Below are 57,671 nucleotides of genomic sequence, written 5' to 3' on the forward strand. Positions count from 1 at the left end.
CAACAGCTGAAGTTAATCAACAGCCAATGCGTGTAAGTATTAAAGGAGATGCACAAGAAGAATATCCTGTAATTAAAAAGATTGTTGATGTGCTTCAGAAACAAAAAGTGAATAAATTTTTGTTAGTTACTAACGCTGAAGCAAAAAAGAAATAAGAAATGGCAGAATTAAATACAGGCGGGAAGAAGGCCACACCAAGGGTTGATATGACTCCAATGGTGGATTTGATGTTTCTTTTAGTAACTTTCTTTATCTTAACAACCTCAATCTCTACGCCACAAGCGATGGATATTGTAAAACCAGATAAAGACGACAATAATAAAGACAACAGGTTGGAGTTAAAAGCTTCAAAAACCATGACTATCCTTTTAGGTAAAAAAGATAAAGTAGCTTGGTACATGGGCGAAGCTGGTAAAACAGCACCAACAGTTGAAAATTTATCTGTAGTTGATAAATCAATTATTGCAAACAGAAAAGTTGCAGATGCATCAGGCGTTAAAGGTGAATTTGTTGTGCTTGTTAAGCCAACTAGTGGTTCAACCTTTAAAAACTTTGTTGATATTATGGATGATTTAGAAATTCTTAAGGTTAAGGTTCGTCAAATTGATGATGAAAATATCCTTGATAATGAAAAACAATCTATGAAAGAACAAGGTATTTTATAATAAGTAAAAACAGAAACCATGTCAAAATTAGATATTTTTAGAAAAGAATGGCTTGAGGTAGTTTTTGCTGATAAAAACAAAAACTACGGAGCCTACCAGTTGCGTAAGACTAATGGGTCTAACACAACTAAAGCTTTGATCATTGGTTCTATAATCTTTTTAGTGTTATTTTTCTCACCTAAAATCTACAGCCTTATTAAAGGTTCAATAGATACTCAGGATGAACAATTAAAAGCACAAGAAGTAATTATAGCGCCACCACCACCAGTGGATCCTAAAACTCCACCTCCACCACCGGTAGAGCCACCGCCACCAAAAGTGGATCAGGTAAAAATGCCACCTGCAATCGTTAAGCCAGATAATTTGGTACGCGATGAGGAGCCGCCAACCGTTGAGAAATTGAAAGAGGCAGATCCAGGTCAGCGTGATATTAAAGGTGATCCAACTGCTGATATCGTTATTGCGGAGCCAGTAGGTGAAGGACCAAAAAGAGAGGCTGCAGTAGCAGTTGATGATAATAAAGTTTATGACTTTGTTAGTATCGAAAAACAACCAGGTTTCCCAGGTGGTATGCCTAAGTTTTACTCTTATTTAAGTAAAGCAATTAAATACCCGCCAATGGCGCAAGAAAATAACGTTCAAGGTAAAGTGTTTTTATCTTTCGTTGTTGAAAAAGACGGTAAATTAACAGATATCCAAGTTACCCGTGGTTTGGGTAGCGGTACTGATGAAGAAGCTGTTCGCGTATTAAAGGCAAGTCCTCGTTGGGATCCAGGTATTCAGAATGGTAAACCAGTAAGGGTAAAATTCAACATCAATGTTAACTTTACTTTAAACTAGTAGAATATTAGATGTTAAATTTTGATATCTTCAAGCAAAAATCGCCTAAACAGCGGTTTTTGCTCATTTTAGGCCTTATCATGTTTGTTTTTTACCTGGTAATTGGCTTCGCTTGCATCTTTTGGAAAGATCTTCCATTAAATTTGGCAAGACCATATAAAATTGGAATTGGCATTTTCCTTATCCTTTATGCTTTTGTAAGATTATTAAGCCTAGGAAGGCGTGATTAATTATTGATGAGAAATATCCTTTATATATTTGTTTTACTTGCATTTGTTTCCTGTAAACGAAAAGATAAGCAAGAAGCTGTGAAAGAAACCCGCACCAGTGGAACTTTAAAAATATTAGTCGACGAAAGCGTTGGCCCAATTGTACAGCAGCAAATAGATATTTTTAGTTTAGATTACCCAGAGGCTAAATTTGAAACAACCTACAAGCCAGAAGAAAAAATAATACCTGCTTTCTTAAATGATAGCGTGAGGGTAATTGTTTTACCAAGAATGCTAACTAAAGCCGAAGAAAAGTACTATAACCAACGTAATATTAAAATAAATACCTCTCGTTTCGCTATTGATGGTATTGCATTAATTACCAATAAGGACAATATTGATAGCACAATCAACGTTAGTGAAGTAATTGATATATTGCAAGGGAAAAAGACTGATAAAAAACTGGTTTTCGATAATACTTACTCTAGTACTTTTCAGTATTTTAAAACCTTAGCTAATATTACTCAATTTCCAGCAAGCGGCGTTTATTCAAAAAACTCAAGTAATGATGTAATTAAACTTATTGCGAGCGATAAAACCTTTATCGGCGTTTTAGGTGTTAATTGGGTTACAGATGAAAACTCAAAAGTGTTGGATGATTTGAGTAAAGTGAAGATGATGGGAGTTAAAAATGTAAAAGGAAAACCAGGCGACGATCAGTTCTATAAGCCAACACAGGATAATTTGATTAACGGAATTTATCCTTTCTTAAGAAATATTAATATTATTGATTGCGAAGGAAGGGACGGTTTAGGCACAGGATTTGCAACATGGTTAAGAAGTCAGAGGGGACAGTTAATTGTACTTAAATCTGGACTTGCACCACATAAGCTGATGCCCAGAGAAATTAACTTAACTAAAAAATAGTAAATTATAAATTGAACCACGAAGTAACTAAATTAGGAACTTCATAATTATTTAAAAAACAGAATATCCAATGAAAATTTTAAAGAAAGCAATAACCTTAAATGTAGGTTTAGTGTTGATGGGTTCTGCAGTTTTTGCTCAAAATTTAAACGACGCGAAAAAAGCCATTGACGCTGAACAGTATCAGAAAGCATCATCAATGCTTAAATCATTGGTGAGCTCACAAGCATCTAATGGCGATAATTATTACAACCTTGGTCTGGTTTATTTAAAAACAGGTTACATTGACTCTGCAAGAGCGGTATTTACAAAAGGTGTAACGGCAGATGCAAAAAATAATCTTAACCTAATTGGTTTAGGAGAGGCTGATTTATTATCAAACAATCCAACTTCTGCTAAAACTAATTTTGATAAAGCCGTTGCAATGGCTCCAAAAGATTATAAAACTTATTTAGCATTAGGTAAAGCTTATTTAGCACAAGATAAACCTGACGATGAAACTTCAAAACCTGATTTTGCTAATGCATTAGCAAATATTACCAAAGCAGATGAATTAGATGCAAAAGATAAAGATGCTGAAGTATTTTTAGCTTTAGGTGATGCTTATGCTTTACAAAAGAAAAATTCTGAAGCGTTAAGTCCTTATTTACGTGTTGGAGATATTGATCCTAACAATAGAAGAGCTAAAACTCAGATTGGTAGAATGTACAAAGAGTCTAAAGCTTTTGCAGAAGGAGAAAAGGAATTACAAGATGTAATTGCTGCAGATCCTAATTATGGCCCGGCTTATCGTGAGCTTGGAGAATTATATTTGTGGTGGAGTAGCTTTGGTGTAGATAAAGAAAAAGCAACTAAAGCTGTTGAGTTTTATAAAAAATATATGGATTTAACAGATAAATCAGTTGAATCACAATTGCGTTATGCTCAATTCTTATTCTATGCAAAAGATTTCCAAACTTTAGAACAAGTTGCTTCAGCGATGCAAGTTCCAGCAAATGACCCTAAAGGTGTCGTTGTAGCTAGAATGAAAGGATGGGCAGCTTTTGAGAATAAAAACTACCCTCAAGCTTTGACATATATGACGGAGTTTTTTGCTAAAAATAAGGATAAATCAAAAGTGTTAGGTAATGATTACCTTTACTTAGGTAAAGCCCAATTGAAAGCAGGGCAGGATAGTTTAGCCGTTGGTAATATTATTGAAGCTGCTAAATTGGATTCAACAAATGCTGATGCACTTTCTGAGGCTGGATTGGCTTTAGTTAAAGCTAAAAAATATGCTAAGGCAGCTGAGATTTATAAATTGGCTACAAAATATAATCCACTAGGTAAAGGTTCATTAACGAACTATTACTATATCGGTTATGCTAGATTTTTTGAATCATATGCTTTACAAAAAGAAAATAAACCTATCAATGTTGCTGGTTTGACTGAAGCTGACGATGCTTTAAAGTTTTTAGCAACAAAGGATTCTACTTTTGCATTGGGTGTGCTTTTCAGAGCTAGAATTAACGGATTGCTTGATGATAAAACTAATCCTAAAGGACTTTCTATTCCTCTTTATGAGAAATACGTTAGTATGATTAAACCAGAAGAAGCTGCTTCAAATAAAGCAAACTTAAGTGTGGCTTATGATATCTTAGGTGGCTGGTATTCAGATAAAGATAAACCTAAAGCTATAGAGTTCTTGAAGAAAAGTATAGAATTAGATCCAACTGGACCTTATGCAGCAGCGAAACTTAAAGAGTTACAGTCGCCACCAGTTAAAGGAAAAGGTAAATAGTTTAATAATATTTAAGAATAAAGAAAAGGCAGGGTTTGGTTATCCTGCCTTTTTCTTTTACTTTTGCAATAGAAAATAAAAGATTATGCAAGCGCAAAGTGCCCCAATAGATTTTTTACCCATTATATTTCAGGTAGTTGTAGCCTTAGGATTTGTCGTTACAACATTAGTTGCAACACATTTTTTAGGTCCAAAGCGTAAAACAAGTGATAAACTTGAAACTTTTGAGGCTGGTATTAAGGTTGTAGGTAATGCCCGTCAGCCCTTTTCTATTAAATATTTTGTTGTTGCCATCCTTTTTGTTTTATTCGATGTAGAGGTTATTTTCATGTATCCATGGGCTGTTAACTTTAGAACTTTAAGAATGGATGGAATGATTGAGATGTTCATTTTTATGGGAACATTGCTTTTAGGCTTTATCTACGTAATCAAGAAAAAAGTTTTGGACTGGAACTAAACAGTTTTTAGTTTGTTTTTACAACTTAAAACTAAAGTGTATCAATTACACTTACATATAACCGCTTCAGTTTATTTAGAAAGGTTCTAAATCAAGTTAAGCTAGTTTGATTGCCTTTAAAATATTGTAAATTTGTTGCTCATTCTGTAAAAGGATGAGCATTTTTTGTTTATAAACATGAGTGAAATTAATATAGTAGATGCGCCGCCCGGAACAGAAGGACCAGGCTACTTTGCCACTTCTTTAGATAAAGTGATTGGTTTGGCTCGCTCAAACTCCTTATGGCCACTTCCATTCGCAACTTCTTGTTGTGGGATCGAATTTATGGCAACTATGGGTTCTCACTACGATTTAGGTCGTTTTGGTGCAGAGCGTTTAAGTTTCTCCCCACGTCAGGCTGATGTTTTAATGGTAATGGGAACTATCGCAAAAAAGATGGCTCCAGTATTAAAACAAGTGTACATTCAAATGGCAGAACCTCGTTGGGTAATGGCAGTTGGAGCCTGTGCTAGTAGCGGAGGTATATTCGATACTTATTCTGTTTTACAGGGTATTGATGAGGTTATTCCGGTTGATGTTTACGTACCTGGATGCCCACCAAGACCAGAGGCTATTTTAGATGGCTTTCAGCGTATTCAGGATTTAGTTAAAAATGAATCTGGCAGAAGAAGAAACTCTGATTATTATAAAGAACTTTTAGGTCAATACGGCATTAAATAATGGAAGAAACGACTCTAAATAACAATATTTTAGCAAAACTTAGTGATAAGTTCGGCGAAAAGGTAACTGCGGTTTCTGAGCCTTATGGTTTGTTAACTTTTGCAACCACAAAGGATGTTATTGTAAATGTACTTTCGTTTCTTAAAAACGATTTAAGCTTTAATTTCTTAACAGATATTACTGCGGTTCATTATCCTGGAAAAGACCATGGCATTGCTGTTGTTTACCATTTAAATAACATGGTAGAGAAAGTAAGAATAAGAATTAAGGTTTTTATTTCAGAGCAAAATCCTACTATTCCAACGGCAACAACCGTATGGAAAGGTGCAAACTGGATGGAACGCGAAACTTATGATTTCTTCGGAGTTAAATTTGAAGGACATCCTGATTTACGAAGAATATTAAATATGGATGATTTAGGCGTTCACCCGATGCTTAAGCAATATCCATTAGAAGACCCGAATAGGGTAGATAAAAAAGACGAATTTTTTGGAAGGTAAAATATGAATCATAACCATCCGGTATATACAGATAACGACCCGCAAAGTGAGCTGGTAACCTTAAACTTAGGTCCAACACACCCTGCAACACACGGCGTTTTCCAAAACGTTTTGCAATTAGATGGCGAACGTATTGTGAGTGGCGTTTCTACGATTGGGTATATCCATCGTGCTTTCGAAAAGATTGCTGAGCATCGCCCATTTTATCAAATTACGCCCTTAACCGATCGTTTGAACTACTGTTCATCACCAATCAATAATATGGGTTGGCATATGACGGTTGAGAAATTGTTGAACATTCAAATGCCAAAGCGTGTAGATTATTTACGCGTTATTGTAATGGAACTTTCACGTATTGCCGATCACATTATCTGTAACACGATTATTGGTCAGGATACTGGTGCAACAACAACTTTCCTTTACCTTTTTCAATTCCGTGAGCATATTTACGAAATCTTTGAAGAAGTTTGTGGCGCACGTTTAACTACAAATATTGGTCGTATTGGTGGTTTTGAAAGAGATTTCAACGACATCGCATTTGCGAAAATCAATAAATTTTTAAAAGAATTTCCAGTAGCATTAAGAGAGTTTGAAAACCTTTTAACGCGTAACCGTATTTTTATCGACAGAACTGCTGGCGTTGCTGAAGTAACAAAAGAAACGGCTTTAGAATACAGCTGGACTGGTCCACTTTTACGAGCTACAGGAGTAGATTATGATGTTCGCGTAAGTGATCCATATTCGTCATATCAGGATTTCGACTTTGAAGTTCCGGTGGGTACAAGTGGTGATATTTATGATAGATATTTAGTGCGTAACGAAGAGATGTGGCAAAGTGTTCGCATTATTGAGCAAGCACTGGAGAAATTAAAATCAGAACCAAAAGGTATTTTTCATGCTGATGTTCCTGATTTTTATCTTCCTCCAAAACAAGAAGTTTACAACAATATGGAAGCATTAATCTATCACTTTAAAATTGTGATGGGTGAAATTGATGCACCAAAAGCAGAAGTTTATCACGCTGTAGAAGGCGGAAATGGAGAATTGGGCTTTTATCTGATTAACGATGGTGGCCGTACTCCTTACCGTTTACACTTCCGCAGACCAAGTTTTATAAATTACCAAATGTTTGCACCAATGAGCGAAGGCATGCTACTGTCTGATGCCATTATAAACATGAGTAGTATGAACATTATTGCAGGAGAATTAGATGCTTAAAGTAGAAGAACAAACACCTGTAGAGTTTTCATCAGAGTTGCTTGCCAAATTTGATGATGTAAAAAGCCGTTATCCGGAAGGAAAGCACAAATCTGCATTATTACCACTTTTACATTTGGTACAAGCAGAATACCTTTGGGTAAGCACACCTGCAATGGATAAAGTTGCTGAATATTTAAACATTCAGCCAATTGAAGTTTATGAGGTGGCAACATTTTATACCATGTACTTTTTAAAACCACAAGGTAAATATGCTTTGGAGGTTTGCCGTACAGGACCATGTTGTTTGGTAGGTGCAGAAAAGATATTAGATCACCTAGAAAATAAATTAGGTGTTAAAGAAGGTGAAGTTACAGCAGATGGATTATTTAGCTTTAGAGGAGTTGAATGTTTAGCGGCTTGTGGTTTTGGTCCGGTTTTACAAATAAGCCCGGAATATACTTTCTACGAAAACCTCACTACAGAAAGTGTTGATAAACTGATTGAAGATTTAAAAAATAAGTCCTAAGTCGAGAGTCTTAGTTTAGAGTCGTATTGACTTCAAACTATGAACTAGAGGCTACAGACTATAGACTAATTAAAATGTCTCGAAAACTGTTACTTGAGCATATAAACGTACCAGGCATCAATACACTTGAGGTCTATCGCCAAAAAGGCGGGTACCGTGCCGTAGAAAAAGCCCTTAAAACTTTAACACCTGAAGAGATTGTTGAAGAGGTTAAGAAATCAGGCTTACGCGGTCGTGGTGGTGCGGGTTTCCCAACCGGGATGAAATGGAGCTTTTTAGCAAAACCAGAAGGTGTTGCACGTTATTTAGTGTGTAATGCTGATGAATCTGAACCAGGAACTTTCAAAGATCGCTACTTAATGACGCACATTCCTCATGCCTTAATTGAAGGAATGATTGTATCGAGTTTTGCCTTAGGCGCCAAGGTTTCATATATCTACGTACGTGGAGAAATGATGCCTCAAATCCGCATTTTGGAAAGAGCAATTGCAGAAGCAAAGGCAGCAGGCTGGTTAGGTAAAAACATTTTAGGTACAGGTTACGATTTAGAATTATATGTTCAGCCAGGTGGTGGCGCTTACATTTGTGGTGAAGAAACCGCATTGTTAGAGTCTCTTGAAGGTAAAAGAGGTAACCCAAGAATAAAACCACCATTTCCAGCTATTGCAGGTTTATATGGTTGCCCAACCGTGGTAAACAATGTTGAATCTATCGCTGCAGTTGTGCCAATTATTAATGATGGTGGCGATGAATACGCAAAAATTGGTATCGGTAGAAGTACAGGTACAAAATTAATATCAGCATCAGGTAATTTAGTAAAACCAGGTGTTTACGAAATCGAATTAGGCTTACCAGTAGAAGAATTTATCTATTCTGATGAGTACTGCGGTGGTATTGCCAATGGGAAACGTTTAAAAGCAACCGTTGCAGGTGGTTCATCTGTGCCGATTTTACCGGCAAACCTTACACTGAAATACGCCAATGGCGAGCCTCGTTTAATGAGTTATGAATCTTTATCTGAAGGTGGCTTTGCTACAGGAACCATGATGGGTTCTGGTGGTTTTATTGCTTTTGATGAAGATCAGTGCATCGTTCGAAATACTTGGAACTTCTCGAGATTTTATCATCATGAGAGTTGCGGACAGTGTTCGCCTTGCCGTGAAGGTACTGGATGGATGGAAAAAGTATTACATAAAATCGAGCATGGCCATGGTAGCATGGAAGATGTAGATTTACTTTGGGATATTCAACGTAAAATTGAAGGAAACACCATTTGTCCATTAGGAGATGCAGCAGCATGGCCTGTAGCGAGTGCAATCCGTCATTTTAGAGACGAATTTGAATGGCACATTAAAGAGCCAATTAAAAGTCAACAACAAAATTATGGTATTGCAAATTATGCAGTGCCAATAGAAAAAGCTCCAGTAACGGAAGAAAACAAATCTTAAGGTTGCAAATTGTGACCTTAGAAAGGTAGAGCTGTGCCTCGCAAATACGGTATGGAGTATAAAAATAATAAAGATTATCATTAACCATGAGTGAAAAAGTTAAGGTTACGATAGACGGAATAACGGTAGAAGTTGATAACGGAACAACCATCTTGAATGCTGCAAGGCAAATAGGAGGGGATATTGTTCCGCCAGCAATGTGCTATTATTCTAAGTTACAAGGCAGTGGCGGTAAATGCCGTACCTGTATAGTTAAGGTTACCAAAGGTTCTGAAAAAGATCCTCGCCCTATGCCAAAATTGGTTGCATCTTGCCGTACAACCGTTATGGATGGCATGGAAGTGCAAAACATCACTTCGCCAGAAGTTTTGGAAGCACGTGCAGGTGTTGTGGAGATTCTATTAATCAACCACCCGCTAGATTGCCCAGTATGTGATCAGGCAGGAGAGTGTGATCTTCAAAACTTAGGTTACGAACATGGTTTACAAAAAACCCGTTACGAATTTGAGCGTCGTACTTTTGAACGTATAGATATTGGCGATAAAATTCAACTACACATGAATCGTTGTATTTTGTGCTATCGTTGCGTATTTACCGCAGATCAAATTACAAATAAACGAGTTCATGGTATTTTAAATCGTGGCGACCATTCAGAAATTTCTACTTATATCCAGCAAGCCGTTGATAATGATTTCTCAGGAAATGTAATTGATGTTTGTCCTGTGGGTGCCTTAACAGATAGAACTTTCCGTTTTAAAAACCGTGTTTGGTTTACTAAGCCTGTAGATGCACATCGCAACTGCGATCACGAAAAATGCAACGGTAAAGTAACACTGTGGTATAAAGGTGAGGATGTTTTACGTGTTACAGCCCGTAAAGATCAGTTTGGAGAAGTTGAAGAATTTATTTGCAACACCTGTAGATTTGATAAAAAAGCTACTTCAGATTGGACAATTGAACATCCAACACATATTGATGATACTTCTGTAATTGCATCAAACCACTACGAAACTTTAATTCCACTTCCGGTTATTAAACCAAATGCGGCATTACAGGCAGCTAACGAAATTGAATTACATAAAACAGTTAAATACTAATGGATAGCAGTTTTATTATAGAAAAATTTATCCTGGTAGCTGTAATTTTCGGCATCAGTTTAGTAATTGCCATGTATTCTACTTATGCAGAGCGTAAAGTTGCTGCATTTTTACAGGATCGTTTAGGCCCTGATCGTGCTGGTCCATTTGGTATTTTACAGCCACTTGCTGATGGTATCAAAATGTTTATGAAAGAGGAGATTATTCCTACTACATCAAACAAATGGTTATTTATCGCTGGCCCTGGTTTAGCTTTACTTTGTGCTTGTATTGGTACCGCTGTTATTCCTTGGGGTAGCCCGATGGTTATCGGCGATAAAGTAGTTCCTTTACAAGTTTCTGATATCAACGTAGGTGTATTATACATCTTTGGCGTAGTTTCTTTGGGTGTTTATGGTGTAATGATTGGTGGTTGGGCATCAAACAACAAGTATTCATTATTGAGTGCTATCCGTGCAGCATCGCAAAATATCAGCTATGAAATTGCAATGGGTTTATCAATAATCGCTTTGCTTTTGATGACGAATACCTTAAGCTTAAAGGAAATTGTTGATCAGCAACACGGCTGGCACTGGAATGTATTGTATCAGCCACTTGGCTTTTTGATATTTATGGTATGTTCTTTTGCAGAAACAAACCGTGCACCTTTTGATTTACCAGAATGTGAAACCGAATTAATCGGTGGTTACCATACAGAGTATTCATCTATGAAATTAGGTTTTTACCTTTTTGCAGAATACATCAATATGTTCGTGTCATCGGCAGTAATGGCTGCATTATACTGGGGTGGTTACAACTATCCAGGTATGGATTGGGTGGCTACACACGCTGGTACTACATGGGCTCCACTTATCGGAACCGCGGTTTTCTTTGCTAAAATATTTGCCTTCATCTTTTTCTTCATGTGGGTACGATGGACAATCCCTCGTTTCCGTTACGATCAATTGATGAACTTAGGTTGGAAAGGATTGATACCTTTGGCTATTGCCAACATTATAATAACAGGAATTGTGATTGCGATTATTGAGAAGTTTTAATTATGGAATCATTAAGTAATAAGAAAAAAGTACTGGAGCAAAAGCCCTTGAGCTTTATGGAGAGAATGTACCTTCCGGCAATTGCTAAAGGAATGGGCATTACCATTAGCCACTTATTTAAAAAGGAAGCTACAGTTAGATATCCAGAAGTTGAGCGTGAGTTTTCGACCAACTTTAGAGGTATGCACTCACTTAAACGTGATGAAAACGGAAAAGAACGTTGTACAGCTTGCGGGTTATGCGCATTATCTTGTCCGGCAGAAGCCATTACAATGATTGCTGCAGAGCGTAAGCCCGAAGAGAAAGATTTATACCGCGAAGAAAAATATGCTGCAACGTATGAAATTAATATGTTGCGTTGCATTTTTTGCGGTTTGTGTGAAGAAGCTTGCCCTAAGGAAGCTATTTATTTAGATGGACCAATTGTACCAGCAGATTATTTACGTAAAGATTTTATTTACGGAAAAGATAAACTGGTAGAGGCGCCATTAGAAATGAAAAAATAATAAAAACATTCCGTCATTGCGAGGAACGAAGCAATCCTAATGCAATAGACGTTAAATTAATGAGATTGCTTCGTTCCTCACAACAAAGAGGAGTTTAAATAAAAAATTAATGGGTACACAAGTATTCTATTTCGTAGCCACATTAAGTATCATCTTTTCGCTGATGGTGATTTTTGCAAAAAATCCTATCCACAGCGTATTGTACTTAATACTTACCTTTTTTACGTTTACAGTACACTACGTATTGTTAAATGCACAATTTTTAGCTGTGGTAAACTTCATTGTTTATATGGGAGCCATCATGGTATTATTCTTATTCGTGCTGATGCTCCTCAACCTAAATAAGGAAACTGAACCATCTAAATCTCCATTAATTAAAATAGTTGGGGTTATTGCCGGCTGCTGCTTAGTGGTAACTTTAATAGGATCGTTAAAAGCAGCAACAATTACAAGTCCTTTAATTTTGAAAAACCCAGGTTTAGGTTTAGTAGAAAATCTAGGAAAGGAATTATTTGGTCCATTCTTATTGCCTTTTGAGCTGTCATCGCTTTTATTATTGGCTGCAATGGTTGGAGCTGTTTTATTATCTAAAAAAGATGAGGTAGAAGCATAATGGGAAATTTAACTACACAACTGCAAGGCGTTCCACTCAATCATTACATTTATTTAAGTGCAATTATTTTCACTATTGGTGTAATAGGCGTATTAACCCGCAGAAACGCAATCGTAATTTTTATGTCGGTAGAGTTAATGTTGAATGCAGTTAACCTGCTTTTAACCGCTTTTTCTGTACACAGCAATGATCCATCAGGACAGGTTTTCGTATTCTTTATTATGGCACTGGCAGCAGCAGAAGTTGCAGTTGGCTTAAGTATTATTGTAATGGTATACAGAAATACGAAATCTATAGATATTAATGTTTTAAATCGCCTTAAGTGGTAAATATATACTAAGAATGACAATAGAACAATTGATTTGGTTAGTTCCATTACTACCTTTTTTAGGCTTTGTAATTAATGGACTGGGCAGAAACTCTTTATCAAAAGGGCTTGTTGGTGTTATTGGAAGTGGAGTAATCCTGGCTTCTTTTATCATTAGCCTTTTTATCTTTTTTAGCTTAAATGGCGATGCACAAAAATCTCACGAAGTATTTTTATTTGATTGGATAAGTGCTGGCAAATTACACATTCCATTATCTTTTCTGGTTGATCCTTTAAGTTCAATCATGCTTTTAATTATAACTGGTATTGGTTTTCTAATCCATTTATATTCTACTAGCTATATGCACGATGATGCAGGTTTTGGTAAATTCTTTAGTTACTTAAATCTGTTTGTTTTCTTTATGCTTTTATTGGTATTAGGATCAAACTACATCGTAATGTTTATCGGTTGGGAAGGCGTTGGATTATGCTCTTATCTTTTAATCGGGTTTTGGTATACCAACAGTGCTTACGCTTCAGCAGCTAAAAAAGCTTTCGTAATGAACCGTATAGGTGATTTAGGCTTTTTACTAGGAGTGTTTTTAATTTTCAATACCTTCGGAAGTGTGGAGTTTGCTAAAGTATTTCCTCTGGCCGCCAACATGATGCCAGGCAAAGAAACTTTGACACTAATTACCATCTTATTATTTATTGGTGCCTGCGGTAAATCTGCTCAGCTGCCTTTATTTACCTGGTTACCTGATGCAATGGCTGGACCAACGCCTGTATCTGCCTTAATTCACGCAGCAACAATGGTAACGGCAGGTATCTATATGATCGCACGTTCAAGTGTATTATTCGATCTGGCACCGTTAACTCAAAATATTATCGCAATTATAGGTACAGCAACCGCTTTAATTGCTGCAATTATTGCTTTAACACAAACCGATATTAAAAAAGTACTGGCTTATTCAACAGTATCTCAATTAGGATATATGTTTTTAGGTTTAGGCGTTGGTGCTTACACAGGATCATTCTTCCACGTATTAACACACGCATTCTTTAAAGCTTTATTATTTTTAGGTGCAGGTTCGGTTATTCATGCTATGCACCACGAGCAAGATATGCGCCATATGGGTGGACTAAGAAAGAAACTTCCTGTTACTTTTTTAACCATGATGATTGGTACCATCGCAATTGCAGGCTTACCTCCGTTCTCTGGTTTCTTCTCAAAAGATGAAATTTTGGCAAACGCTTATCAGCACAATAAAGTACTTTGGGCAATTGGTTTGTTTACGGCTTTTTTAACGGCGTTTTATATGTTCAGAATGATGTTCCTTACTTTCTCCGGAAAATACAGAGGTACACATCATGCAGAAAGCCACATCCACGAATCGCCAAAAGCAATGACTATTCCATTAATTATTTTAGCGGTTTTAGCTGCAATTGGTGGAGTAATCAATATTCCTCATGTATTTGGTGGAAACGAATGGTTAGCACACTGGTTATCGGGTGCCAAAGTTTCACAACACGAGTTAGGTTTAGATCATGCTACTGAGTATGCTTTAATGGGCGTATCAGTGTTAGCTGCTTTGGCTGCTACAATTTACGCATATAGTAAATATGTTAAAGGAGCACACGTTCCGGTTGCTGATGAAGCACCACGCTCTGCACTTGCGAAATTATCTTACAACAAATTCTATTTAGATGAGGTTTATGATTTCTTAATTACTAAACCACTTGATGCACTTTCTAAGTTTTTCTATAGAATATTGGATAATAAAGTGATTGATGGAATTGTAAACGGATTAGGCTGGAGCACAAGCGAAGCAAGTAAAGGCATTCGTTTGTTGCAAAGTGGAAACGTAGGTTTCTATATATTTATGATGGTATTCGGTATCATCGCATTGTTATTGTATACATTTTTCTACATATAAAAAAGGGTTCAAAATTAAATAATGGAACAACTTTTACTACTTATATTTCTACCGCTTGCAGGTGCCGTTATTACCGCATTTTCGGGCAAGTCGGCCAAAATAATTTCTACCGTAATCGCGGTGATTTCTTTAGGTCTGGCTTTGTTTATGGCTTGCAGTTTTATTCCTGATGCCAGCACACAGTTTGAAGCAAACCTACCATGGATTGCCGATTTAGGTATTCGTTTCCATGCAGGTATTGATGGAATTAGCATGCTTGTGGTTTTACTAACAAACATTTTAATCCCGATTATCATTTTATCAAGTTACAAGCACGATTATAAAAGTCCATCTGCATTTTACGCTTTAATCCTTTTTATGCAAACTGGTTTATTGCTTGTATTTACAGCGATGGATGCGTTTTTATTCTACATTGGATGGGAAGCAGCTTTAATTCCGATTTATTTTATCTGCGCAGTTTGGGGCGGTAAAGATCGTATTCGTATTAACATGAAGTTTTTTGTTTATACCATAGCAGGATCTTTATTTATGTTAATGGGGATTATTTATCTGTATTTACAAAACCCGGCACACAACTTTGATATCCAGGCTTTCTACTCGTTAAACCTTGATGCCAATCAACAGGGCTGGATTTTTTGGGCTTTCTTTATCGCATTCGCGATTAAAATGCCAATTTTCCCTTTCCATACGTGGCAACCAGATACCTATACAGCGGCGCCAACTCAGGGTACCATGCTTTTATCAGGTATCATGCTTAAAATGGGTATTTATGGCGTAATCAGATGGTTGTTGCCAATCGTACCGCAAGGGGTACACGATTGGGCTAATGTAGCCATCGTACTATCAATTATAGGTATTGTTTACGCTTCAGTTATTGCATTTACCCAAAAAGATGCCAAGCGTTTAGTTGCTTATTCATCTATTGCCCACGTAGGATTAATATCTGCAGGTATTTTTGCATTAAACCAACAAGGCATGCAAGGCGCAATGGTGCAAATGTTAAGTCACGGTATTAACGTGGTAGGTTTGTTCTTTGTATTGGATATTATCTATTCTCGTTTAAAAACGAATAAAATAGAAGATTTGGGCGGTATCGCTAAAGTTGCACCACAACTGGCAATCGTTTTCTTAATTATTGTTTTAGGAACGGTAGCTTTACCAGGAACAAACGGTTTTATAGGAGAGTTTCTTTTGTTAATGGGCGTTTATAACTATAGTATTTGGGCAGCTGCAATTGCTGGCTTAACCATTATTTTCGGCGCCGTTTACATGTTGCGTATGTATCAAAACGTAATGCTTGGCAAAACCAACGAATTAACCATCAGTTTTACTGATATCAACGGGACAGAGAAATTAGTCCTTTATATTATTTGTGCATTAATTATTGTTTTGGGTGTGTATCCAAAGCCATTGTTGCACTTAACAGAGGCATCTGTACAACATTTATTAGAGCAGGTAAATCAAAAATTAAACACAGTAAATTAAGCAATGAATATTATTATAACCATTAGTATAACAGCTTTTTTAGTGCTTTATGCAGGTTTGTTTAAAGCAAAAAAAGCATTACTACCGCTTACCGTTGTTGGCTTACTTACTGCGTTAGGATTTACCTTCTGTGCCTGGGGAGGCAACGCCGTTCATTTTGGAATGATGCAAACTGATAACTTCGCTCTTGCATTTTCAGGAATCTGCATTATAGGCACGTTATTTATTTTCTTGCTTACCCAAAATTATTTTCACTCAAAAAGTGATAATATAGCCGAATATTATACACTAATCCTTTTCGCATTGGCAGGTATGATTATGATGGTTTCTTACAAAAACATGGCCATGCTATTCGTTGGTTTAGAAATCATGTCGGTAAGTTTATACATCCTCGCAGGGATTAGAAAGAAAGATTTTGCCTCAAACGAAGCCTCTTTAAAATACTTTTTAATGGGTGCTTTCTCAACAGGCTTCCTATTATTCGGTATTACTTTAATTTACGGTGCAACAGGATCATTTGATTTAGATAAAATTGAAGCTTATTTAGTTGCAAACCCACAGTCAGTTTCGCCTATTTTTTACCCAGGAGTAATTTTAATGATGATTGGATTAAGCTTTAAAATAGGTGCTGCTCCTTTCCATTTCTGGACACCAGACGTGTACGAAGGCTCCCCATCTTTAATTACAGCTTTTATGAGTACGGTTGTTAAAACCGCTGGCTTTGCGGCTTTCTTAAGGTTATTTGCAGGTGCATTGTCGCCACTTCATGATTTCTGGGTAATGCCGCTAATGGTTATCGTTTGCTTAACCTTATTTATTGGTAATGTTACCGCATTATTCCAAAAGAATTTCAAGCGTATGCTTGCTTATTCAAGTATTTCACATGCTGGGTATCTGCTATTCTCGTTAATTTATGTATCACCACAATCAGGCAATAATGTTTTAGTTTATGCAGCAGCTTATACTTTTGCTTCAATTATAGCTTTTGCAGTCTTAATTTTGGTTAAACAAAAAACAGGTAGCGATAGCTTCGAAAGCTTTAATGGCCTAGGTAAGCGCAATCCTTTAGTAGCATTGTGTTTAACTGTTGCTATGCTATCATTAGCTGGTATTCCTTTAACAGCGGGCTTTATAGGTAAATACTTAATGTTTTTAAATGTAATGTCAGACTACCGAATTCTTTTGGTTGCTTTCGCTGTTTTAAATGCATTAGTAGGTTTTTACTATTATTTCAAAGTAATTGTAGCCATGTACTTTAAAGATGGAGCTGAAACCGAGCTAAATACGCCTATTCAATACAAAGTTGTTCTGTTAATATCTGTAATTATTACGATTGTAATCGGAGTTTATCCGGCAATCATTTTAAACCTGATTTAAGTGGTTTATCAGATAGGAAAGAAAGTTAAACTAAACTGAAATAGTTTGATATGGTATTTTTATAAGTGTGACCAACGGAAAGAACAATTCCATTGCTAAGATAGATAAAGTCGTTTTTAAATTTTTCTACATGTTTTGTAGATATAATGAAAGATTTATGGATTCTAATAAAATAAAGATGATCTTTCAATTTTTCTTCCATATCAGAAAGCTTTAAAAGTGTAGTTAATAATTTGTCTTTTGTATTTATTATTATATAGTTTCCAGAAGCTTTAATATAGATAATTTCTTCTGCCTGAATTTTTAATAGCTCTTTATTTTCTTTTATTTTTATAAAAACGAAAGGATCTTTAAGGTGATTAAATACAAATGAAATGATAGCTTCAAATTTTTGAAAACTAAAAGGCTTGGTCAAAAACTCGGTTGCTTTTACCTTATACCCATCTAAGGTATATTGCAAATGACCACTAACTAAAATTAAAAATTTAGTTTTATGCCTAACTTTATTTGCCAACTCTAAACCAGATAGTTCAGGCATTTCAATATCCGTAAATAAAATATCAATAGAATCTTTCATTTGCATAATCTCATGCAAAGCCGTTGTAGAATTAGAATAACTTTTTATTAATGTTAGTTCAGGTACATCTTCAATATATTCTCTAAGTTGTTCAAGAACTGCAGGTTCATCATCAATAATTATGCAAGTAAGAGCCATCAATCTTTAGATTATTTTTATAAAACAATTTTCTGATTAGGGAAGATCTCAAAAGTTTACAATGATATACAAAAATAATTTGCTTTAGGACAGCTATTTCTAAGGTTTTAAAATTTCATCCTTGAAAAACACGATTTCATCCTTAAAATAAAAAAGTGATATAAATTTTAGCAAAGTTTACATTAATAAAAAACAAACTGCGCAGGTGAGTTTTCGTTAATTAATAAATGTTTAACTTAAAAAAACTAAAAATGAAAAATTTAGAATTACAAAATTTTGGTGTTCTGGAAATGCGCACAAATGAAATGAAGAGTATCGATGGTGGTTGTCCAGGAATAGAATGGTTACAAGGATATAATGCTTGTATGGAAATTGGTAACGATGGTGAAAGAGAAATGGCACTAGGCATTTTTTTTGGGCTCTGGGGGGGGGCCTGACTTAGTGAATGATTAATTAAATGGGCAAAACTGTTCTGCTAATTAGACCATAATGCTTGCATTGAGGTTGTCTATTAAATCCTCAATGCAAGCCAGTTTTAAATAGAATGTCATTAAAGGGCCGGAGAGGAAATAGACTTTAAAAAAAAAGCAATCTTAGCGATTAAATTCTACTCTCATACTGTAAATATAAATTTATGCCCATTGCTTTTATTAATACCTATTGTTTATGCTTAAATTTCTTTTTTTCTTTATTTTCTTACCAAATATAGTGCTGGCACAAATGGGCGAGTATAATATTAAAGGAGATTTTGGAAAAGACAACGCAAATAAATTTGCTTATTTACATTTATCACAAATTGACGATAGATCGGAAGAGTTAATAGCTATCCCAATTAACAACAATCAGTTTTTTATTAATAAGCAAATTGATAAAAAAAAGCGTTTATGTATTTTTGGTATTATTTTCACTTCAAAAAGGGGAGATATTACTATAGATGAATTTAATGAAATGAAAAAAGACATGGATTTTTATCTTAATCATAAGCTATTAATCGTGTTGGAAGATAGTGTGCATATTGATTTTAAATCCCCTATAACCCAAAGTATTGTAAATGGTGGTAAACTTACTAATGAAAGTGTTTTATGCCAGAAAGCAACGAAGGATAATACTTATTTAGAATTTATAATTTCTCATCCTGATTCTCCATTTTCATTACTTTGTTTAAAGGCAATAAATAGAATAAAGAATATGTCTATTTATACAAAGAACCTTGAAAATATAAATACAAGCGAGTTATTTAATAAACTTTCTGATAGGCTGAAACAGTCTTTTGAGGGAAAGGAATATACTAAAGAGTACCAGTAAAACAACAAAATTAATGTTATCTGTTAATTGAATTTTCTTTATGTGCCTGTGGTCGTTATTGGTTGGCTATTGTTCTTTTTAAGATACCATGACTGGGTTACCTTTTGTTTATATTACCAATCAAAAATACATGCCTCCTATACAAGAAACCAACCTGCCTAACACCAGATTAGTTTACTTTCGCCAGACCAGCGCCCGCTCACAATTAATTTATAGTACAACAATAGCTGCTGTTTTGTTGGCATTAGGTGCTTTACCTTTTTTATATGCTACGGTAAGCGTAAAGGGTACTGGTTTACTACAAAGTAGTGTAGAAAAAGCAGAGCTATTGGCACCAGCAAACGGCAGGTTAATAGCCATTAACTTAAGCGATAACCAAAAAGTAAAAAAAGGAGCAACGCTATTAACTATAGATGCCACCTTAGCCAACCAACAAAATAACATTATAAACAATAGCCAAAGCCAATTGCAGCAGCAATTAAATGATGCGCAAAAACTTATTAAAGTCGTAAGTAAAGCATTGTCAATTAATAATTACCAACTGCAAACTGCCCTTTACACGGCAAGCTTTCAACAATATCAAGAGCAATTACAAAATGCGGTAAACGCAAAAGAGCAAGCCTTACACATTTATCAACGATATAAAACATTATTTGAAAAAAAGGCAGTTGCCCAATCAGAGTATGAGCAATATCAGTTTAACTATAATCAAGCTTTATCTGATTATGAAATGGTAAACAGAAAGTTTATAACCCAATGGCAAACAGAAGCCAACCAATACCGTAATGAGCTGCGCACTTTGCAAAACCAAAAAGTACAACTAAACGATCAGGTAAAGCAATATACTTTAAAAGCACCCATAACAGGTTCCGTACAAAATTTAATGGGTTTGCAAAATGGTGCTTATGTTTATGCTAACCAAAAGCTGGGCGAAATTAGCCCTGATAGCTTATTATTAGCTTATTGCTATATTAAACCTGCCGATATTGGTTTGATAAGAAAAGGGCAGCAAGTGCGGATTCAAATAGATGCTTTTAACTACAACCAATGGGGTATGCTTACCGGCAAAGTAATAGATATTGCCGATGATATTGTGATGCAAAATAACAATCCTTTTTTTAAAGTAAAATGCGGGCTGGATAAAAACTACCTGCAATTAAAAAATGGGTACAAAGGGCAAATAAAAAAAGGGATGACGTTTAGCGCCCATTTTACCGTTGCCAAACGCAGCTTATATCAATTATTATACGATAAGGTAGATGATTGGCTAAACCCGAATGGAGGTTTAAGGTAAACAAAAAGCAAAGATGAAAGGATAAGATACTTATACATTAACCTCAATCCTGGTCACAACCTCAATTAACATCAGCCTCAACCAGTGCTTAAAACTTACCTAAATAAAATAAATTATGAGTGCAAACAACAAAATCTCAGCAGAAATTACCGCTGCACAAGCAATCGCTATTACAACCAGCATTGCGGATTTAAAAACCAATTTAAGTCCGGTTTTACTATTTAACCTAACCCCAGATGAACGAAGGTTTATGCTTAAAATGGGCGAAAAAACTTTGGCCTTTGTCGGCAAGGCACTCGATTACGCGGTACAAAACCCAACCTTAGTACCTGCTTTTTTAGATGTGGTTGAAGCTAAAAAAGATTATACACTTGCGGCCGATTTATACCGCATTTACCAACAATTAAATACTTTGCTGCAGGCCATTGAAGATAGTACAATGGTAGCCGGCAGTGAAGCTTATGAAGCAGCACTTGTTTTTTACGCAGCGGTTAAGAGTGCAACCAGATCGAATGTTACTGGTGTACGAGCCATTTACGATGATTTGAAACAGCAATTTCCAGCCAAACGAGCTAGTAAATCAATTAATAACCCCTAAGTTACATAATCAGGATTCGGAGCTCTGGTTTCAAGGTTGAAAGCTCAGGCTTAAGAGTGCTTTACGTCGATTTCAAGGTTCTTAACTCTGATTTCGGGGTTCAGAAGTCAGCATTCAAAGTTCAGGACGCTGGTTTCAGTGTTCTGAACTTCGATTTCAGGGCTTGAAAGTCTGGTTTCAAAGTTCAGAAGTCATATAAATATAGTTCTACATTTAGTCTCATACCTTGATACTCAATACTAAAATGCAAATAAAACAACGCGATATTACCGATTGTGGTGCTGCATGCTTAGCTTCTGTTTCTGCACATTATAAATTGCAGCTTCCTGTTGCCCGAATCAGGCAATTTGCTGGTACCGATAAAAAGGGAACCAATGTTTTAGGTTTAATAGAAGCCGCTACTAAGCTAGGTTTCGAAGCAAAAGGTGTTCGTGGTACTTTAGATAGTTTAAGTAAAATTCCATTGCCAGCTATTGCCCATATAATTGTTAAAAAACAATTGCAACATTATGTAGTAATTTATAAAGTTACCGATAAGTATATAGAGATAATGGATCCAGGCGAGGGTAAAATGCAGCGCAAAACCATAGCCGAATTTACCGAAGAATGGACTGGCGTTTTAGTAATTCTTTTGCCCGATGAAAGTTTTGCTCAAGGCAATGAAAAGGTTGCCAACAGTTTTCGGTTTTGGCAATTAATACAACCTCACAAAAGCATTGTAATACAAGCCTTATTTGGCGCCTTGGTTTACACCATTTTAGGGCTTTCTACTTCTATTTTTGTACAAAAAATTACCGATCATGTTTTGGTAGACGGCAACCGAAATTTGCTTAATTTAATGAGCATGATAATGATTGCCATTTTAATTTTGCAATTATTTATTGGCACAGTAAAAACCATATTTACCATGCGTACCGGACAACAAATAGATGCCAGGTTGATTTTGGGTTATTACAAACACCTATTAAAACTACCACAGCAATTTTTTGATACCATGCGTGTGGGCGAAATTATATCTAGGGTAAACGATGCCGTAAAAATTCGAACTTTTATAAATGATGTTTCTATAAATTTAGTGGTTAACGTATTTATCGTGTTATTGTCTTTTGCATTAATGTTTACCTATTATTGGAAACTGGCTTTACTAATGCTTACAGTTATTCCGTTGTATTTGTTCATTTATTTCATCACCAATAAATTAAACAAAAAAATACAACGTAAGCTGATGGAAGATTCGGCAGAATTGGAAAGCCAGCTAGTAGAAAGCCTAAATGCAGTTGGAACCATTAGAAGATTTGGTTTAGAAAACTTTACCAATCTAAAAACCGAAACCCGTTTTGTCCAATTGCTTAAAACTGTTTATAAATCGGGTATAAATTCTGTTTTTTCGGGTACTTCTGCCGAATTAATTTCACATTTGCTAACCATATTATTGCTTTGGATTGGAGCCGGTTATGTTTTGGATAATGAAATTACACCCGGTGAGTTATTTTCATTTTATACATTGATAGGCTATTTTACCAGCCCGGCAGCATCATTAATTGGCGCAAATAAAGTGATACAAGATGCTGTTATTGCGGCCGATCGGTTATTTGAGATAATGGATTTAGAGGTAGAAAATGATGCATCAAATGTAGAACTTACGCCAGCGTTAATTGGCGATATTCGTTTTGAAAATGTAGGGTTTAGGTATGGAACAAGAGTAACTGTTTTCGAAGATTTAAGCTTAAATATTAAAGCAGGTACATTTACGGCAATTGTTGGCGAAAGTGGTTCAGGCAAATCTACCCTCATGGCTTTGCTTCAAAATATTTATCCCATACAAAAAGGCAACATATATATCGGTAAATACGCCATTAAATACCTAAACAATGCCTCGCTACGCAACTTGTTAAGTGTTGTGCCTCAAACTATCGATTTATTTGCTGGTAACGTAATTGATAATATTGCCATTGGCGATTACGAACCTGATATGCAACGAATGGTTGATATTTGTACAAACCTTGGTATTATTAATTTTATAGAGGCTTTGCCCGAAGGCTTTCAAACCTATTTGGGTGAAAATGGGGCGACATTATCAGGCGGACAAAAACAGCGTATTGCCATTGCACGAGCGTTATACCGCGATCCCGAAATATTGATATTAGACGAGGCTACTTCATCACTAGATTCTGCATCAGAACAATATGTACAATGTACTATAGATTTGCTATTACAACAACAAAAAACCATCATTATTATTGCGCATCGTTTAAGCACCATTCGCAAAGCGGATAAAATTATTGTTTTAGATAAAGGAAAAGTAGTAGAACAAGGCGGTCATGAGCAAATGATTTTATCAAATGGGTATTATAGCAATCTATGGAAACAACAGTTTGAATAAAACATTAGAGAGGGTCACTTTCATAATTTAATAATGATACAGCTTTGTTCTTTAATAATTATTTGTAGTTTTACGAATAATTAAATATGCACGATTTTTGGAATAACCTGCATCAACTAGTCGCTCCCGAGAAATTATTGAGGGAAGGCGGATTCTATCTAGTGCTATTTGTAATCTATGCAGAAACAGGTCTGTTCTTTGGCTTTTTTCTTCCCGGCGATTATTTATTGTTTTTAGCTGGTATGTTCGTGGCTACGGGCAAACTTGATGTAAACATAGCTGTACTCCTTGCAGGTTTGTGTGTAGCAGCAATTATGGGCAATTTTACTGGTTATTGGTTTGGACGAAAAACCGGACCAGTATTGTATCATAGAAAAGACAGTTTCTTTTTTAAAAAGAAATATTTAAAGGCTGCAGAAGAATATTACAATAAACAAGGCGCATTTGCATTAATAATGGGCAGGTTTGTACCAATTGTTAGAACTTTTGCACCGATTTTTGCTGGAGTTGTAAAACTTGATTTTAAGAAATTTGCTTTCTATAATATAGTTGGTGGAGTTTTATGGATAGTCTCTTTAACGCTACTTGGATATTTTTTAGGCAAAAGATTTGAAAAAGAAATAAACGATTATTTATTATATATTATTATTGGGTTTATCATCATCACAACTATACCATTATTAATTACCTTTGTAAAAAGTAAAGTGGTTAAAGATCCAGAAGAGGATAAACAGATTTAAATTAGAAATGGGCAAAGACGATCATCACGCTTGGCATAGCGTATCACCAGGCAATAACCTTCCAGAAACGGTTAATGCAATTATTGAAATTCCAAAAGGATCAAAAGCAAAATATGAAATAGATAAAGAATCTGGTTTAATTAAGTTAGACAGAGTTCTTTTCTCATCAGTAATGTACCCAGCTAACTATGGCTTTATTCCGCAAACGTATTGCGATGATAAAGATCCATTAGATATTTTGGTATTATGTTCTGTTGATGTTTACCCGATGACGCTTATAGAAGCTAAAGTTGTAGGTGTAATGCATATGGTAGACAATGGAGAGCAAGACGATAAAATTATCGCCGTTGCAGCTCACGATATGTCTGTAAATTATATTAATGACTTAGAGGAACTTCCTCCTCATCAAATGAAAGAAATTGTTCGTTTCTTCCAGGATTACAAAGCATTAGAAGGTAAAAATGTAACTATTGAACATTTACTTGGTGTACGTTATGCGCACAAAGTAATTAAAGAAAGCATAGAACTTTATAATACAACATTTAGAGAATTAGCATAATGGATTTACCCACGGTCTGCTTGTTTTTAAATTTAAAGTTAAGCGCAATTTTTCCTTCAACGAGTATAGGAATGATTGCAGTACAAGATCCAGATACAACATCAGTAGGATGGCGCTTATTTTTAGCGTTATTTTTGGTGCTATTAAACGGTTTCTTCGTAGCAGCAGAGTTTGCTATCGTAAAAGTTCGTGCTTCGCAAATTGAAATAAAAGCAAAAACAGGCAGCAGAGTAGGTAAAATGGCTAAAACCATTATACATAATCTCGATGGCTATTTAGCCGCAACACAATTAGGTATAACGCTTGCATCACTAGGCTTAGGTTGGGTTGGTGAAGGCGTTATGCATACCATTTTCAAAAATCTTTTCGATAGCCTGCAGTGGGGTTTAAGTGATGCTACCATTCACACAGCTTCTACCATTGTGGCGTTCTCGTTAATTACCGTAATGCATATTGTATTCGGTGAGTTAGCCCCAAAATCTTTTGCAATTCAAAGACCAGTAGCTACCACGCTATTTGTTTCTGTTCCATTACAACTTTTTTATGTTGTATTTAGACCATTTATTTGGACACTGAACAGTCTTGCAGCGGTTATTCTTAAACCGTTTGGTATTGATACTTCAGCAGGGCACGAATCATTACACAGTACAGAAGAGCTTCAATACTTATTAGATCAGGGTAAAGAAAGTGGTGCTTTAGATACTAACGAGCATGAGTTAATTAAAAATGTATTTGACTTTAACGAACGTGTAGTTAAAAATATCATGGTTCCGCGAACCAAGATTTCAGGTATTGAATTAAATTCTCCTAAAGAGGAAGTGATTGACAGAATCATTAAGGAAGGCTATTCTCGCTTACCGGTTTATGATGATATTATGGATAAAATTGTAGGTATTATCCATGCCAAAGATATTTTGCCTTTAGTGGCATCTGGTAATCAACACTGGACGGTTAGCGACATTATCCGTAAACCATATTTTGTAACGGAAACCAAAAAAATTAACGATTTGATGAGCGAGTTGCAATTAAACCGCATTCAAATTGCCATTGTTTTAGATGAATTTGGTGGAACAGCAGGTATGGTTACATTGGAAGACATTGTTGAAGAATTAGTTGGTGAGATTCAGGATGAGTATGATGAAGAAAAACCTTTGGTTGAAAAAGTATCTGACAATGAATTTATTGTGAATGCTTTTGCGACTGTTTATGATGTAAATGAACATTTACCACATGATTTACCCGAGGATGAAGATTTCGATACAGTAGGTGGATTGGTTTCTCATATTTTTGGTCGCATACCGGAAGTTGGCGAAAACAACGAATCCTATGGTTATTTATTTACCATCCTTAAAAAGACAGAACAGAACATCGAAACTATAAAATTAGAGCTTGTTCTGAATAAAGAAGATATGGTTGATAATCACTAATTTCAACAATGCATATTTTTTACACGCCAGATATAACCCAACCTGTTTACACCTTAAACGAAGAAGAAAGTAAACACTGCATTAAAGTTTTACGTTTGCCAGTTGGGGCACTTATTTATCTGGTAGATGGTAAGGGAGGCTTTTATACAGCAGAAATTATTTCTGATAACCCTAAAAAAGTACAACTTAGTATTGTTGAAGCAGAGCTAGAGTACGGTAAGCGTAATCACTATTTACACATCGCAATAGCACCAACAAAAAATAACGATCGCTTGGAGTGGTTTCTGGAAAAGGCAACCGAATTGGGTATTGATGAAATTACACCATTAATTTGTGATCGATCAGAACGCCGAATTGTTAAAACAGATCGTTTAGCAAAAGTGATTACATCTGCAGTAAAGCAATCAATTAAAGCTTACCACCCGGTTATTAATGAAGCAATAGCGTATAATGATTTCCTGAAGCTTCCATTTGATGGAGATCAGCTAATTGCCCACTGCATAAATACGGGCGAAAAGGAATTTATTGCCAATCTGGTAAAACCACATCAAAAATATTTAATATTAATTGGTCCTGAAGGTGATTTTACACCAGATGAAGTTAATTTAGCTTTGAATAAAGGCTATAAAGCTATAACTTTAGGAGATAACAGGCTTAGAACCGAAACCGCGGCTTTAAGTGCTTGTTTTGAGACCAATTATATTAATAGATCATAAGCTTGAAATTTTCAATTTTTAATTTTCAGTTTTTAAATAAAAAAGTAAAGCTTTTGCTTTGTTATTTTTTGTTATGCACGTTCAGCTTTTTGCTTTTCGCTTTCATTTCTGTGCCAACTTATCGCATGGCAAAATTGAAATATAATGGTGGAGGTGATTGGTATGCAGATAGAACTGCACTTCCAAATCTTATCGCTTTTTGCAATTCTAATCTTAAAACCAATTTTTTTCCTGAAGAAAGTATAGTAGAGGTGGGGAGCAAAGAGATTTATAACTACCCTTTTATTTATATGACGGGGCACGGAAATGTTGTTTTCAGCGATCAGGAAGTTAAAAACTTAAGACAGTATTTAATTGGTGGTGGCTTTTTGCACATTGACGATAACTATGGGCTGGATAAATTTATAAGGCCACAAATGAAAAAGGTATTTCCTGAATTGAATTTTGTGGAGTTACCATCCAATCATGCAATATATAATCAGAAGTTTAAATTTCCTGGGGGATTGCCTAAAATACATGAACACGATGGAAAACGCCCGCAAGGATTTGCCTTAATATACAAAGGTAGAGTGGTGTGCTATTATACCTTTGAATGTGATTTAGGGAATGGCTGGGAAGATTTTGGTACTTATCCTGAAGATACACAAGAAACGAGAACAAAGGCGCTTAAAATGGGCGCAAATTTAGTTCAATATGCCTTAACGCAATAATACCATGCATAAAGTAAAAGTTAACGATAAATTTCAATTTGATGTAGCATCTAAATCTGCTGAATTATTAATTAATGGTAATGCAGTGGAGATGGATATTAGCAATTTAAGTAGTGGTCTGGCCAATATTTTATATCAAAATCAATCTTTTAATACCGAAGTTGTAGAACTGGATAAAGCTGAAAAAACCTGTATAATTAAAGTAAATGGCAACACTTACAAAATTAAAGTAGAGGATCAATTTGACCAGCTTTTGAAACAAATGGGATTAGATAATTTGGCAACAAATAAGGTTTCTGAAATTAAGGCACCAATGCCAGGTCTTGTATTAAATGTAATGGTTGGTGAGGATAGCGAGGTAAAGAAAGGTGATAATTTATTGATTTTGGAAGCAATGAAAATGGAGAATATCCTTAAATCATCAGCAGACGGGATTGTTAAAAAGGTTTTGGTAAAGCAAGGAGATAAGGTAGAAAAGAACCAGGTATTGATTCAGTTTAAATAGAAATTTATTGTTTAGTTGAGGTGTTTCTTGAGGTGTTTCACATGAGCTCCTAAAATTATTACAGGAACTTGGGAAGAGGTGCTGTAATGGAATCCAGCAATTTATAATTAAAAAAGAAAGCCCCGATACAACATCGGGGCTTTTATATTATCTGCTCTTATTAACTTTAAAAGCTTTTGGAGGAGCATTTTTAAACTCTCTCTTTCCTTTAGTACTAATTTCTGGCGCTCCCAACATGGTCATTGCGCAGCGGAAGCCTACTTCTGCAGATGATTCATCTTGTTGCAAGAAACGGCGTGTAGCTGGGTTTAACCAGTAAGCCATATCGTTCCATGAACCGCCTTTATAAACTCTGGATTTGTCGTTAATTAAAGAAACGCCTTCATCATTCAACAATTTATTTTGTCTATCACGATAACCTCTTTCATCCGCTTGATAAGAAGTAACAGCTGCTTTTGGATCAGGAGATTTAGCAATAGAATCTGCTCTTTTTGCTAAAGCCTGTTTTTCAGCCCATGTTAATTTTTTGCCAGAATAAGCATTCTCTTTAATTGGCTTACCATATTTATCTAAGGCAATTTTACCAGTTGCAGCATCGGCCAGTTGTTTATCTTGGAATTGGTTACCACGATAAGGGTTAAAAGCATCAGCATCTGTAAAAGTTGCAGTACGATAAACATCATTAACCCACTCGTTTACGTTACCCGCCATATTATATAAACCAAAATCGTTTGGTGCATAAGAAATAACTGGAACGGTTAAATCTCCCTTATCATTTAATGAACCACCAACACCCATATAATCTCCAGAAGCTCTTTTAAAGTTGGCCTGAATCATTCCTCTAGTTTTTTTCTTTGCAGAACTAACCCCTAAGCCATTCCATGGGTAAATTTTATTTTGATTAATATTTTCGTATTCTGTATTACCAATCAACCCAAGAGCAGCATATTCCCATTCTGCTTCAGTTGGTAAACGATAAGGTTGCATAATTACACCATCCTCTAAAGTTGCATTTCTAGTTGGTGTAGCACCTCCGCGACCACCAGCTGCTCCAACAGAAGCGCCTGCCGCGGCATTATAATCTTTTGGTGCATTTCTACCCTTATCATCATACTGCCCGTTTAAGTACGCATCAGTATTAAAAGGTTTATCTGGTCTTGTTGTTGCAGCAGTTGTACTATTATTTCCTCTTCCACGGCCACCACCTGCTAATGTTCTATAATCAGTTAGGATACCTTTTTCACGTAAAATAAACTCATTTGCTTGAGAAGTTCTCCACTCGCAAAAACGAGAAGCCTGTTCCCAAGATACACCAACCACTGGGTAATCACGGTAAGCCGGATGTCTTAAATAATTTTCAACGTAAGGTTCGTTATAAGATAAAGCTCTTCTCCACACCAAAGTATCAGGTAATTCATTGTAATAATACTCGCGATCTTCAGGATAACTTACTCTAATCCAGTGTAAATATTCAAGCCAATCCGTGTTAGAAACTTCTGTTTCATCCATATAAAATGAAGGAACAGTAACTTGCCTTTTGTAATTGTAAATGTTTGGCTCAACACCTGCAACCTCAATGGCACTACCACCAACAACCAAAACACCACCTTCAATTGGAATTAAACCAGGGCCGGGTGCACGTTTATATTTTGTGGCTACAGCAAAACTGCCGTAAGTTTTATTTTTCTTATCTGCATAAGGAATACCCGTTTTGCTAGATCTATTGGAGCTTTTAGAGTTACTGCAACCCGAAAGTAAGCCAATTAGTGACAGACAAGTAAATGAATATAGTAATAGTTTTTTCATATGATACTATGGAATATTGCCTATAGGGCAATCAATTGATAAAATTAAGCAAATTTATATGATTTTAATAAACTTTGTAACAACAAAATGTTCAATATAATTTCTAAGGCATAACGTAATAATTAATCTGGTATTGTACTTTAGATATTTTTAATGCTGTTTTTAATAACCTTTTAATTATAAGGTTGATAGCTTTTTATTTATTGGGTGTGAACGTATACGCAAATACCAATTTTGTAATTGGAACAAAGCATTGTTTATAAACATTTATTGATAACGGTGGATGGTTGGCTAAAGATACGCAGACACATGTTAAGCAATTGCAACTAAATATTAATCTTTTTAGCATAATAAATAATCAAAGCCGCCATGAGAAATGATGTTCATTAAACTTTTTAGCCGATCGTTGTCAAGAATAATTAAATTTTCGAAAACTAAAGTCTTAATCTAGAATAATTACAAATACCATTCTTTCAGTGTGTTAATAGTGGCTGTATGTTTAATTAGTGTTTTTTTACGATTTGTAAACGCAAATTAAAATATTAATTATTAATTTACGTTTCTTAAATAATCTCCAATTAATATTAAGACCCAAATCTAAAAATACGTACCTTCAAGGATGAATTTCAAGTACCTCAGTAAACTTGCTTTTTCTGCAATCTCAATGGTTTTGGTGTTTGGTAAATCGAACGCACAAGTTACTATTGGTGGTACTCAAACAAATGGAAGTGAGTCAAATAACATTATAACAGCAGTACCTTTCATGTTGATTACGCCTGATGCACGTGCTGGTGCAATGGGTGATGCCGGCGTTGCGGTACCTGGTGATGTAAATTCGGCAAGTATGAATCCAGCTAAACTTGCATTTTTAGATAAACCTTACGGCTTCTCTATTTCTTATAGCCCTTGGTTAAAGAGTTTGGTTCCTGATATAAACCTAGCCTATTTAGGTGGTTTTTATAAGCTTGATGACCGAAATACCATTGGGGCTTCGTTAAGGTATTTTTCTTTAGGTCAAATTCAATTAACAGATATTAACCAACAGGATTTAGGTATTTCCAATCCTAATGAGCTTGCATTTGATATAACTTTTGCACGTACCTTTGGAAATGAATTTTCGTTGGGTAGCTCAGTAAGATATATTTATTCTAATTTGGCAAGTGGGCAATTTTCATCAACAGGGCAAGTTCATAGTGGTAATGCGTTAGCGGTTGATGTTGCTGGTTTGTATAAAACATCAACTACGATGTTTGGTAAAAATACAATTTTATCTGCCGGAGCGAATATCTCAAATATTGGAACAAAAATGAGTTATTCTGATGGTGGAACTAACTTTTTCTTGCCAACCAATCTTAAAATTGGTGGAGCATCAACCATCGCTATTGATGATTTAAGTACATTTACATTAGCACTTGATTTTAATAAACTCTTAGTACCAACACAACCAATATACGATTCTAATGGGAAAATTGTTAGCGGTAAAGATCCAAACCGATCTGTACCTGCCGGAATTTTTGGTTCTTTTAGCGATGCCCCAGGCGGTTTTAGTGAAGAATTAAAAGAAGTAGGAATTTCTACTGGTTTAGAATATTGGTATAATCAGCAGTTTGCATTAAGGGCAGGCTATAATTATCAAAACCCTATGAAAGGCGATAGCCGCTATTTTACGCTTGGTGCAGGTTTAAAATACAATGTTTTTAATATCGATTTTGCTTATCTCGTGGCAAATACACAAACAAGTCCTTTGGCAAATACCCTACGTTTTAGTCTTTTGTTTAACTTTGGTGACAAAAAGGGGTTAAAAAAATAATTCTGCCTGTATTTGGTGAGTTAATTTGGAAACGCACCATTGTAACAAATTTATTTATGAAGATTAGAGTAGGTTTTGGATTTGATGTCCATCAATTAAAAGATCAACATCCTTTTGTAGTTGGCGGTGTAACGCTTGAACATCATAAAGGTGCATTCGGTCATTCGGATGCAGACGTGTTATTGCATGCTATTTGTGATGCACTTTTGGGCGCAGCAAATTTGCGCGATATTGGTTTTCATTTTAAGAATACCGACGATCGTTGGAAAGGAATTAGCAGTTTGGTTTTATTAAAGGAAACCGTGAAATTGTTAACCGAAAAAAACTGGCAAGTTGGAAATATAGATGCAATGCTTTGTTTGGAAGCTCCAAAAATCAATCCACACATTCCGGCTATGCAGCAACATATTGCTGATGCAATTGGGATTTCGACAGATGATATTTCCATAAAAGCTACAACAAATGAACAAATGGGCTTTATTGGCAGGGAAGAGGGCGTAGTAGCTTATGCAGTTTGTTTAATTGAGAGACATTAAGATATTTAATTATATAAAAAAGCCAGACTGATGATTTTATTAGTCTGGCTTTTTTTATGTGTAGGCTTATTTGTTAAGCTTCGGCATCTTTTACGCTACCTGTTCTTTTTAAAGTTCCCCAGGTTTCCAACTCACCTTTTATAGCCTTACGGAAGGAACGGAATAAAACTAAGTACATCAATTGTCTCCAAAAAAACCTTTGCGGAAAAATGTAAAGCAAATTCTTAAACTTTTCATTTTCCATTTTAAAGGCAATTGCGGCAAAAACCATATCTACAATAATGAAGATAATGTAATAGAATAATACTTGTCCGAACCCATTATGAAGGCTAAGGATGCCAGAGAAACCGGTTAGTGTTAGGTTATTAATTGCACTTAATGAGAATAAACCACTAATAAGTGAAATCAGCATAAATAAATCTGCCAAAGGGGAGAATAGGGGTAATATAATTTGGTAAATTAATATATTAGGCATTCCAACCATACCAAAATAGCCATATTTTTTGTTTAGCAGAGTCTTTCTGTTTTTCCAGAAACTTTGCATTACACCAAAACTCCAGCGGAAACGTTGCTTTAAAAGCATATTAACCGTTTCAGGTGCTTCTGTATAGGCAACAGCTGATGAACAGTTTTTAACAGTATAGCCTGCTCTTAAAATGCGCATGGTTAAATCACAATCTTCTGCAAGGGTATCAACTGTAAAGCCCCCAATTTCTAATACTACAGCTTTTCTAAAAGCTCCAATTGCACCTGGAACTACAGTAATTGTGTTCAACAAATCAAAGGCTCTTCTATCCATATTCTGAGCAGTAATATACTCAATGGATTGCCATTTGGTAATGATGTTGTGTGCGTTTCCAACTTTAACAGTACCAGCTACGGCAGCAATTTTTTCATCATAAAAATAACGCATTAGCTCAGTTACGGCATCGGTTTTTAACTGAGTATCTGCATCAATACAAACAATATAATCTGCGCTAGCCATAGTTATACCATAATTTAAAGCCGAAGCTTTGCCACCATTTTCTTTGCGGTAAACCTTTACTTGTGGATGGTTTCCATATTCACTATTTACCATTTCGAAAGTTTTATCCTTCGAACCGTCATCCACGAAAATCAACTCAAAGTTAGGGTAAGTAGTTTTTAATAAGCTTTTTATGGTTTGTATTGCGGTTACTTCCTCATTGTATGCAGGGATAATAATACTTACCTTTTCTGAAGGGTTTTTAACGAGTAAATGTGCATTTAACTTCGATTTTCTTCTCTGTCTGATTGCCAGATAAGCGATAAAAATAGTACGAAGAATGGCTAATACAATTGCAATTGTAAATACAATATCCAAAAAGATATTAGCATAATAAAAGAAACTTAGGAAAAGGTAATTACTTGAACCTGTGAACCCACTATTAGCGCTCGATTGAACAGCAGGCATTAATTCTGAGCGTTTTTTACCCATTAAATCGCCAACGGTAGTAAAAGTATAACCTTTTTGCTTAAAGAACTTTATTATTCTTGGGAGGGCAGCCACGGTTGCTTCTCTATTTCCCCCAGCATCGTGCAACAATAAAACATTTCCATTATCTTGTTGCTTAACAACCTCATTAAAGATTTGATCGGCTGTTTTTCCGGGTTCCCAATCTTCAGGATCAATATATTCACCAATATTAATGTAGTTTTCCTTTCTACTTTGTGCCACTGGTAAAATTTCAGAAATATTTTGAGGTTCAGCGTCTGCATTAAACGGCGCTCTAAACAAAATTGTACTGTGCCCGGTTACGCATTCAATAATACGACGGGTAGCATTTAGTTCAAATTTAACTCTACGAGGTCCAATGGTAGACATATCTGGATGAAAAAAGGTATGATTGCCAATTTCATAACCTTCATTATATTCTCTTCTCAGTAGTTCCATGTTTTTTTCGGCCATAATACCGACCACAAAAAAGCATGCTGGAACCTTTTCTTTTTTTAATATATCCAGAATTTGAGGAGTGTAAATAGGATCTGGACCATCATCAAATGTTAGTGCAATTTTTTTATCGGCTTCTCCAAAGCGTTTAATCACGTATTGAGAAGGTAAACGAATGTATTTTTGGTCTGCAATGGTAAAATTAGTTTTATCTAAGGTAAACTTAACGCTGCCTGGAGATGGGGTTGATACCAAATCCAAAATCTCTCCATTACCGATGTAGGAGATACCGCCCATTACCAAAGCCGAAATCTTACGTAAATCTATAGGTTTCTTTTTTAGAGAATCAAGGCTTAAATCATTAGAAATAAATTGCCATAATCGTTTATCCTCAGATCCTAGGCGCCACAATGCCACACCTGCAATTCCCCAATCATCCGCTTTTCTAATTAAATTAAAATTGGTAGCTGCATCGGTAAAGTATACATCATGTCTAATTCCGTTAGCATCATTATAATTATAATTTAAGTTTGCTGATGCAGGATCATAGTTGACGGTACTTTTGTAATTAACCGCATTAATAATTGCGGCTTCATAAGTAACAGGAACACCAATGCTTTTGCTGGGCCAATCGTAACCATAGCAAGCTAACGCCAAAATAACCTTATTTGGATCAACTTTGCTACAAATATCATCAAGCTTATCTTCAACCCATTCTTGGTGGGAAATATCGCCAGCATTACTTTGATCATTATGCTGATCGTAAGCCATTAGGATGATATAATCGTTATAATGTTGAAGTATTTCAGGTTTATAATCATCGTTTTCAGGCGAAATATCCTGTGAAACAATTAATTTTTCGTTATGAAACTGTGTGTACAGATTTTTCATAAAGTTGTTAAAAGAATCACTGTTTTCCAGGTTTAATTCTTCAAAATCGATGTTTATACCTTTAAAGCCATACTTTTTGGTAATGGTTATTAGGTTACTGATTAATTTCTCTTGTGCATCAGGGTTGTTTAAAAGCCTTCTAACAGCCTGGCCATCCCAATGATCTGTATTGTAATTAGAAACAACAGCAATTGCTGATTTTTTTCCTTCTTTAATTACCCTCAAAGCCGCGGTATCTGCCTTATCTACAATTGAATCTCCATTTAAGAAAAAAGATTCAGTTGCAATCATGTCCAAATGGCTAATATTGCGTTTTAAGTTTGATAATGATTTATCTTTCGTTCCAGCCCAACTTACGTAAAAGGCCATGTTAATACGTTTATTATTTCCACGTTTGGTCAATATTCTGTGCTCCCGATCTTTCCTGATCTTTTGGAGCTTAGATTTTAGAATGGTAAAATCTTTATATTGTTGCGACTTTTTTAAACGTTCTAATTGTTTTTGAGTAAGCGGGGTATTGGTATTGATAAACGGCAAGTTTGGTGCCTGTACCGATGATAAAGTGTAGGCAACGCAAATAACAGCGATAATGAAGACTAAAAATAGAGTACGGCTTACCCACGTAAAAGTGTGCCATCGCCTTTTAGTCTCAGTTTGAAAGATTTGTTTTCCGGACATTTTTCTGATCTGATTTATTTAACAAAACTCAACAAAACACATGAAGATTGGATGAAATTAGATCATGCAATTTCAGCATTTTATTTGATACTTGAATAAGTACACTTTAATAGAATTGATAATGAATAAATCGGATAAAAAAGCCGATACATTTTTGAATTGTATCGGCTTGGAAATATATAAATTATTAAACCTTTTCTTAATCTTCTAAGTAGCCAAATTTACCCTGGTTATAATCAGAAATTGCCTGGTGGATTTCTTCTTCAGTATTCATTAAAAATGGGCCGTATTGCTTAATTGGTTCATTAATAGGGTCTCCACTTAAAACTAAAACTATGGCATTTTCTAAAGCTTCAAGCGTAATTTTTTCTCCATCATTATTGAAATGAACAAAGTCATTAACTTTTGCTTCTTCAGAAGCATTGATTTTGATGCTACCTTCAATAACTACAAAACCAGTGTTATAATGGGCAGGGAAATTAAAAGTAGCCTTACCACCTTTATTTAGGCGTGCATTGTATAATTCTATAGGAGTAAAAGTGCTTGCATTACCCTTTGTACCCCCATAATTACCTGCAATTATTTCAATTTTGCCACCATTATCGGGTATATTAAGAGTTGCCATATCAGCTTGTTTAATAGCTTGATATTTCGGTTTGCTCATTTTGTTTTTTGCAGGCAAATTAACCCATAATTGTACCATTTGAAATGGCCCACCTGCTAAACTGTATGCTTCTTCATGGTATTCTTTATGTAAAATACCGCTTGCAGCTGTCATCCACTGCACATCGCCTGGGTAAATAATACCACTATTACCGGAACTATCATGGTGTGCTACTGCACCATGATAGGCAATGGTAACGGTTTCAAAACCTCTATGAGGATGAACGCCAACGCCTCTAGGTTCTTTGCGGGCAGAGAATTCTATTTTTGAGCCATAATCCAATAAAAAGAATGGGCTCATATTTATTTCATAACCGCTGGGAAAAAAATTATGAACCCTAAAGCCATCACCAACCATATGCGGTGCAGGTGCTTTTAGTATATTTTTTACCCCTTTTATTTTTGCTTCCATTATTACCTCCATGGAAAAAAATTAAATTCAGCCTGCTACCTGCAGACTGATTGATTATATTATGCTTGTTTTACAAACTGTAATTCGCCTAAAATGCGAACTTCTTCACTTACCATCACGCCACCAGTTTCTAAGGCAGCATTCCAGGTTAACCCAAAATCAGAACGATTAATTTTGCCACTTAAAGTAAAGCCTGCTTTAGTGTTTCCCCAAGGATCGGTAGCGATACCACCAAACTCAGCGGTTAATTTTACGGCTTTTGTTTCGCCTTTAATAGTTAATTCACCTTTAACAATATAATCGCCGCCGTCTTTTTCTACAGAGTTCGATTTAAATTCGATGTGAGCAAATTTTTCTGCGTCAAAGAAATCTCCACTTTTTAAGTGATTATCACGATCAGTATTTCCTGTATCCAGAGAATCAATATCACCTTTGAATGAAATTTGAGCATTTTCAAATTCATCACCTTCAGATGTTAATTCTGCAGAAAAAGATTTCAAACTACCAGTTACAGTAGTAATCATTAAGTGTTTTACTTTAAATTGTAATTCGCTGTGGGTTGGGTCTAAAACCCATTTAGTAGTTGCCATGTTTTTTAATATTAGATTGTTTAATATTTACAACACAAAAGTACAGCAGGAAGTTTAGGGATGAATTGATGTATGATAAGTAATTGAAAAGATTGAATGAGAGAGTATTTGAGTGAGAGAATTAGAGAATAATAGATTGCGCATAATTCATTCATTCCAACTTCAAGAATTAAGGATTACGCATAATTCCCTCATTCCAACTTCAGCAGTTCAAAATCACTTAAGGTCTGAAGTGTTTATTTGCAAGTTCTTTTCTAACTCGGCTTAAAGATTCTGGTGTAATGCCAAGGTAAGAGGCGATCATCCATTGTGGTACTCGAAGGGTAAGATTTGGATATAGTTTTATAAAATCAAGGTATCTTTCTTCGGCAGTTGCGCTTAACAGCATATTGATTCGCTTTTGCATAAAACGGATAGAATTGTTAAGCATTGTGATGTTTAATGGCAATAAACATGGCACTTTTCTTGAAGCTTCGGCCATAAAATCGTTATTCATTAATACAACTTCGGTAGTTTCAATGGCATCAATAAAGAAAATTGATGGTTCATTAACCATATTGTTCCTGTCTGAAATGAGCCAGTTTTCTGGAGCAAATTGCAAAATATGTTCTTTCCCTTTTGCATCAATGGAGTAGGCTCTTAACAAACCTTTTCCTACAAAAAAGCCGTGCTTAAACATATCTCCCTTGTACTGTAAAATTTCATTCTTTTCGAACTTTTTTACCCTCAGGGAGGAAGAAATACTATCGAACTGTTCGTCAGTTAATTCTATTTTAGACTGAAAATACTTTTTAAACTGTTCGATCATAAAGAATAGAAGTTACTTCTTCTCAGGTTTAATGTCAGAAAAATCTACGCCGCATTTGCAATTTCCGCCGCAGCCATCTTTCTTGATTTGTAAAGATTTATAAACCAAGCGGCCAACATACACTAATGCAACCGCAAAAAGTAAAAAGACTAATATGGTTTGAGTATTCATGATACAAATATAAAATGCTTTTGTCTTTTTGTGTTCAATTGAATGTAATATTACAGGTATTATGCTATTTTTCCATAAACCCAATAGTGCCACCAACCCAATCAAAATCAGCATTATATCTAACACCAATCATTTTACCCCTGCTTAAGCGGGCTAAATTTATACAAAGTTGAGGCTCTTCTCCATCTGCCCATAAGTACATTAATCTTATTTCAGCCTTTACGCCGCCATCAGGAGCTTGTACTGCTGGTTCGTAATTTACTTTTCTTTGCAATATCCAGTTTTCGGGATCTTTGATGTTTTCTATGTCGGCTTCGCTCACATCAATAATAACTCCCATACCTGCAAAAGAGAATAAAGGTTTTAAAACATAGTTTTCTAAATCTACAGGGATGCTATCTAACTGATTCAAAAAACGAGTTTCTGGAACAAATTCGCTATCCAAAAATGGCATGGTGTATTTGCTGATTCGGTAAAACCAATTTGGATGTGTTACCCATTCTACATCTAATTCTTCTCGAGGATTGAAGCTATTTTTAAAAAGACCTTCATTATCGGCAATTTCATCAAAAATAAGACGGTTGTAAATTCTTTTTAACTGAATTTGTTTTCCATTTTCCTCATAAAAAAGCTGCTTTCCAATTCGCTTGATGTCTTCCAGTGCCAGAATTTTGATTCCCAACATTTTTTGAGTGACAAAAAAGTCAATTGCTGTTTTTTGGTTTGGCGCATCAACATCCATTAAAGCAACTTCTGTTGGCTGGTGTTTACCAATAATTATCTTTTTTAGTAGCTGAGTATATTTTTGTTCATCAAAGCCATTTAAAAAATAATCTGTCGTGTTATCTAATTCGAAAGATTCGCGGTACGTTTTTGCAAGATGATTTTGAAAGCCATAAAGTGATGGAAAACCTTGCATTTCGATCAACATTGGCGTTAACTCGCCTGTTTTATTTTTACAAATTCCAAAGTCGAATGTTAAAAAATGGGGATGATCGTTCTCATTAGGCACGTTCCATTGTTTTGGAATTGCACTTTGAGTTAAAGCCTTAAAATTGGGTTGTTTAATTAAATCGACAATTTCATTTCCTGCAGCTATTAATTTTTCCTTTAATTGCTTGGGGATAAAAACGGGCGTTTCTGCCACCCTGAAAGGTATTTCTGGATAGCCTGCTTCAAGTTTTTTTATAAATTGGAGATACTTTTCTTCAGTAAATTGCTGGTTATATTTTTGACGTTGAGCAGGTATCATAATAAGCTTATTTAAGATTTTCGTGCTTACAGGAATAAGGTATTATTGCGCTATGCTTCCTGCAAATGAGCTATTGCCTTATTTAAAAAATTAGGTAAAATAACACTTTGGGTAAGTACAATTCTTGCCGGATCATCGAGGCTATTTAACATGTCGAAATATTTTTCTTCTCCATGGGTATCAATGATTACCTTTTTCTTTTCTTCCTGAAGAAGGTACATTTTCATGCCAACAGGATCGGCCTCAGGATGAAATTGGGTGCCTATAATTTCGTTTGTAAAACGGATAGACATCATACAGCGTTCGAGATTTACATGTTTACGCTCTTTTTCAATGGCCAATAACTTTGCGCCTTTTTCTTCAAAAGCCTCTAAATTAGGCTCAATTACTTGCCAATCACGACTATCTACCGAGAAAAATGGATTGGTAATTCCCTGAAAAATCTCATCATTTTCGCCTTCTTCTGTTAGCGTAATTGGGAAAATACCAAATGCATTCGATCTTCGTTCGGTTACATTACCAAGGTTGTATTTACGACAAGCGAGTTGAAAGGAATGGCAAATTAAAAATGCATATTTCTTCTGGTCGCTGTTTTCATTGTTAAAACTTTCGATTTGATCCAAAAGATTAAAAAAATCATTCTCCCACTTTTCGCCCTTACTTTCAATTGGGCTACCAGGGCCGCCGCTCGAAATATAGGCATCGTAATCAATACCTGGAATTTCACCTTTTTGTCTTAAATCAAAAATATCAAACGAAAGATCCAGGTTGTTTTCTTCTTTAAAACGAGATAAAATTTCCTGAATCCCTCGCATACCTTGATTAGGTGCACCATTATTTAAATCAATAACGGCGACCTTTAATCTATTTTTATCCATTTTTTTAATTACTTGCGCCAATAAGTGTTTGATTAGTAATGTAATCTACCACAGATTCAAAGTTACCAGTTTGCTCGTAAACAGCCAACTGTCTATCAGCACCAGTACCATGCTCTAAAATTTTATGCACGTAATTAATGTCGTTTCTGCAACCTAATTCATCCACCACATCATCTACAAAATCTAATAATTCTAGCACTAAATTGCGGCAGTTTACTTCCATTTCCTTACCGAAATCGATTAAATTGCCATCAATTCCATAACGGGCAGCACGCCATTTATTTTCATTAATTAGAGCTCTTGAATAGCTTATAAACTCCATATTTTGTAAACGAAGTTTATACAATTTAGCACACAATGCCTGAAATAGTGCCGTAAAAGCCATCGTTTCGTCAATTAACATTGGGCAATCGCAGATGCGAAATTCTACGGTATCAAAAAATGGATGTACGCGGATATCCCACCAAATTTTCTTTGCATTATCCATGCAATTGGTTTTAATCAGCAGTTTTACATAATTATCGTAATCTTCAATACTGTTAAAAATATCAGGAATACCAGTACGAGGAAATTTATCAAAAATTTTGGTTCTGAAAGATTTATAACCCGTATTTCTCGATTCCCAAAATGGAGAATTAGTTGATAATGCAAAAACATGGGGTAAGAAATACCTAACCTGATTTGCAATATGGATTGCCAACTCTCTGGATTGAAAGCCAACGTGTACGTGCAAGCCAAAAATTAAGTTAGAACGTGCAGCTTCCTGCAGTTCATTAACAATTTCATTATATCGGGGATGTTCGGTAATTAATTGTTTTTCCCAATGCGAAAATGGGTGTGTGCCAGCGGCTCCAATGCGTAAGCCCTGCTCGCCTGCAAGCTGCGATACAGTATAACGAAGCTGAGAAATTTCTTTACGTGCTTCTTCTGTGGTGCGGCAAATGCCTGTACCAACTTCAACAACGGCCTGGTGCATTTCTGCTTTAACCTGGTCTTTATGTATTTTTTGGGCAGCCTCAACAATTTTTTGGTCGTGTGAAGTAAGTTCCCTGGTAACGGGATCAACTACCATGTACTCCTCTTCTACGCCAAGCGTGAATTCATTCATCCTGATGCTCATTTTAGTTCAATCCCTTTAGTTATTTTTTATCAGCTGCTTTTTTAGGCTTATCAGCTGCTTTTTCTTTAGTAGATTTTGTTGCCGCAGGTTTAGCTGTTGTAGTTTTTGCTGCGGTTGGTTTACTTGTTTTTGCAATTAATGGTTTCCCACCAACGGATGCTTTAATATATTCGCCCCAGGTTAAATTATCCTGTCCAGGTTTTTGCGCTTTAGCCCTTTCAATAGCGTAGTTGGCTGTAGTTTCTACTACCCAATCAAAATTTTCTTGTCCAACACTTTTAATGTCAGCATCTGGTGCAGGGTTACAAAAATCAATTGCAATAGGCACTCCATCTCGCACTGCAAACTCTACAGTGTTAAAATCATAACCTAAATAATTACACAGTTTAAGGGTATATTCTTCAATGGTTTTTAAAAGCTTGGCGCTTGATGGTGCCTGCTCAACGGCATAACGTAAATGGTGCGGGTTGCGAGGGTCGTATTGCATAATGCGTACATGTTTGCCGCCAATGCAATAACATCTAAAATATTCATCAAAAATAATTTCTTCCTGTAAAAGCATTACCAACTGTTCTGTACCTGCATGTTTGTTGAAAAAATCTTCTTTATCATGTAGTTTATAAACATCTCTCCATCCACCACCATCATAAGGTTTCATATAGGCTGGAAATCCTGTGTATTCAAAAATTGCATCCCAATCTAAAGGCATCGTTAGGTTTGAAAAAGAATCACTAGTGGTTCCTGTGGGGTGCTGTCTGGAAGGGATAAGTGCTGTTTTTGGAACAGGTACACCAATTTGCTCAGCAAGTGCGTTATTAAAAAACTTTTCATCAGCACTCCACCAAAATGGATTATTGATTACTGCGGTTCCGGTAATGGCGGCGTTTTTTAATGATGCTCTGTAAAAAGGAACATCTTGCGAAATACGATCAATAATTACGGCGTAATCCAATGGAGCATTCTGAAATATTTTGTCGATTTTAACAGCTTCGGCTGTGATGCCTTTCTCTGCTTTTTGATTAATTCTTTCAATTACGGCTTCAGGAAAAGAGCGCTCCTGGCCAAATAATATCCCTATTTTTTTCATCTGTACTTTAATTAGTTTAATTGTGTAACTGGTTAATGGGTTAATTGTTTGCAGTTTATCAGGATTATTGATAAGTAGCAATGTTAATTTAAAGTTGTGCAATGTAATCTGGAAACATTTCTCTCCAGATTGGCCAATCGTGGTCTGCATTTGGTCGGATATCCAACCAATGATTAATGCCTTTTTGCGTTAAAATGTGCGATAGGCGTTCGTTATCAGGTTTGCACATATCGCGATCTGAAGTGCCAAGTACAATTTTCATGTAATGCAAATCTGGATTACTACTATTCGGAACGTAATCAACAGGGTTATTGAAATACACATCGTCATTGTAAAATCCATCAAGCTGCCCGGTAATATCAAATGCGCCACTCATGCTAAACATATGGCTAACTAACCACGGATGCCTAAATGCAAAGTTTGCCGCATGATAACCACCAAAACTGCAGCCAGCGGTAATGATTTTATCGTGCCCGGTTTCATGTCTGGCTAAAGGTGCAACCTCCTCCAACAGATATTTGTCGTACCAGATGTGATTTTTTACTCTATCTGCGGGATGTATGCCTTTGTTGTACCAGCTTAATTTATCAATGCCATCCGGACAGTAAATCTTAATCTTTCCTTCGTTAATAAATCCCTCAACAGAATCTATTAATTTGAAGTCCTTATTTTCGAAATACCGCCCCATACTCGTTGGAAACAGTAGAATAGGGATGCCACTGTGGCCAAAAGTGAGCATGTCGATCTCAGCACTTAAATTTGGGCTGTACCACTTTTTATGTTCTTCTTTAACCATATAAAAAATTGAATGTTTTAAGATATAAATTTCTTTTTATAAAATGAATGTATAGTTGATGAAATTAAAGCTTTATGTAAAAATTGATCGCTGATAATTAATAGTTTACTGAGTTTTGTACCTTTGCATCCGAATTCTGGGGCAGTAAGCCGTGTGATAGGGGATTAAGCATATGTACAATACAATTTTATCAGTAAAAGTTAATACAATTAGTTATAAAGTGCCTTCGGCTTTTTTAAAGCACGATGTGGAAATAGATGTATACGTTCCTGAAGGTATTTTAGGCAACGAAAAAATAGAACTTCTCTTGCTAAATGATGGTCAGGATGTGGCTAAAATGAATTTTGCGGAGATTTTAGAAGAAGCACACCTTCATAAAAGAAACAACAGGTTAATAGTTGTGGCCATTAAAGCATCTGCAGATCGTTTGATGGAATACGGAGTTGCTGGCGTTCCTGATTTTAAAGGCAGAGGCGCAAAAGCAAATTCGTATACTGATTTTGTGATTAAAGAACTTTTACCTTTCGTTAAAAAGAAAATAGCAATGCCAATTACAGGCAAAGTTGCTTTTGCTGGCTTTTCATTGGGTGGTTTATCTGCTTTTGATATTGCCTGGAATAATCCAAATGTTTTCGATGTTATTGGTGTATTTTCAGGTGCTTTCTGGTGGCGTAAAAAAGATTTAGCAGATGGTTATACCGATGCTGATCGAATTATGCATGGCATGATTGATGCTTCAACTACAAAGTCCGAAATGAAGTTTTGGTTAATGACCGGAACGGAAGACGAAAAAGCGGATCGCAATAAAAACATGATTATCGATTCTATTGATGATACAATTGATATTGTTAAAGGATTATTGAAGAAAGGATATAAACGCCCCGAGAATGTTTTTTATTTCGAAAAGGTTGGGGGCAAGCATGATGTACCTACTTGGCAAAGTGTAATGCCGGCTTTTTTAAATTGGGCTTTCGAAGGCTAATCTAAAACTATTTATATTTTAAAAATATTGGGGTATCAAAGATCGTCCACAGACAACTTTTTTGCCCACAATTTTTTAGAGCACTATTTGCCCAGGTATTGCAAGTTTTAAAAATACTGTAACTGCCAACAGCCTCATAAAAAGCATCCGCATTATCATAATTTGCATTGGTTTTAATGTTGATGAAATGTCCATTTACATCCCTACCAAAGCTTTTTAAAATGTAATTAATTAAAGATGCGTATTGGGTAGAATCAATCATCAATTTTTTGCAACTTTCATTCTCAGCCACATTTTTATAGTAAGTTGCGTGCATTGCCGATGAGTTTAAACCCGTAATTGCGCCCAAAGCCACATTGAGTTTTAAATCTGAAAATTCTGGTGTTTCCAGGTAAAATTTTTTATCGCCCCAGCCCAATGCCAAATATTGGTAAGTACTATCAGCAGAAACGGTATTTGAATATTTAATTTCATTTGCCCAATTCATTTGTGCGCTCTTCGCCGGAACCACAATATCGGTGTGTACACCATTCGTCATAATGTAAATGGAAATCTCCTGCTTATTTGTAGGGTTTTTATTTATCGTGATGCGTGAAAAGCAAAAGGCACATGCAAAATACAAGAGAATAAAACCTATTAAAAAGAACAGTGAATTTCTGGTATAACGTAAAATCTTTTTAGTCATGCTGATAGATAAATGTTTAAAAGAAACATTACCATTAATACAGCCAAACTATAATGGTAACCCTAATGCATGGGTTTTAATCTTTTTAGGGTAAAATCAATCACCTGTGTTTTGTAATAGTATTTACCCTTCATTTTTTCGGGGATTATCGTGTAGGCATCTCTAATGTTTTCGATAATGAAATAATCTTGAAATTCTTTTTGTGAAGGAGAATAATGATAAAATTTCATTTTCCTATCAGGCTGTTCATATCCTGTTTCCGTTAAAAATTTCGAAGCTTTTTTAGTTTTAAGAGAAACGATTTTAATTTCGCTGGCAGCAATATACCCGTCCGCCAGTGAGAGTTTAATAGTCATGTATTTCGTTTTGCCAGTATAATATTCATACTCATATGCCTTTTGAGAAAATGCGTAAATAGGTGAGGCAACAAAAATGAAGCAAACTATAATCTTAAATGCACCGTTCGTAATGGCAATCATAACTTATCTCACTATTAAAATACTTAATATTTCTAAAATAAAGCTAGTAAAAAATTAGCAGTAATAATGCCGTTAACATTGGCTTAAATGATTATAATTTTTATTGATACGCGCATCGAAAAACATGATTTTTTCATGCGCCAGCTTATTTCTACATTCACAAAATGATAAAAGGACTATATGAAACCCACCTATATGTCGAAGATTTAGAAAGATCAATCGACTTTTATAAAAACGTTTTGGGCTTAACCCAATGTTACTATGAGGAAGAACGCCGAATTGCATTTTTCTGGATTGGAAAGCCTAAAGAAGCGATGCTTGGACTTTGGGAAAAACCAAAAGATGAGATAGATATCAGGCATTTTGCATTTCGCTGCGATGTTGAAGATATTCTCAACAAATCGATTGATTTTCTCAAATCGAATCATTTAAGCCCTTATAACTTTTTAAAAGACGGAAATGATAAGCCAATGGTTTTTGCATGGATGCCAGCATTAGCCATTTATTTTAATGATCCGGATGGGCACGCCTTGGAGTTTATTGCCATCTTGGAAGGGGATGCCAAGCCAGATTTAGGCGTTGTTTCTTATGAGGATTGGCTAAACGCATAAATCATTGGATTAAAACAAGGGTAAGATTATTTTCAGCTGGAAAGTATTTTCAAGGCCTCGGCTGTCGAATTTAAAAAGTTGATGTGTTTGCCCTTGTTGCTTTCGAAAATAAAATCTTTAATGCTTTTGCTCCCGTACTGATCAAAATTGCCAACAATAGCCAGACGTACCCGGTAGTTTGAAAATTTCTGAAGAATTTCTCCAGCTATTCCATTTTTCAGATCAAAGAAATCAGGCGTAATATTTTGTTGGTAGACAATGATTTTATCAAAATCCTGATAATATAAATTGCCTAATAAATCCAGCCCATCATCAGTAGTTTTAATAATCAAGTCATCAGCAATTACCTCTGCAATTCTTCTGTTATTTATGATATGTGTTTCTATTTTCATTTTGCTTTGCCTTGCCAATTTAATCATTATGTTTTCTTTTGAAGCAGATCTTTTCTGAAATGAGTGATAAAGCACTAAAAAAGATGCAGGTTGCTTTTCTGATTAAAAATGAGATAATTGCAACATTATCATAGCATTAAATAGTGGGGTGTATAGTGGAAAAGCCATTTTTAAACACTATCTTTGCGCCAAATTTATAGGCGCATTTTATGCAAAAGATTAGAAATATAGCTATTATAGCACACGTTGACCACGGTAAAACCACATTGGTTGATAAAATTTTACACTCTTGTTCTGTTTTTCGTGATAACGAACAAAAAGGAGAGTTGATATTGGATAACAACGATTTAGAGCGTGAACGTGGTATCACTATCGTATCTAAAAATGTATCAGTACAATATAAAGATGTAAAAATTAACATCATTGATACTCCTGGTCACGCGGATTTTGGCGGTGAGGTAGAGCGTGTATTAAAAATGGCAGATGGTGTACTTTTACTTTGCGATGCTTTTGAAGGTGCAATGCCTCAAACACGTTTCGTAACGCAAAAAGCTCTGGCATTAGGTTTAAAACCAATTGTGGTTGTAAACAAAGTAGATAAAGAAAACTGTCGCCCTGAAGAAGTTTACGAGCAAATTTTCGAATTGTTCTTTAACCTTGAGGCTACTGAAGAACAATTAGACTTCCCGGTTATTTATGGTTCATCTAAACAAGGATGGATGAGTACTGACTGGCAAAAACCAACTACAGATATTTTCGCTTTATTAGATGCTGTTGTGGCAAACATTCCGCCAGCTCCAATTAACGATGGTACTTTACAAATGCAAATTACTTCGTTAGATTATTCTTCTTTCGTAGGTCGTATTGCAATCGGTCGTGTTCACCGTGGTTCAATTAAAGAAAACCAACCAGTTACTTTAATTAAACGCGATGGCAAAATCGTTAAATCAAGAGTAAAAGAACTTTATACTTTCGAAGGTTTAGGAAAAATCCGTACTACAGAAGTAAGTTCAGGTGATATTTGTGCGGTTGTGGGTATTGATGGTTTTGATATTGGCGATACGATTGCTGATTTCGAAGCACCAGAACAATTACCAGTAATCAGCATTGATGAGCCAACAATGAACATGTTGTTCACCATTAATAACTCACCTTTCTTTGGTAAAGAAGGTAAATTGGTTACTTCTCAACGTATCAAAGATCGTTTGATGAAGGAAATGGAGAAAAACTTAGCATTGAAAGTTGTTGAAACTCAAGGCGCAGATTCATGGTTGGTTTATGGTCGTGGTATTCTCCATTTATCAGTATTAATCGAAACGATGCGTCGTGAAGGTTATGAGTTACAAGTTGGACAGCCACAGGTTATTGTTAAAGAAATCGATGGTAAAAAACATGAGCCAATTGAAACTTTAATCGTTGATGTACCTGGTGATGTAGCTGGTAAAGTAATCGAATTGGTAACTCAACGTAAAGGTGAGTTGTTAATTATGGAGCCAAAAGGCGATTTACAACACTTAGAATTCGAAATCCCATCTCGTGGTATTATCGGTTTGCGTAACAACGTATTAACTGCTACTGCTGGTGAAGCAATTATGGCTCACCGTTTCAAAGCTTACGAGCCTTGGAAAGGTGTAATCCCTGGTCGTTTAAATGGTGTTTTAATCTCTATGGATAAAGGTATGACAACCGCTTATTCTATTGATAAATTACAAGATAGAGGTCGTTTCTTTGTTGATCCGGGAGCTGATATTTACGAAGGTCAAATTTTAGGAGAACACATTCGCGATAACGATTTAGTAATTAACATTGTAAAAGGAAAAGCATTAACCAACATGCGTGCTTCTGGTACAGATGATAACGCACGTATTGCTCCTGCAATTAAATTCTCTTTAGAAGAAGCAATGGAGTACATCCAGGCTGATGAGTATATCGAGGTTACACCGCAAAGCATGCGTTTACGTAAAATCTTCTTAACAGAACAACAACGTAAAAATAACGGTAGATAGTTCGCTTAATCACATAAGTTTAAAACTTATCTATAAATATTATAATCCCGTTTCGTTTATTCGAAGCGGGATTTTTTTGTTCCATATTTTTTGAGGAAAAAATCGAGAGATATTAATGGTTGTTTCTAAAGCTGCAGCATTTAAAAAGAAAACTACTAATTATGGAAGATAAAATCTTAGCTAGGTTGTGTTTTTATAAATTTGTGTTTGAAAATGGCTAGAAACCAATCCGTTGATTAGGCTTTCGTCAGTAATATTTCATAAAACCTATAAGAATAATAATCTAACAATTTGATGGCAATTAATTTATATCATCAATCTACTTTTGCTGCATATTTATAATCACGTCCCATGATTAAGAAAAACTTTTCCCACTTGGGAATATTTTTGTTAACGCTTTTATCTCTATTACCGCTATCTATATTATACGTAATTGCCGATGTATTTTACGTGTTGATCTACTATGTTTTCGGTTATCGGAGAAAAGTTGTAAGAGAGAATTTAATCAACTCATTCCCCAATAAAAGCACAGCAGAAATTAACGAAATTGAAAAAACATATTTTAAGTATCTTGCTTCTCTTATCGTTGAAATTTTAAGAATGAAAAGCATTTCTCGTAAAGAATTAAACAAACGGGTAAAGTTTAAAAATGCCGATTTGGTTGAAGCTTATTTACAAAACAACGAAAGCGTTCTTTTTTGCTCAGCTCATTATGGCAATTACGAATGGGTTTGCATGGCCATTGGACTAACATTTTCTGGTGATCACTTTCCGATTTACAAACCGCTTAGCAGTGAATCTTTTGATAATTGGTTTATTAAAATGAGAAGTAAGTTTGGTAATAAAATGGTGGCTATGCGCCAAACTTTAAGAGCTGTACAAGCCAATAAAAATGCGGCAAGTATTTTTACTTTTGGTAGTGATCAAGCGCCATCAAAAGATGAATCTAACTATTGGACAACCTTTTTAAACCAGGAAACCTCTATTCAGTTAGGGATTGAAAAGATTGCTAAAAAAACTAATAGACCAGTTTTCTACTTAAAAATAAGCTACAAAAAAAGGGGTTATTATGAGGTTGATTGCGTGCCTATTTGCTTAAACCCAGCAGAAACAGCTGAGTTTGAAATTACCGAAATGCAAACCCGCTTTCTCGAAGAAATGATCGTAGAACAACCTGCATATTGGTTATGGAGCCACAGAAGATGGAAATACAAACCAGAAGTAAAATTGCCAAAAGTTAAAGAAGGTAATGAAAACCTGATGGATACTGTAGCCTGATAGCGACAAAGATTGAAATTTAAAATCTAACATTGTTGTGGCATAAGTTTTTGTCCAAGATTTTAAATTTGTTGCTTATCAACTATAGTATGGTTAAAAAGGGCTTTTCCCACCTGGGAATATTTTTTTTATCAATATTATCCCTACTTCCTTTGTCGGTTTTGTACATTATAGCTGATGTTGTATATGTACTGCTCTATCGTGTGTTTAGTTACAGGAAAAAAATAGTTAGAGAAAATTTACAGAAATCTTTTCCCGAAAAGGCTTTAAGCGAAATTGTAAATATAGAGAGGCAATACTATAAATACCTCGCCAACCTAATTTTAGAGGTTGTTAAAATGCCATCTATTTCAAAAGCCGAATTGCAAAAACGATATAAGTTTAATGGTTTAGAACAACTAAATGAATATTTTGAGCAAAAAAAAGGTGTTCTAATCTGCTCCGCACATTACGGTAACTGGGAATGGGGAACTTTGGCCCTTGGTCTTTCTTTACCTGTAAATCATTATCCAATTTATAAGCCGCTTACCAACGCAACTTTTGATAAATGGTTTGAAAAAGTACGTAGTCGTTTTGGCAATCGTATGGTTTCTATGCGTCAAACGTTACGAGCTGTAAGGGAAACCCAAAACGAAGCCAGCGTTTTTAGTTTTGGCAATGATCAATCGCCAACAGTAAATGATTTACACTACTGGACAACCTTTTTAAATCAACCAGCATCTATCCAATTGGGAATAGAGAAGATAGCGAAAAAAACAAACCAACCTATATTTTATTTAAAGGTAAATGTTGTGAAAAGAGGTTATTACGAGGTAGATTGTATTCAGCTTTGCCTGGAGCCAGCTAAGACTGCTGAATTTGAAATAACGGAATTACACACCCGAATTTTAGAGAAAAACATTCAGCAATCTCCACCATTCTGGTTGTGGAGCCATCGCCGTTGGAAACATAAACCAAAGCAATCGTTCGGTATTATCTCTAATGAATACTTAAAACAGGCCTAATTTTAAGCGCTTTAATTATATTTAATGAAGATCTTTAAAAGAATCATCCTAACTTTTTTCGTGTTAATCCTGTTATTAGTAACGATATTATTTATTAGGCATCCATATTTAATTCGTGTTCTACAATACAGAACTCCAAGGGCTGATACATATAAAATTTTTCCTCAGGCTATTGTTCACAAAAGCGATTCAGCGTTCCATTTTATCCGTTCGGGAAAACAGCGAAATGATTTAGATACCCTGCATGTTTTGGATGGAAATAAACAATCCGTTACGCTAAAGGAATACATAAAAGCTGGGCAGATCAACGCTTTTATAGTGATTAGAAATGATAGCGTTTTGTATGAAAGATATGCAAATAATTATACTGACAGTACACTTACGAGTATATTTTCGGGTGCCAAAAGTATGATTTCGATCATGATTGGGCAAGCAATTGCCGAAGGGAAAATTAAAAGTTTAAATGATAACGTTACATTTTATATTCCCGAATTAAAATCTAATCCTGCTTTTAATCACATCACTTTAAAGAACTTGCTTGATATGAAATCCGGTTTAGAATTTAATGACGCTTTAGGTGGTGTTATTAAAGCTTTCTTATCGGATGAGGCTAAATATTATTACACTGATAATATGAAGGCAGAACTGATGAACGTGAAGCTTATAAATAAGCCAGGTACGGTTTGGGTGTATAAAAGTATAGATCCTATTTTATTGGGTTGGGTTTTAGAAAAGGCGACAGGGAAAACTGTAACGCAATATTTTGAAGAAAACACCTGGAGGAAAATAGGTGCTGAATATAATGCAAGTTGGGGCTTGGATCGTAAAGGTGGTTTAGCCAATACGGCAAGTCGCTTCCAGGTTACAGCTATTGATTTTGCTAAACTTGGTAAGCTCTATTTAAACAGGGGAAAGTACAATCAAACACAGGTTGTTCCTGCTAGTTGGGTAAATGCATCGGTTAGCATTGGTACAGAAAAACCTGCATCTGCTAAGGGCTGGCAAAAATCTGCACATCATTATTTATGGTGGATTCCACAACAAGGAGAAAAAGTCGATTATGCAGCCGAAGGCATGTTGGGGCAACGATTATATGTTGATCCGAAAACCAATACCATAATTGTTCAGTTTGCAGCACATGGCGCTGGTAATTACCCATACCGTAAAATCAGCCGGTATCTTGCTGGCTTACCTTTTAGTTATCCATATAACTAAGTAAAAATCGCCAAGAGATTTATTGGAAACGTTTTATTCCTTTTTGCGGTTAAATATTTAAAATAGTACATTGCTTCTGCATGGAAAACAATGATGTAAAAATTTCGAAAAAGAAACCGATTTTTCCGGTTACACCTGCTTTGCAGAAATATTTGCGCAGTTACCAGCGTGAAGCTAAATTACCAATTTCTTATAGCGATTTAATGCAGTTTAACGAGGCTTTTCCTTTAATGGATAAGAATGGGAAAGACTCACTTTGGGAAGGGCCAATTTATGCACAGGATTTAATCGAGAACCTGCACAACGGTTTAAAAGAAGTTTATGCAAACTTAAAGGCATCAGGAAATCTTCGTATTGTACAACATAAATACATAGATAAAATAGAATATTGCACTTTTGGCAATACGCATCCTTTTCGAATTAGAATTGTAAATAGGCTTAATGATGTTTACGACTATTTCTACATTAAAAAGGCTGATGCTTCCAGAATTTACGGTCTTGAAATGGAGGAAATATTGTCGCCCAATCAGGTTAATTATTTAGTAGATGGCGATACTTTAGTAGAAGAACATATTGCAGGGATTCCGGGTGATGTATTTACAAAGGGCCAATTGTATACGCCGGAATTCAATCCTACAAGAATTGCTAAAGAGTTTGTAAAATTTAATGAGCGTTGCTTAATTATGCTTTTAGGCGATATGAGGGCCTACAATTTCGTGGTACAGATAACGCCCGATTTTGATGATATACAATTTAGAATTCGTGCCATAGATTTCGATCAGCAGTTTTATGAAGGAAATCTTAAAGTTTACTTGCCTCAGTTTTTTAAGGAAAACTTACCCTATGTTAAAATGAGTATGGAGCAGTTAACCGAGAAAACTGTTTTGCAATATCAGCAAGAAGAAAGATCTTCTATTGTACATCGGGTTAGGAGTGAGCGCCACCGATTAACCGATTTGAGAGATGTATCAAATAAAGAAGAATTAACAACCCCAGAAAATATTGCTTCATTGAAACAAGGTATGTCTGAATATTTTAAGGATGCACATTATTTGAAATGCAACACCATGACGGACATTATAGAACTGAATATTAAAAATATTATTCGGCAGGTTAAGTTGTAGTATACAGCAAAAAAAACGGCTGACCTAAGCCAACCGTTTCTGAGTGAATCTAGAAAGAGCGTCCAAAACGCTTAGGCGTGCTGCCCTTCATGTACGCCTTCTGCAAATTCCTCAACAATTTTATCGTTAAATGCAGGCAAATCCTCAGGGGTACGGCTTGTTACTAAACCTTGGTCTACAACAACCTCTTCATCTACCCAATTTGCACCTGCATTGATTAAATCTTGCGATATGTTTTTAACAGAAGTCATTTTTCTGCCTTTTACAACATCGGCATTAATTAAAGTTTGTGGTCCGTGGCAGATGGCTGCGACAGGCTTTCCGGCGGCAAAAAATGCTTTTACAAAAGAAATTGCCTCTTCATTTACCCTAAGTTGATCCGGGTTAATTACTCCGCCAGGCAGTACCAAGCCCGAATAATCGTCAGCGTTGGCTTCTGTAATGGTTTTATCAACATCAACCTCAATAGACCAATGATCGTGTGCCCATGCTTTTATTTTACCACTTTTAGATGAAATGATGTGAACTGTAGCGCCTTCTTCCTTTAATCTTTTTACAGGTTCTGTTAATTCTACTTCTTCAAATCCACTTTCTGAGAGTACTGCAATATTTCGATTACTTAATTGTGCCATAATATAATTTTTAATAGGTGATTATATTATAGACAGTTGTAATAAAATATTGTTTTAAAATTATAGATAATGAAGCTTATCTCTCGATGAGCGATACCGTTTGTTGCTTTTTATTTCTGAAGAATTTCTTAGTCGGTTTTAGTATTTTTTGGTCATAAACGAAATAATAGCTTAGTAAGCCAAACAGTACACCTAAAAAAGCGCCCAATACAACATCTTGCAAAAAGTGCTGGGCCAGATATATGCGAGAATAACCCACCATAACCGCAATAATAAAGCAAGGAATACAAATTTTATGTTTTTTAAAAACGAGTATTAATATGGTTGCAAGGCAAAATGCCGAAGTAGTATGACCAGAAGGAAATGAGTTTGAGCCATGTAAAGTAATGCCAGGTAAAAAATATTTATACTGAAATGCAGTGCTTTCAAAATAAACTTTTGGTCTAGGAAAATAAAATATCCTTTTCAAAGCTTGCGCAATAAATCCGGAGGTTAAATAACCTAAGAGCAATGTTGCTGCCTTTTTCTTCTTTTTAAGGAAGATAAATAGAAGTGTAACAGCTAAAAATATTAAACCATCACCGAGGAATGTATAAATTGAAAAAAAATTATTGAGCCATGTACAATGAAAACCATTTAAAAAAATAAAACTTTCCGTTTTACTGAATAATAAACTTATTATAAAAAAAATAAATAAAGTTGCTGCAATCAGGCTAAAATATAACTGATGTTTTTTGATTTGCTGGAGCATATTTTTGTAGATATGTCACAAAAATATCATGTCATTATTAATTCAGTTTAACCTTATAATTACGAAATGTAGTTAATCGTTCGTTCTACGATGTTTTAAAAAATAAAAGGCCAAGTTACCGGCAATAATAATGTGGTTAAAAATATTGGGTATAAGACCATAGTATTTGGTAAAGATGGAAAAACGTTCTTTAAGACTTTCGCGATGTTTTTTCTTGCTCATACCGCCAACCAAATATTTGGCTACATAACGATGTACGTTAACTATGCTAGATGCTTTTTTGGCTGCTTTAATAATCCAATCAATATCGGCGCTATACTTGTATTTTAAATCGTAAGGAACCAAAATACTACGACGAATGTAAATTGCCTGATGGCTAATATTCATTCCAAACTTAAAGCTTGTCCAATCAAAATTTTCCGGTGCTTCGTGTCTGCGGCGGCCTAAGCTTTCCCAGTTATCATTAAACATTTCTGTTTCGCCATAATAAATATCAGCCCCAGCTTCGGTATCAAATACTTCTTCAACGGTGGTGTCATCATAAATTTCATCACCCGAGTTCATAAATAAAACATAATCGCCAGTGGCTAATGCCAATCCTTTATTCATGGCATCATAAATCCCCTTATCCGGTTCGGAAACAATTTTAGAGATCTGCGCCGTATATTTTTGAATAATTTCCAGTGTACCATCGGTAGATGCCCCATCAATAACAATGTACTCTATCTTTTTGTAGGTTTGGTTTAATACAGATTTAATTGTCCGCTCAATATCGCGGGCATTATTATACACTATGGTAATAACGGTTAATTTGGGCAAGGGAATTTGTTTTGGATTGCAGTAAATTTAATAAACATTGGTTGATTTTTTTATTCGCAATAAATAAAATGAAACTTTATAAACAGAATCTTGGGAGAGCGTGTAAATTTTGGTAGTTAATTCTGCTTTGCAACAAAAGTCAATAAATAAGTTAAAAGCTATTTTGGTTGTAAATCTATCAATGCTTTATAAAGATTTATGTGCTGCTCTGCCACTACCTTTTCAGAGAAATGCTCCAAAATAGTTCTTCGCGCTTCCTTTTGAATTTCCTCTTTTTCATCCTCATGGTAAAGCCATTCAATACCATTAGCCAAGTCTTCGGCATTTTTATATTCAGCTAAATATCCATTCTGCAAATGTTGCACCATATCGGGTATTCCGCCTGTTGTAAACGCAATTACGGGTGTAGCACATGCCAAGCTTTCCATTACTGTATTTGGAAGATTATCTTCTAATGATGGCGTTATAAAAGCATCAGCCGCAGAGTAGCATTTCGCCAAATGGTCATCTTTATTGATGGTGCCTAAAAAGGTAGTTTTAAAGGGAAAGGTTGGCATTTCTGCATTCTCCTTATTACCAAAAATAACAAGTTCTATATTCTCTTTTTTTATGCCTGGCCTACGGGATAAAATTTCTAAAGCTTCAATTAAGTAAGGTGTACCCTTATGTTTATCATTTTTTGAAGGCATAAAACCGCTCATCAATACAAATTTATCGGGGTTTATCTTTAATATTTTCTTAGCCTCAGCTTTAACATAAGGTTTAAAAATATTTGTTTCGATAGTATTTGGAATTACAGAGCTTTTTCTGGTGCCAAGTAAACTACTAAACTTAACTGATGCTGCCATCCATTTACTTGGTGCAACTACGTGGAAATTAAGTTCGGTATATGCTTTTTGTTTCCTTACCCATGTTTTGTGTGAAATATCGTTATTGCCACTTATTTTTAATATCGGACAATTGCCGCATTGATGATGGAAGTTTTCGCAGCCATAACGTACGTGGCAACCTCCGGTAAAGGCGTTACTATCATGAAATGTCCAAACAACAGGTTTCTCCAGTTCATCAATTTCGGCAAGGAATTTCGGCGTTAAAAAACCATGATTAACCCAATGAAGATGAATTACATCTGCATTTTTAACATCGGGATGTTTAATTACAGAACGCCCAAACCATTGTAAGCTAAAGGGTGTTTTAACGGATTTACTAAGCCATTTGGAAAAATAACGCTCAGCTAAAATATTGTAAACAGCCTTTGCCTTGGCAATTGGACTTTTACTAAAGGTATCGATTTTGGGATTTTGACCAAATTTGTAGTAAACCAACACTTTAGATTCCACACCAGAGGCTTTAAGCGCATCGCTTAGCCTTAAGCAAGCCCTGCCAGCGCCCCCGTTTCCATCATAAGTGTTTAAGTGTACTACTTTCAAATCGATCAAAAATACATTTTATTGTTTAACCCAGCTATTGTGGTTGCGATTACAAGATATAAAAATAATTAAACGTAAAAATATCAAATCTCTTATTCTTTGTGTTTCTTTGGGCTTTGAATTATTTTGCAACATGACAAATTTATTAACTGACAGGGCTTTTTGGGTAAATTATTGGGAAAGTAAAAAAGGATTAGCGGTTCAATTACCAGCTAATTACTTGTTTCATAGCCAGCTTGCGGCTTTGGTTAGTAAAAATAATATTAAAACTGC

At 35.4% G+C, this 57,671-nt stretch carries 59 protein-coding genes (2 of these 59 cut by a window edge); 40 read left to right on the forward strand and 19 right to left on the reverse strand.

All coding sequences use genetic code 11. The annotated features are described in order from the left end of the window. The 19 genes from EHC72_RS13995 to EHC72_RS14090 form a co-directional block, all read left to right on the forward strand. Positions 1-155 carry the final stretch of a biopolymer transporter ExbD gene (locus EHC72_RS13995; RefSeq protein ID WP_131538334.1) on the forward strand. Its footprint begins 460 nt before the window's first position, so only the last 155 of its 615 coding nucleotides appear in the window; the start codon falls outside the window, past its left edge; the stop codon is at positions 153-155. Positions 156-158: 3 nt separating this feature from the next. Continuing rightward, positions 159-665, forward strand: a complete 507-nt coding sequence (locus EHC72_RS14000) for an ExbD/TolR family protein (protein WP_131538335.1) — start codon at positions 159-161, stop codon at positions 663-665. An 18-nt stretch (positions 666-683) separates the two neighbouring features. Then, the gene (locus EHC72_RS14005; protein ID WP_131538336.1) at positions 684-1,505 is read left to right on the forward strand and encodes an energy transducer TonB; all 822 of its coding nucleotides are present in this window, start codon (positions 684-686) and stop codon (positions 1,503-1,505) included. Between the two features lie 236 nt (positions 1,506-1,741). After that, on the forward strand, positions 1,742-2,641 hold the full coding sequence (locus EHC72_RS14015) for a PstS family phosphate ABC transporter substrate-binding protein (RefSeq protein ID WP_131538338.1): 900 nt from the start codon (positions 1,742-1,744) through the stop codon (positions 2,639-2,641). A 70-nt stretch (positions 2,642-2,711) separates the two neighbouring features. Next, positions 2,712-4,421, forward strand: a complete 1,710-nt coding sequence (locus EHC72_RS14020) for a tetratricopeptide repeat protein (protein ID WP_131538339.1) — start codon at positions 2,712-2,714, stop codon at positions 4,419-4,421. Between the two features lie 85 nt (positions 4,422-4,506). Beyond that, positions 4,507-4,878 (forward strand): NADH-quinone oxidoreductase subunit A, encoded by a 372-nt coding sequence (locus EHC72_RS14025; protein ID WP_131538340.1) that lies wholly within the window; start codon positions 4,507-4,509, stop codon positions 4,876-4,878. Between the two features lie 177 nt (positions 4,879-5,055). After that, on the forward strand, positions 5,056-5,598 hold the full coding sequence (locus tag EHC72_RS14030; RefSeq protein ID WP_039472971.1) for an NADH-quinone oxidoreductase subunit B: 543 nt from the start codon (positions 5,056-5,058) through the stop codon (positions 5,596-5,598). After that, positions 5,598-6,098: an NADH-quinone oxidoreductase subunit C gene (locus EHC72_RS14035; protein WP_131538341.1), complete on the forward strand. Its 501-nt coding sequence runs from the start codon at positions 5,598-5,600 to the stop codon at positions 6,096-6,098. The genes EHC72_RS14030 and EHC72_RS14035 overlap by 1 nt, the downstream gene beginning before the upstream one ends. 3 nt (positions 6,099-6,101) lie before the next feature. Beyond that, positions 6,102-7,316, forward strand: coding sequence for an NADH-quinone oxidoreductase subunit D (locus EHC72_RS14040; RefSeq protein WP_131538342.1), 1,215 nt, complete (start codon positions 6,102-6,104; stop codon positions 7,314-7,316). After that, complete coding sequence (locus tag EHC72_RS14045) at positions 7,309-7,824, forward strand: NADH-quinone oxidoreductase subunit NuoE family protein (RefSeq protein ID WP_131538343.1); 516 nt, start codon at positions 7,309-7,311, stop codon at positions 7,822-7,824. Before EHC72_RS14040 ends, EHC72_RS14045 begins: the two co-directional genes overlap by 8 nt. 74 nt (positions 7,825-7,898) lie before the next feature. Further along, complete coding sequence (nuoF, locus tag EHC72_RS14050) at positions 7,899-9,272, forward strand: NADH-quinone oxidoreductase subunit NuoF (RefSeq protein WP_131538344.1); 1,374 nt, start codon at positions 7,899-7,901, stop codon at positions 9,270-9,272. A gap of 86 nt (positions 9,273-9,358) precedes the next feature. Beyond that, positions 9,359-10,369, forward strand: a complete 1,011-nt coding sequence (locus EHC72_RS14055; RefSeq protein WP_131538345.1) for a 2Fe-2S iron-sulfur cluster-binding protein — start codon at positions 9,359-9,361, stop codon at positions 10,367-10,369. Then, positions 10,369-11,406, forward strand: a complete 1,038-nt coding sequence (gene nuoH / locus EHC72_RS14060; protein WP_131538346.1) for an NADH-quinone oxidoreductase subunit NuoH — start codon at positions 10,369-10,371, stop codon at positions 11,404-11,406. The genes EHC72_RS14055 and nuoH overlap by 1 nt, the downstream gene beginning before the upstream one ends. A 2-nt stretch (positions 11,407-11,408) precedes the next feature. Beyond that, positions 11,409-11,912: a NuoI/complex I 23 kDa subunit family protein gene (locus EHC72_RS14065; protein WP_047800899.1), complete on the forward strand. Its 504-nt coding sequence runs from the start codon at positions 11,409-11,411 to the stop codon at positions 11,910-11,912. 109 nt (positions 11,913-12,021) lie between these two features. Then, positions 12,022-12,525, forward strand: coding sequence for an NADH-quinone oxidoreductase subunit J family protein (locus EHC72_RS14070; RefSeq protein WP_131538347.1), 504 nt, complete (start codon positions 12,022-12,024; stop codon positions 12,523-12,525). After that, complete coding sequence (gene nuoK / locus EHC72_RS14075; protein ID WP_131538348.1) at positions 12,525-12,854, forward strand: NADH-quinone oxidoreductase subunit NuoK; 330 nt, start codon at positions 12,525-12,527, stop codon at positions 12,852-12,854. Before EHC72_RS14070 ends, nuoK begins: the two co-directional genes overlap by 1 nt. A gap of 13 nt (positions 12,855-12,867) precedes the next feature. Further along, positions 12,868-14,769: an NADH-quinone oxidoreductase subunit L gene (gene nuoL / locus EHC72_RS14080; protein ID WP_394346880.1), complete on the forward strand. Its 1,902-nt coding sequence runs from the start codon at positions 12,868-12,870 to the stop codon at positions 14,767-14,769. A gap of 21 nt (positions 14,770-14,790) precedes the next feature. Continuing rightward, entirely contained in the window at positions 14,791-16,254 is a 1,464-nt protein-coding gene (locus tag EHC72_RS14085; protein ID WP_131538349.1) for a complex I subunit 4 family protein, read from the forward strand. A 3-nt stretch (positions 16,255-16,257) separates the two neighbouring features. Beyond that, the gene (locus EHC72_RS14090) at positions 16,258-17,631 is read left to right on the forward strand and encodes an NADH-quinone oxidoreductase subunit N (RefSeq protein ID WP_131538350.1); all 1,374 of its coding nucleotides are present in this window, start codon (positions 16,258-16,260) and stop codon (positions 17,629-17,631) included. A 25-nt stretch (positions 17,632-17,656) separates the two neighbouring features. Here EHC72_RS14090 and EHC72_RS14095 read toward each other — a convergent pair whose 3' ends face one another. Next, positions 17,657-18,346, reverse strand: a complete 690-nt coding sequence (locus EHC72_RS14095; protein ID WP_246029431.1) for a LytR/AlgR family response regulator transcription factor — start codon at positions 18,344-18,346, stop codon at positions 17,657-17,659. 251 nt (positions 18,347-18,597) lie between these two features. Here EHC72_RS14095 and EHC72_RS14100 point away from each other — a divergent pair, with 251 nt between their 5' ends. The 11 genes from EHC72_RS14100 to EHC72_RS14150 all read left to right on the forward strand — a co-directional run bounded on the left by EHC72_RS14100 (position 18,598) and on the right by EHC72_RS14150 (position 28,583). Next, positions 18,598-18,783: a hypothetical protein gene (locus EHC72_RS14100; RefSeq protein ID WP_131538352.1), complete on the forward strand. Its 186-nt coding sequence runs from the start codon at positions 18,598-18,600 to the stop codon at positions 18,781-18,783. Between the two features lie 229 nt (positions 18,784-19,012). Then, positions 19,013-19,651, forward strand: coding sequence for a hypothetical protein (locus EHC72_RS14105; RefSeq protein WP_131538353.1), 639 nt, complete (start codon positions 19,013-19,015; stop codon positions 19,649-19,651). Between the two features lie 130 nt (positions 19,652-19,781). Next, the gene (locus EHC72_RS14110) at positions 19,782-20,945 is read left to right on the forward strand and encodes an HlyD family secretion protein (RefSeq protein ID WP_165585834.1); all 1,164 of its coding nucleotides are present in this window, start codon (positions 19,782-19,784) and stop codon (positions 20,943-20,945) included. 115 nt (positions 20,946-21,060) lie between these two features. After that, the gene (locus tag EHC72_RS14115) at positions 21,061-21,543 is read left to right on the forward strand and encodes a hypothetical protein (RefSeq protein ID WP_131538355.1); all 483 of its coding nucleotides are present in this window, start codon (positions 21,061-21,063) and stop codon (positions 21,541-21,543) included. Positions 21,544-21,787: 244 nt separating this feature from the next. Next, a complete protein-coding gene (locus EHC72_RS14120) occupies positions 21,788-23,926 on the forward strand; it encodes a peptidase domain-containing ABC transporter (protein WP_131538356.1) in 2,139 nt (712 codons plus the stop codon). An 86-nt stretch (positions 23,927-24,012) separates the two neighbouring features. Beyond that, a complete protein-coding gene (locus EHC72_RS14125) occupies positions 24,013-24,666 on the forward strand; it encodes a DedA family protein (RefSeq protein ID WP_131538357.1) in 654 nt (217 codons plus the stop codon). Between the two features lie 7 nt (positions 24,667-24,673). After that, on the forward strand, positions 24,674-25,225 hold the full coding sequence (locus EHC72_RS14130; RefSeq protein ID WP_131538358.1) for an inorganic diphosphatase: 552 nt from the start codon (positions 24,674-24,676) through the stop codon (positions 25,223-25,225). Between the two features lie 71 nt (positions 25,226-25,296). Beyond that, positions 25,297-26,652, forward strand: a complete 1,356-nt coding sequence (locus EHC72_RS14135; protein ID WP_165585835.1) for a hemolysin family protein — start codon at positions 25,297-25,299, stop codon at positions 26,650-26,652. 8 nt (positions 26,653-26,660) lie between these two features. Next, complete coding sequence (locus EHC72_RS14140; protein ID WP_131538360.1) at positions 26,661-27,368, forward strand: 16S rRNA (uracil(1498)-N(3))-methyltransferase; 708 nt, start codon at positions 26,661-26,663, stop codon at positions 27,366-27,368. A 125-nt stretch (positions 27,369-27,493) separates the two neighbouring features. After that, positions 27,494-28,078, forward strand: coding sequence for a DUF4159 domain-containing protein (locus EHC72_RS14145; RefSeq protein ID WP_131538361.1), 585 nt, complete (start codon positions 27,494-27,496; stop codon positions 28,076-28,078). 4 nt (positions 28,079-28,082) lie between these two features. Further along, entirely contained in the window at positions 28,083-28,583 is a 501-nt protein-coding gene (locus EHC72_RS14150) for an acetyl-CoA carboxylase biotin carboxyl carrier protein subunit (RefSeq protein ID WP_131538362.1), read from the forward strand. A 147-nt stretch (positions 28,584-28,730) separates the two neighbouring features. On the opposite strand, the gene EHC72_RS14155 is transcribed toward EHC72_RS14150, so the two are convergent. Next, a complete protein-coding gene (locus EHC72_RS14155) occupies positions 28,731-30,389 on the reverse strand; it encodes an SUMF1/EgtB/PvdO family nonheme iron enzyme (protein ID WP_131538363.1) in 1,659 nt (552 codons plus the stop codon). Between the two features lie 619 nt (positions 30,390-31,008). Here EHC72_RS14155 and porV point away from each other — a divergent pair. Beyond that, positions 31,009-32,199 (forward strand): type IX secretion system outer membrane channel protein PorV, encoded by a 1,191-nt coding sequence (gene porV / locus EHC72_RS14160; protein WP_131538364.1) that lies wholly within the window; start codon positions 31,009-31,011, stop codon positions 32,197-32,199. A 56-nt stretch (positions 32,200-32,255) separates the two neighbouring features. After that, a complete protein-coding gene (gene ispF, locus EHC72_RS14165; protein ID WP_131538365.1) occupies positions 32,256-32,735 on the forward strand; it encodes a 2-C-methyl-D-erythritol 2,4-cyclodiphosphate synthase in 480 nt (159 codons plus the stop codon). Between the two features lie 73 nt (positions 32,736-32,808). Here ispF and EHC72_RS14170 read toward each other — a convergent pair whose 3' ends face one another. The 10 genes from EHC72_RS14170 to EHC72_RS14215 all read right to left on the reverse strand — a co-directional run bounded on the left by EHC72_RS14170 (position 32,809) and on the right by EHC72_RS14215 (position 43,990). Then, entirely contained in the window at positions 32,809-36,213 is a 3,405-nt protein-coding gene (locus EHC72_RS14170; protein ID WP_131538366.1) for a glycosyltransferase, read from the reverse strand. Between the two features lie 199 nt (positions 36,214-36,412). Beyond that, positions 36,413-37,300, reverse strand: coding sequence for a pirin family protein (locus EHC72_RS14175; protein ID WP_246029429.1), 888 nt, complete (start codon positions 37,298-37,300; stop codon positions 36,413-36,415). Between the two features lie 47 nt (positions 37,301-37,347). Continuing rightward, on the reverse strand, positions 37,348-37,878 hold the full coding sequence (locus EHC72_RS14180) for a YceI family protein (protein WP_131538367.1): 531 nt from the start codon (positions 37,876-37,878) through the stop codon (positions 37,348-37,350). Between the two features lie 220 nt (positions 37,879-38,098). Continuing rightward, positions 38,099-38,686, reverse strand: a complete 588-nt coding sequence (locus EHC72_RS14185) for a Crp/Fnr family transcriptional regulator (protein ID WP_131538368.1) — start codon at positions 38,684-38,686, stop codon at positions 38,099-38,101. A 12-nt stretch (positions 38,687-38,698) separates the two neighbouring features. Continuing rightward, positions 38,699-38,857, reverse strand: a complete 159-nt coding sequence (locus EHC72_RS14190) for a FeoB-associated Cys-rich membrane protein (RefSeq protein WP_131538369.1) — start codon at positions 38,855-38,857, stop codon at positions 38,699-38,701. Between the two features lie 64 nt (positions 38,858-38,921). After that, positions 38,922-40,109, reverse strand: coding sequence for a hypothetical protein (locus EHC72_RS14195; protein ID WP_131538370.1), 1,188 nt, complete (start codon positions 40,107-40,109; stop codon positions 38,922-38,924). A gap of 50 nt (positions 40,110-40,159) precedes the next feature. Further along, on the reverse strand, positions 40,160-40,987 hold the full coding sequence (locus EHC72_RS14200; RefSeq protein WP_131538371.1) for a type 1 glutamine amidotransferase: 828 nt from the start codon (positions 40,985-40,987) through the stop codon (positions 40,160-40,162). Between the two features lie 4 nt (positions 40,988-40,991). Then, entirely contained in the window at positions 40,992-42,095 is a 1,104-nt protein-coding gene (locus EHC72_RS14205; protein WP_131538372.1) for a carboxylate-amine ligase, read from the reverse strand. Between the two features lie 31 nt (positions 42,096-42,126). After that, on the reverse strand, positions 42,127-43,194 hold the full coding sequence (locus EHC72_RS14210; protein ID WP_131538373.1) for an ATP-grasp domain-containing protein: 1,068 nt from the start codon (positions 43,192-43,194) through the stop codon (positions 42,127-42,129). Between the two features lie 88 nt (positions 43,195-43,282). Further along, positions 43,283-43,990, reverse strand: a complete 708-nt coding sequence (locus EHC72_RS14215) for an esterase family protein (RefSeq protein WP_131538374.1) — start codon at positions 43,988-43,990, stop codon at positions 43,283-43,285. A 172-nt stretch (positions 43,991-44,162) separates the two neighbouring features. Between EHC72_RS14215 and EHC72_RS14220 the strand changes: the two genes are divergently transcribed. Beyond that, complete coding sequence (locus EHC72_RS14220; protein ID WP_131538375.1) at positions 44,163-44,972, forward strand: alpha/beta hydrolase; 810 nt, start codon at positions 44,163-44,165, stop codon at positions 44,970-44,972. A 7-nt stretch (positions 44,973-44,979) separates the two neighbouring features. Here the strand turns inward: EHC72_RS14220 and EHC72_RS14225 are convergent, their stop codons facing one another. Beyond that, entirely contained in the window at positions 44,980-45,657 is a 678-nt protein-coding gene (locus EHC72_RS14225; protein WP_131538376.1) for a TIGR02117 family protein, read from the reverse strand. A 62-nt stretch (positions 45,658-45,719) separates the two neighbouring features. Continuing rightward, the gene (locus EHC72_RS14230; protein WP_131538377.1) at positions 45,720-46,136 is read right to left on the reverse strand and encodes a hypothetical protein; all 417 of its coding nucleotides are present in this window, start codon (positions 46,134-46,136) and stop codon (positions 45,720-45,722) included. 164 nt (positions 46,137-46,300) lie between these two features. Between EHC72_RS14230 and EHC72_RS14235 the strand changes: the two genes are divergently transcribed. Next, positions 46,301-46,747 (forward strand): VOC family protein, encoded by a 447-nt coding sequence (locus EHC72_RS14235; protein ID WP_131538378.1) that lies wholly within the window; start codon positions 46,301-46,303, stop codon positions 46,745-46,747. Between the two features lie 32 nt (positions 46,748-46,779). Here the strand turns inward: EHC72_RS14235 and EHC72_RS14240 are convergent, their stop codons facing one another. After that, on the reverse strand, positions 46,780-47,139 hold the full coding sequence (locus EHC72_RS14240; RefSeq protein WP_131538379.1) for a DUF4180 domain-containing protein: 360 nt from the start codon (positions 47,137-47,139) through the stop codon (positions 46,780-46,782). A 209-nt stretch (positions 47,140-47,348) separates the two neighbouring features. On the opposite strand from EHC72_RS14240, the gene typA reads away from it, so the two are divergent. From typA to EHC72_RS14265, 5 genes are all read left to right on the forward strand, one after another. Continuing rightward, positions 47,349-49,145 carry a translational GTPase TypA gene (typA, locus tag EHC72_RS14245; RefSeq protein ID WP_131538380.1) on the forward strand — a complete coding sequence of 599 codons (1,797 nt, stop codon included), beginning with the start codon at positions 47,349-47,351 and terminating at the stop codon, positions 49,143-49,145. Between the two features lie 351 nt (positions 49,146-49,496). Beyond that, on the forward strand, positions 49,497-50,423 hold the full coding sequence (locus EHC72_RS14250; protein ID WP_131538381.1) for a lysophospholipid acyltransferase family protein: 927 nt from the start codon (positions 49,497-49,499) through the stop codon (positions 50,421-50,423). 89 nt (positions 50,424-50,512) lie between these two features. Beyond that, positions 50,513-51,427: a lysophospholipid acyltransferase family protein gene (locus EHC72_RS14255; protein WP_131538382.1), complete on the forward strand. Its 915-nt coding sequence runs from the start codon at positions 50,513-50,515 to the stop codon at positions 51,425-51,427. Positions 51,428-51,451: 24 nt separating this feature from the next. After that, positions 51,452-52,642, forward strand: a complete 1,191-nt coding sequence (locus EHC72_RS14260; RefSeq protein WP_131538383.1) for a serine hydrolase domain-containing protein — start codon at positions 51,452-51,454, stop codon at positions 52,640-52,642. Between the two features lie 80 nt (positions 52,643-52,722). Beyond that, complete coding sequence (locus EHC72_RS14265; RefSeq protein WP_131538384.1) at positions 52,723-53,766, forward strand: hypothetical protein; 1,044 nt, start codon at positions 52,723-52,725, stop codon at positions 53,764-53,766. A 71-nt stretch (positions 53,767-53,837) separates the two neighbouring features. On the opposite strand, the gene EHC72_RS14270 is transcribed toward EHC72_RS14265, so the two are convergent. The 4 genes from EHC72_RS14270 to EHC72_RS14285 all read right to left on the reverse strand — a co-directional run bounded on the left by EHC72_RS14270 (position 53,838) and on the right by EHC72_RS14285 (position 57,407). Beyond that, complete coding sequence (locus tag EHC72_RS14270; protein ID WP_131538385.1) at positions 53,838-54,398, reverse strand: type 1 glutamine amidotransferase domain-containing protein; 561 nt, start codon at positions 54,396-54,398, stop codon at positions 53,838-53,840. A gap of 76 nt (positions 54,399-54,474) precedes the next feature. Then, positions 54,475-55,149 (reverse strand): phosphatase PAP2 family protein, encoded by a 675-nt coding sequence (locus tag EHC72_RS14275; protein ID WP_131538386.1) that lies wholly within the window; start codon positions 55,147-55,149, stop codon positions 54,475-54,477. Between the two features lie 72 nt (positions 55,150-55,221). Beyond that, positions 55,222-55,968 (reverse strand): glycosyltransferase family 2 protein, encoded by a 747-nt coding sequence (locus EHC72_RS14280; RefSeq protein ID WP_131538387.1) that lies wholly within the window; start codon positions 55,966-55,968, stop codon positions 55,222-55,224. Between the two features lie 158 nt (positions 55,969-56,126). Beyond that, a complete protein-coding gene (locus EHC72_RS14285) occupies positions 56,127-57,407 on the reverse strand; it encodes a glycosyltransferase family 4 protein (RefSeq protein ID WP_131538388.1) in 1,281 nt (426 codons plus the stop codon). 124 nt (positions 57,408-57,531) lie between these two features. Here EHC72_RS14285 and EHC72_RS14290 point away from each other — a divergent pair, with 124 nt between their 5' ends. Continuing rightward, positions 57,532-57,671 carry the 5' end (the start) of a methyltransferase domain-containing protein gene (locus EHC72_RS14290; RefSeq protein ID WP_131538389.1) on the forward strand. It continues 610 nt past the right edge of the window, so the window shows 140 of its 750 coding nt (coding positions 1-140); it begins with the start codon at positions 57,532-57,534; its stop codon lies beyond the right edge, outside the window.

This window comes from Pedobacter nototheniae (assembly GCF_004335085.1).
Lineage (GTDB): Bacteria > Bacteroidota > Bacteroidia > Sphingobacteriales > Sphingobacteriaceae > Pedobacter > Pedobacter nototheniae.

What these genes read in the sequence shown, in the direction of transcription:
- EHC72_RS14000 (WP_131538335.1), top strand. Translation starts at nt 159, where the DNA reads ATGGCAGAATTAAATACAGGCGGGAAGAAGGCCACACCAAGGGTTGAT.
- EHC72_RS14005 (WP_131538336.1), top strand. Translation starts at nt 684, where the DNA reads ATGTCAAAATTAGATATTTTTAGAAAAGAATGGCTTGAGGTAGTTTTT.
- EHC72_RS14015 (WP_131538338.1), top strand. Translation starts at nt 1,742, where the DNA reads ATGAGAAATATCCTTTATATATTTGTTTTACTTGCATTTGTTTCCTGT.
- EHC72_RS14020 (WP_131538339.1), top strand. Translation starts at nt 2,712, where the DNA reads ATGAAAATTTTAAAGAAAGCAATAACCTTAAATGTAGGTTTAGTGTTG.
- EHC72_RS14025 (WP_131538340.1), top strand. Translation starts at nt 4,507, where the DNA reads ATGCAAGCGCAAAGTGCCCCAATAGATTTTTTACCCATTATATTTCAG.
- EHC72_RS14030 (WP_039472971.1), top strand. Translation starts at nt 5,056, where the DNA reads ATGAGTGAAATTAATATAGTAGATGCGCCGCCCGGAACAGAAGGACCA.
- EHC72_RS14035 (WP_131538341.1), top strand. Translation starts at nt 5,598, where the DNA reads ATGGAAGAAACGACTCTAAATAACAATATTTTAGCAAAACTTAGTGAT.
- EHC72_RS14040 (WP_131538342.1), top strand. Translation starts at nt 6,102, where the DNA reads ATGAATCATAACCATCCGGTATATACAGATAACGACCCGCAAAGTGAG.
- EHC72_RS14045 (WP_131538343.1), top strand. Translation starts at nt 7,309, where the DNA reads ATGCTTAAAGTAGAAGAACAAACACCTGTAGAGTTTTCATCAGAGTTG.
- nuoF (WP_131538344.1), top strand. Translation starts at nt 7,899, where the DNA reads ATGTCTCGAAAACTGTTACTTGAGCATATAAACGTACCAGGCATCAAT.
- EHC72_RS14055 (WP_131538345.1), top strand. Translation starts at nt 9,359, where the DNA reads ATGAGTGAAAAAGTTAAGGTTACGATAGACGGAATAACGGTAGAAGTT.
- nuoH (WP_131538346.1), top strand. Translation starts at nt 10,369, where the DNA reads ATGGATAGCAGTTTTATTATAGAAAAATTTATCCTGGTAGCTGTAATT.
- EHC72_RS14065 (WP_047800899.1), top strand. Translation starts at nt 11,409, where the DNA reads ATGGAATCATTAAGTAATAAGAAAAAAGTACTGGAGCAAAAGCCCTTG.
- EHC72_RS14070 (WP_131538347.1), top strand. Translation starts at nt 12,022, where the DNA reads ATGGGTACACAAGTATTCTATTTCGTAGCCACATTAAGTATCATCTTT.
- nuoK (WP_131538348.1), top strand. Translation starts at nt 12,525, where the DNA reads ATGGGAAATTTAACTACACAACTGCAAGGCGTTCCACTCAATCATTAC.
- nuoL (WP_394346880.1), top strand. Translation starts at nt 12,868, where the DNA reads ATGACAATAGAACAATTGATTTGGTTAGTTCCATTACTACCTTTTTTA.
- EHC72_RS14085 (WP_131538349.1), top strand. Translation starts at nt 14,791, where the DNA reads ATGGAACAACTTTTACTACTTATATTTCTACCGCTTGCAGGTGCCGTT.
- EHC72_RS14090 (WP_131538350.1), top strand. Translation starts at nt 16,258, where the DNA reads ATGAATATTATTATAACCATTAGTATAACAGCTTTTTTAGTGCTTTAT.
- EHC72_RS14095 (WP_246029431.1), bottom strand. Translation starts at nt 18,346, where the DNA reads ATGGCTCTTACTTGCATAATTATTGATGATGAACCTGCAGTTCTTGAA.
- EHC72_RS14100 (WP_131538352.1), top strand. Translation starts at nt 18,598, where the DNA reads ATGAAAAATTTAGAATTACAAAATTTTGGTGTTCTGGAAATGCGCACA.
- EHC72_RS14105 (WP_131538353.1), top strand. Translation starts at nt 19,013, where the DNA reads ATGCTTAAATTTCTTTTTTTCTTTATTTTCTTACCAAATATAGTGCTG.
- EHC72_RS14110 (WP_165585834.1), top strand. Translation starts at nt 19,782, where the DNA reads ATGCCTCCTATACAAGAAACCAACCTGCCTAACACCAGATTAGTTTAC.
- EHC72_RS14115 (WP_131538355.1), top strand. Translation starts at nt 21,061, where the DNA reads ATGAGTGCAAACAACAAAATCTCAGCAGAAATTACCGCTGCACAAGCA.
- EHC72_RS14120 (WP_131538356.1), top strand. Translation starts at nt 21,788, where the DNA reads ATGCAAATAAAACAACGCGATATTACCGATTGTGGTGCTGCATGCTTA.
- EHC72_RS14125 (WP_131538357.1), top strand. Translation starts at nt 24,013, where the DNA reads ATGCACGATTTTTGGAATAACCTGCATCAACTAGTCGCTCCCGAGAAA.
- EHC72_RS14130 (WP_131538358.1), top strand. Translation starts at nt 24,674, where the DNA reads ATGGGCAAAGACGATCATCACGCTTGGCATAGCGTATCACCAGGCAAT.
- EHC72_RS14135 (WP_165585835.1), top strand. Translation starts at nt 25,297, where the DNA reads ATGATTGCAGTACAAGATCCAGATACAACATCAGTAGGATGGCGCTTA.
- EHC72_RS14140 (WP_131538360.1), top strand. Translation starts at nt 26,661, where the DNA reads ATGCATATTTTTTACACGCCAGATATAACCCAACCTGTTTACACCTTA.
- EHC72_RS14145 (WP_131538361.1), top strand. Translation starts at nt 27,494, where the DNA reads ATGGCAAAATTGAAATATAATGGTGGAGGTGATTGGTATGCAGATAGA.
- EHC72_RS14150 (WP_131538362.1), top strand. Translation starts at nt 28,083, where the DNA reads ATGCATAAAGTAAAAGTTAACGATAAATTTCAATTTGATGTAGCATCT.
- EHC72_RS14155 (WP_131538363.1), bottom strand. Translation starts at nt 30,389, where the DNA reads ATGAAAAAACTATTACTATATTCATTTACTTGTCTGTCACTAATTGGC.
- porV (WP_131538364.1), top strand. Translation starts at nt 31,009, where the DNA reads ATGAATTTCAAGTACCTCAGTAAACTTGCTTTTTCTGCAATCTCAATG.
- ispF (WP_131538365.1), top strand. Translation starts at nt 32,256, where the DNA reads ATGAAGATTAGAGTAGGTTTTGGATTTGATGTCCATCAATTAAAAGAT.
- EHC72_RS14170 (WP_131538366.1), bottom strand. Translation starts at nt 36,213, where the DNA reads ATGTCCGGAAAACAAATCTTTCAAACTGAGACTAAAAGGCGATGGCAC.
- EHC72_RS14175 (WP_246029429.1), bottom strand. Translation starts at nt 37,300, where the DNA reads ATGGAGGTAATAATGGAAGCAAAAATAAAAGGGGTAAAAAATATACTA.
- EHC72_RS14180 (WP_131538367.1), bottom strand. Translation starts at nt 37,878, where the DNA reads ATGGCAACTACTAAATGGGTTTTAGACCCAACCCACAGCGAATTACAA.
- EHC72_RS14185 (WP_131538368.1), bottom strand. Translation starts at nt 38,686, where the DNA reads ATGATCGAACAGTTTAAAAAGTATTTTCAGTCTAAAATAGAATTAACT.
- EHC72_RS14190 (WP_131538369.1), bottom strand. Translation starts at nt 38,857, where the DNA reads ATGAATACTCAAACCATATTAGTCTTTTTACTTTTTGCGGTTGCATTA.
- EHC72_RS14195 (WP_131538370.1), bottom strand. Translation starts at nt 40,109, where the DNA reads ATGATACCTGCTCAACGTCAAAAATATAACCAGCAATTTACTGAAGAA.
- EHC72_RS14200 (WP_131538371.1), bottom strand. Translation starts at nt 40,987, where the DNA reads ATGGATAAAAATAGATTAAAGGTCGCCGTTATTGATTTAAATAATGGT.
- EHC72_RS14205 (WP_131538372.1), bottom strand. Translation starts at nt 42,095, where the DNA reads ATGAATGAATTCACGCTTGGCGTAGAAGAGGAGTACATGGTAGTTGAT.
- EHC72_RS14210 (WP_131538373.1), bottom strand. Translation starts at nt 43,194, where the DNA reads ATGAAAAAAATAGGGATATTATTTGGCCAGGAGCGCTCTTTTCCTGAA.
- EHC72_RS14215 (WP_131538374.1), bottom strand. Translation starts at nt 43,990, where the DNA reads ATGGTTAAAGAAGAACATAAAAAGTGGTACAGCCCAAATTTAAGTGCT.
- EHC72_RS14220 (WP_131538375.1), top strand. Translation starts at nt 44,163, where the DNA reads ATGTACAATACAATTTTATCAGTAAAAGTTAATACAATTAGTTATAAA.
- EHC72_RS14225 (WP_131538376.1), bottom strand. Translation starts at nt 45,657, where the DNA reads ATGACTAAAAAGATTTTACGTTATACCAGAAATTCACTGTTCTTTTTA.
- EHC72_RS14230 (WP_131538377.1), bottom strand. Translation starts at nt 46,136, where the DNA reads ATGATTGCCATTACGAACGGTGCATTTAAGATTATAGTTTGCTTCATT.
- EHC72_RS14235 (WP_131538378.1), top strand. Translation starts at nt 46,301, where the DNA reads ATGATAAAAGGACTATATGAAACCCACCTATATGTCGAAGATTTAGAA.
- EHC72_RS14240 (WP_131538379.1), bottom strand. Translation starts at nt 47,139, where the DNA reads ATGAAAATAGAAACACATATCATAAATAACAGAAGAATTGCAGAGGTA.
- typA (WP_131538380.1), top strand. Translation starts at nt 47,349, where the DNA reads ATGCAAAAGATTAGAAATATAGCTATTATAGCACACGTTGACCACGGT.
- EHC72_RS14250 (WP_131538381.1), top strand. Translation starts at nt 49,497, where the DNA reads ATGATTAAGAAAAACTTTTCCCACTTGGGAATATTTTTGTTAACGCTT.
- EHC72_RS14255 (WP_131538382.1), top strand. Translation starts at nt 50,513, where the DNA reads ATGGTTAAAAAGGGCTTTTCCCACCTGGGAATATTTTTTTTATCAATA.
- EHC72_RS14260 (WP_131538383.1), top strand. Translation starts at nt 51,452, where the DNA reads ATGAAGATCTTTAAAAGAATCATCCTAACTTTTTTCGTGTTAATCCTG.
- EHC72_RS14265 (WP_131538384.1), top strand. Translation starts at nt 52,723, where the DNA reads ATGGAAAACAATGATGTAAAAATTTCGAAAAAGAAACCGATTTTTCCG.
- EHC72_RS14270 (WP_131538385.1), bottom strand. Translation starts at nt 54,398, where the DNA reads ATGGCACAATTAAGTAATCGAAATATTGCAGTACTCTCAGAAAGTGGA.
- EHC72_RS14275 (WP_131538386.1), bottom strand. Translation starts at nt 55,149, where the DNA reads ATGCTCCAGCAAATCAAAAAACATCAGTTATATTTTAGCCTGATTGCA.